The sequence below is a fragment of the Streptomyces parvus genome, from assembly GCF_014648875.1.
In the GTDB taxonomy this organism is placed as follows: domain Bacteria; phylum Actinomycetota; class Actinomycetes; order Streptomycetales; family Streptomycetaceae; genus Streptomyces; species Streptomyces parvus.
In genome coordinates, this window is the sequence record NZ_BMRY01000002.1 from 286,844 (window position 1) to 343,767 (window position 56,924).

General features: G+C 71.3%; 51 protein-coding genes (2 of these 51 running past the window's edge). 21 read left to right on the top strand and 30 right to left on the bottom strand.

The genetic code is table 11. The annotated features are described in order from the left end of the window. Both IE140_RS07455 and IE140_RS07460 read right to left on the bottom strand, forming a co-directional pair. Window positions 1-125, bottom strand: the beginning of a protein-coding gene (locus tag IE140_RS07455) for an alkaline phosphatase D family protein (RefSeq protein ID WP_150196406.1). 1,630 nt of this gene lie to the left of the window's left edge; only the first 125 of its 1,755 coding nucleotides appear in the window; the start codon lies at window positions 123-125; the stop codon falls past the left edge of the window. Window positions 126-229: 104 nt separating this feature from the next. Beyond that, a complete protein-coding gene (locus tag IE140_RS07460; RefSeq protein WP_150196405.1) occupies window positions 230-874 on the bottom strand; it encodes an HNH endonuclease family protein in 645 nt (214 codons plus the stop codon). Window positions 875-1,190: 316 nt separating this feature from the next. On the opposite strand from IE140_RS07460, the gene IE140_RS07465 reads away from it, so the two are divergent. After that, window positions 1,191-1,925, top strand: coding sequence for an ABC transporter permease (locus IE140_RS07465; protein WP_150196404.1), 735 nt, complete (start codon window positions 1,191-1,193; stop codon window positions 1,923-1,925). Between the two features lie 138 nt (window positions 1,926-2,063). Here IE140_RS07465 and IE140_RS07470 read toward each other — a convergent pair whose 3' ends face one another. Continuing rightward, a complete protein-coding gene (locus tag IE140_RS07470; protein WP_150194004.1) occupies window positions 2,064-2,726 on the bottom strand; it encodes an HAD-IA family hydrolase in 663 nt (220 codons plus the stop codon). A 214-nt stretch (window positions 2,727-2,940) separates the two neighbouring features. After that, entirely contained in the window at window positions 2,941-3,999 is a 1,059-nt protein-coding gene (locus IE140_RS07475) for a peptidoglycan-binding domain-containing protein (protein ID WP_150194012.1), read from the bottom strand. A gap of 251 nt (window positions 4,000-4,250) precedes the next feature. On the opposite strand from IE140_RS07475, the gene IE140_RS07480 reads away from it, so the two are divergent. After that, a complete protein-coding gene (locus IE140_RS07480; RefSeq protein WP_150194002.1) occupies window positions 4,251-6,398 on the top strand; it encodes an MDR family MFS transporter in 2,148 nt (715 codons plus the stop codon). A 31-nt stretch (window positions 6,399-6,429) separates the two neighbouring features. Here IE140_RS07480 and IE140_RS07485 read toward each other — a convergent pair whose 3' ends face one another. Then, complete coding sequence (locus tag IE140_RS07485) at window positions 6,430-6,918, bottom strand: GNAT family N-acetyltransferase (RefSeq protein WP_150194000.1); 489 nt, start codon at window positions 6,916-6,918, stop codon at window positions 6,430-6,432. Window positions 6,919-6,979: 61 nt separating this feature from the next. Between IE140_RS07485 and IE140_RS07490 the strand changes: the two genes are divergently transcribed. Both IE140_RS07490 and IE140_RS07495 read left to right on the top strand, forming a co-directional pair. After that, window positions 6,980-8,149, top strand: coding sequence for a serpin family protein (locus IE140_RS07490; RefSeq protein WP_150193998.1), 1,170 nt, complete (start codon window positions 6,980-6,982; stop codon window positions 8,147-8,149). Window positions 8,150-8,368: 219 nt separating this feature from the next. Continuing rightward, window positions 8,369-10,480 (top strand): bifunctional glycosyltransferase 87/phosphatase PAP2 family protein, encoded by a 2,112-nt coding sequence (locus tag IE140_RS07495; protein ID WP_150193996.1) that lies wholly within the window; start codon window positions 8,369-8,371, stop codon window positions 10,478-10,480. Window positions 10,481-10,595: 115 nt separating this feature from the next. On the opposite strand, the gene IE140_RS07500 is transcribed toward IE140_RS07495, so the two are convergent. Beyond that, window positions 10,596-11,849 (bottom strand): cytochrome P450, encoded by a 1,254-nt coding sequence (locus IE140_RS07500; protein WP_109178375.1) that lies wholly within the window; start codon window positions 11,847-11,849, stop codon window positions 10,596-10,598. Between the two features lie 328 nt (window positions 11,850-12,177). Between IE140_RS07500 and IE140_RS07505 the strand changes: the two genes are divergently transcribed. Further along, a complete protein-coding gene (locus tag IE140_RS07505; RefSeq protein WP_109178374.1) occupies window positions 12,178-13,356 on the top strand; it encodes a steroid 3-ketoacyl-CoA thiolase in 1,179 nt (392 codons plus the stop codon). Window positions 13,357-13,408: 52 nt separating this feature from the next. On the opposite strand, the gene IE140_RS07510 is transcribed toward IE140_RS07505, so the two are convergent. The 6 genes from IE140_RS07510 to IE140_RS07535 form a co-directional block, all read right to left on the bottom strand. Further along, window positions 13,409-14,248 carry an ECF transporter S component gene (locus IE140_RS07510; protein ID WP_150194010.1) on the bottom strand — a complete coding sequence of 280 codons (840 nt, stop codon included), beginning with the start codon at window positions 14,246-14,248 and terminating at the stop codon, window positions 13,409-13,411. Between the two features lie 5 nt (window positions 14,249-14,253). Continuing rightward, entirely contained in the window at window positions 14,254-16,062 is a 1,809-nt protein-coding gene (locus tag IE140_RS07515; protein WP_150193994.1) for an ABC transporter ATP-binding protein, read from the bottom strand. Next, window positions 16,059-17,237 (bottom strand): energy-coupling factor transporter transmembrane component T, encoded by a 1,179-nt coding sequence (locus tag IE140_RS07520; protein ID WP_150193992.1) that lies wholly within the window; start codon window positions 17,235-17,237, stop codon window positions 16,059-16,061. Before IE140_RS07520 ends, IE140_RS07515 begins: the two co-directional genes overlap by 4 nt. Beyond that, window positions 17,234-17,941, bottom strand: coding sequence for an SCO2322 family protein (locus IE140_RS07525; RefSeq protein WP_150193990.1), 708 nt, complete (start codon window positions 17,939-17,941; stop codon window positions 17,234-17,236). Before IE140_RS07525 ends, IE140_RS07520 begins: the two co-directional genes overlap by 4 nt. Then, window positions 17,938-19,206 (bottom strand): SCO2321 family membrane protein, encoded by a 1,269-nt coding sequence (locus IE140_RS07530; protein WP_150193988.1) that lies wholly within the window; start codon window positions 19,204-19,206, stop codon window positions 17,938-17,940. The genes IE140_RS07525 and IE140_RS07530 overlap by 4 nt, the downstream gene beginning before the upstream one ends. Window positions 19,207-19,559: 353 nt before the next feature. Next, window positions 19,560-20,621: a Strvi_7410 family MBL fold metallo-hydrolase gene (locus tag IE140_RS07535; protein ID WP_150193986.1), complete on the bottom strand. Its 1,062-nt coding sequence runs from the start codon at window positions 20,619-20,621 to the stop codon at window positions 19,560-19,562. A 216-nt stretch (window positions 20,622-20,837) separates the two neighbouring features. On the opposite strand from IE140_RS07535, the gene IE140_RS07540 reads away from it, so the two are divergent. Continuing rightward, the gene (locus IE140_RS07540; RefSeq protein WP_150193984.1) at window positions 20,838-22,307 is read left to right on the top strand and encodes an aldehyde dehydrogenase; all 1,470 of its coding nucleotides are present in this window, start codon (window positions 20,838-20,840) and stop codon (window positions 22,305-22,307) included. After that, window positions 22,307-22,540, top strand: a complete 234-nt coding sequence (locus tag IE140_RS07545) for a ferredoxin (RefSeq protein ID WP_150193982.1) — start codon at window positions 22,307-22,309, stop codon at window positions 22,538-22,540. Before IE140_RS07540 ends, IE140_RS07545 begins: the two co-directional genes overlap by 1 nt. A 29-nt stretch (window positions 22,541-22,569) precedes the next feature. On the opposite strand, the gene IE140_RS07550 is transcribed toward IE140_RS07545, so the two are convergent. The 7 genes from IE140_RS07550 to IE140_RS07580 form a co-directional block, all read right to left on the bottom strand. Next, on the bottom strand, window positions 22,570-22,974 hold the full coding sequence (locus tag IE140_RS07550; protein ID WP_150193980.1) for an Imm50 family immunity protein: 405 nt from the start codon (window positions 22,972-22,974) through the stop codon (window positions 22,570-22,572). After that, window positions 22,964-23,464, bottom strand: coding sequence for an Imm50 family immunity protein (locus IE140_RS07555; RefSeq protein ID WP_167533458.1), 501 nt, complete (start codon window positions 23,462-23,464; stop codon window positions 22,964-22,966). The genes IE140_RS07550 and IE140_RS07555 overlap by 11 nt, the downstream gene beginning before the upstream one ends. Further along, window positions 23,445-28,118 (bottom strand): putative T7SS-secreted protein, encoded by a 4,674-nt coding sequence (locus tag IE140_RS07560; protein ID WP_229826724.1) that lies wholly within the window; start codon window positions 28,116-28,118, stop codon window positions 23,445-23,447. The genes IE140_RS07555 and IE140_RS07560 overlap by 20 nt, the downstream gene beginning before the upstream one ends. Beyond that, window positions 28,100-28,735, bottom strand: a complete 636-nt coding sequence (locus IE140_RS07565) for a hypothetical protein (RefSeq protein WP_150193976.1) — start codon at window positions 28,733-28,735, stop codon at window positions 28,100-28,102. The genes IE140_RS07560 and IE140_RS07565 overlap by 19 nt, the downstream gene beginning before the upstream one ends. Next, entirely contained in the window at window positions 28,732-29,235 is a 504-nt protein-coding gene (locus tag IE140_RS07570) for an SseB family protein (protein WP_189460211.1), read from the bottom strand. Before IE140_RS07570 ends, IE140_RS07565 begins: the two co-directional genes overlap by 4 nt. 106 nt (window positions 29,236-29,341) lie before the next feature. Next, window positions 29,342-29,545, bottom strand: coding sequence for a DUF397 domain-containing protein (locus IE140_RS07575; RefSeq protein WP_150193974.1), 204 nt, complete (start codon window positions 29,543-29,545; stop codon window positions 29,342-29,344). Beyond that, window positions 29,542-30,426 carry a helix-turn-helix domain-containing protein gene (locus IE140_RS07580; RefSeq protein WP_150193973.1) on the bottom strand — a complete coding sequence of 295 codons (885 nt, stop codon included), beginning with the start codon at window positions 30,424-30,426 and terminating at the stop codon, window positions 29,542-29,544. Before IE140_RS07580 ends, IE140_RS07575 begins: the two co-directional genes overlap by 4 nt. 214 nt (window positions 30,427-30,640) lie before the next feature. On the opposite strand from IE140_RS07580, the gene IE140_RS07585 reads away from it, so the two are divergent. Both IE140_RS07585 and IE140_RS07590 read left to right on the top strand, forming a co-directional pair. Then, complete coding sequence (locus tag IE140_RS07585) at window positions 30,641-31,072, top strand: ATP-binding protein (RefSeq protein WP_229826725.1); 432 nt, start codon at window positions 30,641-30,643, stop codon at window positions 31,070-31,072. 244 nt (window positions 31,073-31,316) lie between these two features. Then, window positions 31,317-31,691: a type II toxin-antitoxin system VapC family toxin gene (locus tag IE140_RS07590; RefSeq protein ID WP_150193969.1), complete on the top strand. Its 375-nt coding sequence runs from the start codon at window positions 31,317-31,319 to the stop codon at window positions 31,689-31,691. A gap of 22 nt (window positions 31,692-31,713) precedes the next feature. Here IE140_RS07590 and IE140_RS07595 read toward each other — a convergent pair whose 3' ends face one another. Genes IE140_RS07595 through IE140_RS07610 form a run of 4 tightly spaced genes read right to left on the bottom strand, consistent with a single transcriptional unit; the run spans window position 31,714 to window position 37,226 of the window. Then, window positions 31,714-32,994: an MFS transporter gene (locus tag IE140_RS07595; protein ID WP_150193966.1), complete on the bottom strand. Its 1,281-nt coding sequence runs from the start codon at window positions 32,992-32,994 to the stop codon at window positions 31,714-31,716. A gap of 1 nt (window position 32,995) precedes the next feature. Further along, entirely contained in the window at window positions 32,996-34,816 is a 1,821-nt protein-coding gene (locus IE140_RS07600; RefSeq protein ID WP_150193964.1) for a condensation domain-containing protein, read from the bottom strand. Next, entirely contained in the window at window positions 34,813-36,129 is a 1,317-nt protein-coding gene (locus tag IE140_RS07605) for a DUF6271 family protein (protein WP_150193962.1), read from the bottom strand. The genes IE140_RS07600 and IE140_RS07605 overlap by 4 nt, the downstream gene beginning before the upstream one ends. Then, window positions 36,111-37,226 (bottom strand): phytanoyl-CoA dioxygenase family protein, encoded by a 1,116-nt coding sequence (locus IE140_RS07610; RefSeq protein WP_150193960.1) that lies wholly within the window; start codon window positions 37,224-37,226, stop codon window positions 36,111-36,113. Before IE140_RS07610 ends, IE140_RS07605 begins: the two co-directional genes overlap by 19 nt. Window positions 37,227-37,548: 322 nt before the next feature. On the opposite strand from IE140_RS07610, the gene IE140_RS07615 reads away from it, so the two are divergent. From IE140_RS07615 to IE140_RS07625, 3 genes are all read left to right on the top strand, one after another. After that, window positions 37,549-38,412, top strand: a complete 864-nt coding sequence (locus IE140_RS07615) for a class-II aminoacyl-tRNA synthetase family protein (RefSeq protein WP_150193957.1) — start codon at window positions 37,549-37,551, stop codon at window positions 38,410-38,412. 70 nt (window positions 38,413-38,482) lie between these two features. Further along, window positions 38,483-38,755 carry an acetyl xylan esterase gene (locus IE140_RS07620; RefSeq protein ID WP_093443288.1) on the top strand — a complete coding sequence of 91 codons (273 nt, stop codon included), beginning with the start codon at window positions 38,483-38,485 and terminating at the stop codon, window positions 38,753-38,755. Continuing rightward, complete coding sequence (locus tag IE140_RS07625) at window positions 38,752-39,435, top strand: 4'-phosphopantetheinyl transferase family protein (RefSeq protein ID WP_150193955.1); 684 nt, start codon at window positions 38,752-38,754, stop codon at window positions 39,433-39,435. Before IE140_RS07620 ends, IE140_RS07625 begins: the two co-directional genes overlap by 4 nt. On the opposite strand, the gene IE140_RS07630 is transcribed toward IE140_RS07625, so the two are convergent. Beyond that, window positions 39,389-40,012, bottom strand: coding sequence for a TetR family transcriptional regulator (locus IE140_RS07630; protein WP_032776158.1), 624 nt, complete (start codon window positions 40,010-40,012; stop codon window positions 39,389-39,391). The genes IE140_RS07625 and IE140_RS07630 overlap by 47 nt on opposite strands. Before the next feature lie 270 nt (window positions 40,013-40,282). Here IE140_RS07630 and IE140_RS07635 point away from each other — a divergent pair, with 270 nt between their 5' ends. From IE140_RS07635 to IE140_RS07645, 3 genes are read left to right on the top strand one after another with little or no spacing between them, the layout of a single operon-like run. Beyond that, window positions 40,283-41,596, top strand: a complete 1,314-nt coding sequence (locus tag IE140_RS07635) for a glycosyltransferase family 4 protein (protein ID WP_150193953.1) — start codon at window positions 40,283-40,285, stop codon at window positions 41,594-41,596. Window positions 41,597-41,648: 52 nt separating this feature from the next. After that, window positions 41,649-42,380: a class I SAM-dependent methyltransferase gene (locus tag IE140_RS07640; protein WP_019764966.1), complete on the top strand. Its 732-nt coding sequence runs from the start codon at window positions 41,649-41,651 to the stop codon at window positions 42,378-42,380. After that, a complete protein-coding gene (locus IE140_RS07645) occupies window positions 42,377-43,447 on the top strand; it encodes a prenyltransferase/squalene oxidase repeat-containing protein (RefSeq protein WP_032776160.1) in 1,071 nt (356 codons plus the stop codon). The genes IE140_RS07640 and IE140_RS07645 overlap by 4 nt, the downstream gene beginning before the upstream one ends. Window positions 43,448-43,470: 23 nt before the next feature. Here the strand turns inward: IE140_RS07645 and IE140_RS07650 are convergent, their stop codons facing one another. Then, a complete protein-coding gene (locus IE140_RS07650) occupies window positions 43,471-43,761 on the bottom strand; it encodes a hypothetical protein (RefSeq protein ID WP_109178351.1) in 291 nt (96 codons plus the stop codon). A gap of 128 nt (window positions 43,762-43,889) precedes the next feature. Between IE140_RS07650 and IE140_RS07655 the strand changes: the two genes are divergently transcribed. Beyond that, window positions 43,890-44,465 carry a hypothetical protein gene (locus IE140_RS07655; protein ID WP_150193951.1) on the top strand — a complete coding sequence of 192 codons (576 nt, stop codon included), beginning with the start codon at window positions 43,890-43,892 and terminating at the stop codon, window positions 44,463-44,465. An 88-nt stretch (window positions 44,466-44,553) separates the two neighbouring features. Continuing rightward, window positions 44,554-45,333 carry a maleylpyruvate isomerase family mycothiol-dependent enzyme gene (locus IE140_RS07660; RefSeq protein WP_150193949.1) on the top strand — a complete coding sequence of 260 codons (780 nt, stop codon included), beginning with the start codon at window positions 44,554-44,556 and terminating at the stop codon, window positions 45,331-45,333. A gap of 11 nt (window positions 45,334-45,344) precedes the next feature. Here the strand turns inward: IE140_RS07660 and IE140_RS07665 are convergent, their stop codons facing one another. From IE140_RS07665 to IE140_RS07685, 5 genes are all read right to left on the bottom strand, one after another. Continuing rightward, window positions 45,345-46,355: an LLM class F420-dependent oxidoreductase gene (locus tag IE140_RS07665; RefSeq protein WP_150193946.1), complete on the bottom strand. Its 1,011-nt coding sequence runs from the start codon at window positions 46,353-46,355 to the stop codon at window positions 45,345-45,347. Window positions 46,356-46,470: 115 nt separating this feature from the next. Then, the gene (locus IE140_RS07670; RefSeq protein WP_150193944.1) at window positions 46,471-47,328 is read right to left on the bottom strand and encodes a DUF5336 domain-containing protein; all 858 of its coding nucleotides are present in this window, start codon (window positions 47,326-47,328) and stop codon (window positions 46,471-46,473) included. Between the two features lie 167 nt (window positions 47,329-47,495). Further along, on the bottom strand, window positions 47,496-48,404 hold the full coding sequence (locus tag IE140_RS07675) for an N-acetylmuramoyl-L-alanine amidase (protein WP_150193942.1): 909 nt from the start codon (window positions 48,402-48,404) through the stop codon (window positions 47,496-47,498). An 82-nt stretch (window positions 48,405-48,486) separates the two neighbouring features. Next, entirely contained in the window at window positions 48,487-49,074 is a 588-nt protein-coding gene (locus IE140_RS07680; RefSeq protein WP_366386611.1) for a class I SAM-dependent methyltransferase, read from the bottom strand. 59 nt (window positions 49,075-49,133) lie between these two features. Further along, a complete protein-coding gene (locus tag IE140_RS07685) occupies window positions 49,134-50,732 on the bottom strand; it encodes an MFS transporter (protein ID WP_189460213.1) in 1,599 nt (532 codons plus the stop codon). A 178-nt stretch (window positions 50,733-50,910) separates the two neighbouring features. Here IE140_RS07685 and IE140_RS07690 point away from each other — a divergent pair, with 178 nt between their 5' ends. The 4 genes from IE140_RS07690 to chsH3 form a co-directional block, all read left to right on the top strand. Continuing rightward, window positions 50,911-53,280: an acyl-CoA dehydrogenase family protein gene (locus tag IE140_RS07690; protein WP_189460215.1), complete on the top strand. Its 2,370-nt coding sequence runs from the start codon at window positions 50,911-50,913 to the stop codon at window positions 53,278-53,280. Window positions 53,281-53,317: 37 nt separating this feature from the next. Further along, window positions 53,318-54,520 (top strand): lipid-transfer protein, encoded by a 1,203-nt coding sequence (locus IE140_RS07695; RefSeq protein WP_093443788.1) that lies wholly within the window; start codon window positions 53,318-53,320, stop codon window positions 54,518-54,520. A 157-nt stretch (window positions 54,521-54,677) separates the two neighbouring features. Beyond that, complete coding sequence (locus IE140_RS07700; RefSeq protein ID WP_150197546.1) at window positions 54,678-56,135, top strand: MFS transporter; 1,458 nt, start codon at window positions 54,678-54,680, stop codon at window positions 56,133-56,135. Between the two features lie 194 nt (window positions 56,136-56,329). Further along, a protein-coding gene (gene chsH3 / locus IE140_RS07705; RefSeq protein ID WP_150197547.1) for an enoyl-CoA hydratase ChsH3 crosses the window boundary here: on the top strand, window positions 56,330-56,924 show its 5' portion. It continues 260 nt past the right edge of the window; 595 of the gene's 855 nt are visible here — the first part of the coding sequence; the start codon lies at window positions 56,330-56,332; its stop codon lies off the right edge, out of view.

Below are 56,924 nucleotides of genomic sequence, written 5' to 3' on the forward strand. Positions count from 1 at the left end.
GAGGCGCCGTCCGCGCACCGCACTTCCACGGTGCACGGACGGCTCGCCTCGACCCAGACGGTCGCGGTGGACCCGGACTCCCAGTCGACGTACCGCAGCAGTGGCCCCAGGCGCAGCCCGGCCATGTGTGCCTCCTCGCGACGCCGGAACGGATCGGCTCCGTAACGTACAGAACGCGGAGGGGCCGCGCACGGGTCCCGGCGGGAGCGTCAGGGGGCCCGCGACGGAATCAGCAGCCGTTCAGGGCCGACTGCAGCGCGCTCTTCTCGGCGGAGTCGACGCTCAGGTTGTACTGCTTCTTGACGTGGACCCACGCGCGGACGTAGGTGCACTTGTACGAGGAGCTCGGCGGCATCCACTCGGCCGGGTCCTTGTCGCCCTTGGACTGGTTCACGTTGTCGGTGACCGCGATGAGCTGGGGGCGGGTGAGGTCGTTGGCGAACGACTGGCGCTGGGCGGTGGTCCAGCTGCTCGCGCCGGAGCGCCAGGCCTCGGCCAGCGGGACCATGTGGTCGATGTCCACGTCGGACGCGGCGCTCCAGGTGGCGCCGTCGTAGGGCGAGTACCAGCTGCCGCTGACCGCGGCGCAGGAGGAGTCCTGCTGGACGTTCGTTCCGTCGCGCTTGAGGACGACCTCGCGGGTGTTGCAGGCTCCCGACTGGGTGATCCAGTGCGGGAACTTGTCGCGGCTGTAGCCGCTGGACGAGCCCTCCGCGCCGACGGTGAGCTGGCTGAGGTAGGTCCGCGCGGTCGCCGCGCTGACCGGGGTGGGCATGGCGGCCTGTGCGCTGGGCGCGCTGAACAGGGCGGACGTGGCGGCGAGCGCTGCGGTTGCGGCGACGACGGAGAGGCGACGCGCGTAGACACCGGACATGCTAACTCCCTTGATGTGGGGGGTGCGTGGGTGGGCGACGATCGGGCTTCGGCGGATCCCGGCCATCGTGGCGACGCCAGGTTTCTGAGGGGTGGGCGTCAGGTAACAGAGTGGCGACATGTGCACGTCACATCAAGGGGTGTGCAAGGGGAGTGACGGATCGCGGGGGCGCGCCGGTCCGTCACGGGAGGTTTGTCCGACGGGTGTTGGGCGCCCCGGAGGAGGGGTGGGGGCGCTCGGGCTTCCGGGCGCGCCCCCTGGATGGCCTGCGGCAGCGGGGAGTTCGACGGGAGAGGTGCGGCTCTATCGTTGCCGCGTGCTGCTTCCGGTCTCCGTCACCCTCGGCATCGTCCTCGCCGTCCTGCTGGTCCTCGCCGCCGCCGTGGCCGCGTGGGCCTCGCTGGGCCGGTCGCGCGAGATTCTCGTCGCCGGGGTCCGAGCGGCGGCCCAACTCGCCGCCGTCTCCCTGCTCATCGGCTGGGTCGTGCGCTCGGTGGCCCCGCTTCTCGGGTTCGTGGCGCTGATGTTCGCCGTGGCCGTATGGACCGCCGGTCGCCGCATCACCGGCAACCGCACCTGGCGCTGGGCGGCCGTGCCGATCGGAGCGGGTGTCCTGCCCGTCGTCGGGACGCTGCTGCTCACGGGGCTCGTGCCGGTCCGGGGCGTGGCGCTCATCCCGGTGGCGGGCATCCTCATCGGCGGGGCGCTCACCGCGACCGTCCTCGGCGGGCGGCGCGCCCTCGACGAACTCGCCGCCCGCCGCGGGGAGGTGGAGGCGGGCATGGCTCTCGGGCTGCCCGACCGGGACGCCCGGCTGGAGATCGTCCGGCCGGCGGCTTCGGACGCGTTGCTGCCCGGGCTCGATCAGGCCCGGACGGTCGGGCTCGTCACGCTGCCGGGGGCGTTCGTGGGCATGCTGCTGGGCGGCGCCTCACCGGTGGAGGCGGGCGCCGTGCAGCTGTTCGTCCTGGTGGCGCTGATGGCGGTCCAGGTGGTGGCCGTCGCGACGGTCCTGGAACTGGTCGCGCGCGGGCTGCTGTACCGGGACTGAGACCCGGGGTCCGGGGAGGCCCGGGGTCCGGGGAGGCCCGGGGGTCCGGGGAGGCCCGGGGGTCCGGGAGGCCCGGGGGCCCGGGGGTCCGGTGCGGGGAACTCCGGCGGCGGACCGGGGATCCCCGGTCCGCGTCTCTCAGGCCTCGTCGATGTGCAGGCGGATCGAGCCGTCCCCGGCCGCCTCCACCCGCACCTGCGCCAGGTCCGCCACATGGGCGTCCGGCGCGAGGGCCGCGGCGCGCGGGCCGACGCCCACGACGCGCATCCCCGCCGCCCGGCCCGCCGCGACGCCCGCCTCGGAGTCCTCGAACACGATGCAGTCCGCCGCGTCGAAGCCCAGCTCCGCCGCGCCCTTGAGGAAGCCCTCGGGGTCCGGCTTGCTGGCGCCGACCTGCTCGGCGGTGACGCGGACGGCGGGCATCGGCAGTGCGGCCGCACCCATCCGGGCCGTCGCGAGCGCGCTGTCGGCGGAGGTGACCAGGGCGTGCGGCAGCTCGGCGATCGCGGCCATGAACGCGGGCGCCCCGCCGATCGGCACGACGCCCTCGACGTCGGCGGTCTCCTCGGCGAGCATCACCCGGTTGTCCGCGTAGTTCTCCTCCATCGGGCGGTCCGGGAGCAGGACGGCCATCGTGGCGTACCCCTGGCGGCCGTGCACCACCTTGAGTGCGGCCTCGGGGTCCAGCCCGTGCTCCACCGCCCAGCGCCGCCAGCAGCGCTCCACCACCGCGTCGGAGTTCACGAGGGTGCCGTCCATGTCCAGGAGGAGGGCGCGTGCGGTGAGGACGGTGGCCGGCATCGGCTGCTCCAGAAAAGCGGGGAGGTGTACGAACAGCCCGGGCGTGTGCCGCAGGGCGGTACCAGAGCAACCCCCGCCCGCCGGTCAGGGAGTGCGGGCGGGAGTTACTTTGTTCCATCACGATACAAAAACTGGAGCCGGAACGCCAATCACCTCGTTCGCGGCTCTCCGCCCCCGCTCTCCGCCCCGCTCCTCGCCCGCCAGGCGTCCTGGCTCAGCGGTGTCCGCGCCCGCTCGTCTCCGCCTCCAGGGCGCGCCGCGTGTTCGGCCCGTACACGCCGATCGGATCGCCCTGGATCGCCTTGTACGACTGGTAGATCGCCACCGCGTTCTCCACCCGGTCGTCGTAGTGCTGGTCGGAGGGCCCCGAGTAGAGCCACACCTCCTTGAGCCGGTTCTGCAGCACCCCGACCTCCGGGCCGCGGTCGCCGGGCCGCAGCGCGGGGCCGGCGAACTCCGCGGGCGGGGCGGCGGACGGCGACGACGTGGGCGCCCCGCCGTCCTCCGGAGTGGGCGACGCGCTCGTCGTCGGCGACGCGGACGCGGTGGCGGTCGGCGAGGGCTCCCGGCTCAGCGTCGGCGAGGCGGACGCGGACGGCGAGGCCGACGGTGCGGCCGAGCGGGACGGAGTACGGGACGGAGCGGCCGACGCGGAGGGGGACGGGGCCACCGAAGCGGCCGGTTCGTCCCCCAGGTCCGGGACGCTCGTGGTCGCCTCCGGCAGCGCCTCGTCCCCGCTGTCGTCGCCGCCGAACAGCCCGCCGGCGAAGGCCGCCGTACCGACCACCGCGGCCACCGCCGCCCCCACGGCGAGCGCTCCGAAGGGCCGCCTGCGGCGCGGCTGCACGGGGTCGGGGGCGAAGGCGGGGCTCGCGGCGGCGGTCCGCCTGCGGTTCCGGTCCCCGCTTCCGGTTCCGGTCGCGGCCGGTGCCGCGTACGCGCCGGCGGAGGCGCCCGGACCCGCGGCCGCACCTGTTCCGGGGCCCGTACCCATACCGGTACCGGCGTCCGTGCCCGTACCGGCGTCCGAGCCGCCACCACCGCCCAGGAACAGCGGCATCGTGGTGGCGGCCGCACCCGGAACGTCGTGCCCCGATCCCGAGCGGTCCGGGTGGTCCGGCCCCCTGCCTGCCTGGTCCGTCAGCGTCACGTACGGCCGGATGCGCAGCGGGTCGAAGTCCTCGGCCGCGGCGATCTCCGCCGTGCGGGCGGCGCGCTGCTCGTCCTCCGTGAGCGGCGCCGAGCCCGCGCCCGCGCAGCACCGGCACGGCACCCGGTGCTCCGTGCCGGGCTCCCCGGCCGTCCGTCTACCGCACTCCGGGCATGCGTGTCCGGTCATCGTGGTCCCCTCCCCTTGAACTGCCTGCGATTATGCAGCCCGCCCCGGGGAAGCCCAACGGCCCGCAGGGGGCACGGTCCGCCCTCGGCAGGCCATAACGGGGCGAAACGTCCAGGATGGGGGTGTAGTGGATCGGCGGACGCAGCGGATCGAGGAGACGCCATGGCCCGGCAGAGGAGACGCCCATGTCCCAGCAGCTGAGCCCGCCGCCCTCGGCCGCGGTCCCCGGTGAGGAGCATTCCCACCGGAGCGTCCTGGTGGCGATCGGGGCGCTGCTCCTCGGCATGCTGCTCGCGGCACTCGACCAGACCATCGTCTCCACGGCGCTTCCGACGATCGTCAGCGAGCTCGGCGGGCTCGACCATCTCTCCTGGGTCGTGACCGCCTATCTGCTGGCGGCCACCGCGGCGACCCCGCTGTGGGGCAAGCTCGGCGACCAGTACGGCCGCAAGAAGCTCTTCCAGACCGCGATCGTGATCTTCCTGATCGGCTCCGCGCTCTGCGGAGTCGCCCAGAACATGCCCCAGCTCATCGGATTCCGTGCTCTCCAGGGGCTCGGCGGCGGTGGGCTCATGGTGCTGTCGATGGCGATCGTCGGCGACCTCGTCACCCCGCGCGAACGCGGAAAGTACCAGGGGCTCTTCGGCGCCGTCTTCGGTGTCACGAGCGTCCTCGGGCCGCTCCTCGGCGGCTTCTTCACCGAACACCTCAGCTGGCGCTGGGTCTTCTACATCAACCTGCCCATCGGCGTCGTCGCGCTGGGCGTCATCGCGGCCGTCCTGCACATCCCGGTCCACCGCGAGAAGCACACCATCGACTACCTCGGCACCTTCCTCATCGCGGCCGTCGCGACCAGCCTGGTCCTCATCGCCTCCCTCGGCGGGACGACCTGGGCCTGGGCCTCCCCGCAGATCATCGTGCTCGCGGTGCTCGCCGTCGTCCTGCTCGTGGCCTTCATCGCCGTCGAACGGCGTGCCGTCGAACCCGTACTGCCGCTGAAACTGTTCCGGATCCGCACCTTCAGCCTCGTCGCCGTGATCAGCTTCGTCATCGGGTTCGCCATGTTCGGCGCGATGACCTACCTGCCGACGTTCCTCCAGGTGGTCCACGACATCACCCCGACGATGTCCGGTGTGCACATGCTGCCGATGGTGTTCGGCCTGCTGATCACCTCGACCGCCTCCGGCCAGATCGTCAGCCGGACCGGCCGCTGGAAGGTCTTCCCGCTCGCGGGCACGGCCCTCACCACCGCCGGTCTCCTCCTGCTCCACAACCTCGACGAGAACAGCTCCACCTGGCTGATGAGCGCCTACTTCTTCGTCTTCGGCGCCGGGCTCGGCCTGGTGATGCAGGTCCTCGTCCTGGTCGCCCAGAACTCCGTCTCGTACCAGGACCTCGGCGTCGCCACCTCCGGCGCCACGTTCTTCCGGTCGATCGGCTCCGCGTTCGGCGTCGCGGTCTTCGGCACCGTCTTCGCCAACCGGCTGACCGGCCAGCTCACGGACGCGCTCGCCGGGCAGCCGCTGCCCCCGGGCATCGACGCGGGCAGCCTGTCCGCCGACCCACGGGCCATCGGACAGCTCCCCGCCGACCTGAGGCCCGGCGTCCTCAGCGCGTACTCCACCTCCATCACGGACGTCTTCCTGTACGCGGCCCCGGTCGTCCTCCTGGCCTTCGTCCTCGCCTGGTTCCTCCGCGAGGACAAGCTCCGGGGCTCGGTGACCGCCCCGGACACGAGCCAGACCCTCGCCTCGAACCCCGTCGAGCGCTCCTCGTACGACGAGTGCGCCCGCGCCCTGTCGGTGCTCGCCACCCGGGAGGGCCGCCGCGAGATCTACGAGAAGATCACCGCACGGGCGGGGTACGACCTGCTGCCCGCGGCCAGCTGGCTGCTCCTGCGGATCAAGCGGCACGGCATGGTCGAACCCGCCCGGCTCGCCGAGACGGCTCCCGTACCGCTGCACGTGATCACCGACGCGGCCCGGCAGGTCGAGGAGCGCGGACTGGCCCGCCGGGAAGGCCTCCAGATGATCCTCACCGACGCGGGGGCCGAGGCCGTCGTCCGGCTCTCGCAGGCCCGCGAGGACTCGCTCGCCGAACTCCTCGGCGACTGGTGGGGGCCCGAACGCCCCACCGACCTGGTCACACTCGTCCATGAACTGACCGCCGAGGTCAGCGGTTCGACCAGGGAACGGCCCCACTCCCCGACGCCTCCCCGCGACCACGAGGCCCATCTGCGCCGCGACGAGCGCGAGGCCCACAGCCGGGCCCTCGACGGCCAGGCCGACCACGGCCACCGCGACGACCACGGCCGCCACCACCCCCCTGTCTGAGCCGCCCCGTCCGCCGGACTCCTGCCCCGGGTCACAGCTCCTTGGCGAACCAGTGCTCCGCGTACCGGTTGCGGCGGTGGAACGCCGGCACCTCCCGGTACCCGTGCTTCGCGTACAGCCCGCGCGCCTCGACCAGGTCGTTGCGGGTGTCCAGGCGCAGCAGCCGTACGCCGTACGCCCTCGCCTCCTCCTCCACCGCGGCCAGCAGCAGCCCGCCGCCGCCCGTCCCCCGGAACGCCGGGCGCACGTACACCCGCGTCAGCTCCGCCGTACCCGCCCCGGCCACCTCCGTCAGCACGAGACCGGCACAGCTCGCCGCCCTGCTCCCGTACCGGCCGACGACGAACTGACCGGTCGGCGGTACGAGCAGGTCGGCCCCGTCGTCCGCGAGCCCGTCGGCGATCTCCTCGGCGGTCGCGGGCCGCTGCCAGTAGCGGCTCGCGACCTCGTCGTAGTAGTCCCGGCGCAGGGCGCTCGCGTCGGGGGAGTCGAAGCGTTCGGTGGCCACGGTCCAGGTCATGTGCGGCATTCTTGCTGCCGCACGGCCGGACCGAGAAGCCATTTACGTGTAGGGGGCAGTAGTGACCGACGGGTCCACGACATCGGCGATACCCACGACCCGGGCGATCCAGCACCTCGCCCAGCGCTGGATTCAGGACGGCATGACCGCCGGAGCCCCCGGAACAGCGGGCCGGGGGTGGCGGTGGCGCCGGGACCGCGCCGTGCCGGCCCCCGGCTTCGTCTGCTCGCCCGCCGGGCTGTGGCTCGCCCTGGCCACCGTCGCCGCGGGCGCCCGCGGCGGGACCGCCGCCGAGCTGCGGACCCTCCTCGGTACCGCGGACCGGGAGGCCGCCCCGGCCGTCACGGAGGTGGCCCGGGAGCTGGCGACGACCGGAGCGCTGGGCGTGGCCACCCGGGTCTGGAGCCGGGTGCCCGTGCTGCGCGCGTACCGGGAGGCGCTGCCGGACGTCCGCTTCGACCCGATGGACCCGGCGGCCGTCGACGCCTGGGTGCGCGAGGCCACCGGCGGGCTGATCGAGCGGCTGCCGCTGGAGATCACCGACGACACCCTGCTCGCCCTGGTCAACGTCCTGGCGCTGAAGGCCCGCTGGGAGAAGCCGTTCGAAGGGTGGCGCACCCGGGACCTGCCGTTCACCGACGCGGCCGGGACGGTCCGCGAGGTGCCGACCATGGGCAAGGACGTGCCGGTGGCCGACGCCTGGACGGCCGGCGGGGCGTACGTCGTCGAGCTGCGCTGCGCGAGGGAGCCCGACGGCGGACCCGGGGCCCGGGTCCGCCTCGTCCTCGGTGAGCCGGGGGCGGGCCCGGAGCGGGTACTCCCCGTGGGCTGGGCGCCCCGGACCGCGGGAGTCCCGCTGGACACCGACCGGGTGACCATCGGGCTGCCCCGGCTCGCCCTGCGGACCCGGGTGCCCGTCACCGAGCAGCTGCCCGCCCTCGGCGTACGGCTGGCCACCTCCGACGACGCCGACTTCTCCGGCCTCTCGCCCGAACCCCTCCTCGTCTCCGACGTGATCCAGGAGGCCGTACTGAAGATCGCCGAGGAGGGCGTGGAGGCGGCGGCCGTGACGGTGGTCGCCATGGCCCCGGCGGGTGCCGCGCCCCGGCCGCAGCGGGTGCGGCACATCGCCTTCGACCGGCCCTTCGGCGTCGTCGTGCTGGCCGGGGCCGACGACGTACCCCTGTTCACCGCCTGGCAGGCGGACACCCCCGTCGTACCGGACGCCTGAGGGCTTCCGGCACCCCTCACTGACCTGGGCGCCCGAGGTCTTCCGGTACCCCCGCTGACCTGGGCGCCCGAGGCCCTTCGGGCGCCCCCGTCATCCCCACGGACGAATTCTTCCGGACCAAAGCAGGATGACAGTCAGGCAAAGAGGGGGTTGATTGGGTCTACCTCGTAGGGCAATGCGAGGCTTCATCCTGCATGGCCCCCACTCGAAGGGCGATGCATGGAACGGTGGGAGGGTCGGCGCAGCGTGGTGAATGCGGATCACAGTGTGCGCGGTGACGCGGCGGCGGACGCGGGAGCGAGAACGGGGCTGACCAGGGCCCTGCTCTGGCTGGTCGTGGCCGCGCTCGCGGTACGGCAGGTGGCGGTGGTGCTCCGGCAGCCACCGGGGGAACGGCTCCTCGATCTGGAGACCTGGATCGGGGAGAACGGCATCCTGCACATGACGGGCTCGCTGTACGACAGCGGCCGGTTCACCGGGACGCCCTTCGCCGGGCTCGTCCTGAAGCCGCTCACCGCCACGGCCCAGCAGACCCTGGGCGTGGCCTGGACGTTCGGGTCCCTGCTGCTCGTCGTCGCCCTCGGCCTCGTCGCGGCCAGGGCGCTGCCCGGTCCGGTGGGCCGCCGGACGGCCCTGCTCGCGGCCCCCGTCGCGATCAGCCTGTTCCTGCTGTCGCTGCCGGTCCGCAACGCCCTGCACCTGGGCCAGACCAGCATCCTGCCCGTCCTGCTGGTGCTGCTGGCCTGGTTCGTCGTCCGGGAGCACCGGGCGGCGGGCGTCCTCGTCGGTATCGCCGCGGCCTTCCAGCCGGTGCTGCTGCTCTTCGCCGCCCTGCTCTGGCTGACCGGCAGACGGCAGGCCTCGGTGAGCGCGGGTGCGACCTTCGCCCTCGCCACGGCCGCCGCTTGGGCCGCGGCGCCGAAGGACTCGTGGACGTACTGGGTGCACCATCTCGCGGGCGCCGGACTGGGGGAGCGGCCGGACAGCCTGGCAAACCAGTCCCTGCACGGGGCGCTGCTCCGGCTCGGCCTCGAAGGCCCCGTGGAGATCGCCCTGTTCCTGGTGCTCGCCGCCGGCGTCGTGGTCCTCGGGCTGCGGCGCGCGGTGCGGTACGCCGAGGACGGTCAGCTGCTCCTCGCGGTGGCCGTGACCGGCTGTGTCGTGGTCGCCGTCTCGCCGACCGCCTGGCAGCACCAGCTGCTCTGGGTGCTCCTCGCGGTCGTCGGCAAGGTCGGCAAGCGGGCCTCCGACCGGCTGGTCTGGCCGTCCGTGGTGGTCCTCGCCGTCACCCTGCCGGGCACGATGCTGCTGCCGAACATCGAGGTGCTCTTCCCGGTACGCGACAACATCCTGCTCCTCGCGGCGCTCGGCGCGGCCTGCCTCGCCCCGTTCCTGCCCCGCACCTCGCCGTACTGGCAGCACCCGGTCCCCACCGACTACGCGAAACCGGTCGCGGCGCGCTGGAGACGCGTGCCGCTCCTGCCGTTCTGGCGCCGGGTCTTCACCCGCCCCAACCTGCTGCTGGAACTCCTGCTCATCCGGGTCGTCTACGACGCGTACGCCCAGGTCCGCCTCGCCGCCCGGGCGGGCCGCCCGCTCGCCGAGGAGCACGGCCGGCAGATCCACGCCATCGAGCAGTGGCTGCACATCGACATCGAGCACTGGGTCAACCACACGGTCGTCAAGATCGATTGGCTGCGCGACTTCTTCGACTACTACTACTCCACGTTCCACTTCATCGTCCCGCTGACGATTCTCGGCGTGCTGTACGTGCGCCGACCCGCCGACTACCGCTGGGTCCGCTCCTCCATCGGCTTCGCCACGCTGCTCGCGCTCGTCGGCTTCTGGCTCTACCCCCTGGCCCCGCCCCGGCTGATGCCCGGCCTCGGCTTCATCGACACCGTCCACGGGGTGCAGGACTTCGCGAAGCCCGACTACGGGACGCTGACCACCGTCACCAACCAGTACGCGGCGATGCCGTCGCTGCACTTCGGCTGGTCGCTGTGGTGTGGTGTGGTGATCGTGATGCTGGCCCCGAAGCTGTGGATGAAGGCGCTCGGTCTGCTGCACCCCCTCTTCACCATCGCGGCGATCGTGGCCACCGCCAACCACTGGGTGCTCGACGCCGTCGGCGGCGCGCTGGTCGTGGCGGCGGGCTTCGGGCTGACGTACGTGCTGTCGGGGCCGCGGAAGCTGGAGACCGGGGAGAAGGAGGCGGCACCATCCGTGAAGTCTCCGCCCGCGGAACCGGCGGTCGACCCCGAGCCCGACCCTCAGCCCGACCCCGGCCCCGTACCGGCCGGGAAGCAGCAGGCGGCACACAGCGGGTGAGCAGGCCGAAGGGGCGCCGGGACGACGTCAACCGTCCCGGCACCCCTTCGGCGTGGATCGCCGCGTCCCTACATGGTCCGTCCGTCGCGCCCGCCCCGCCACTCGGCGGAGGGTGTCAGTGCCCCGGGGCGACGCTCACCTGGAGCTGTTTGATCCCGTTGAGCCAGGCCGACCGCAGCCGTCGCGGATCCTCCAGCAGTCGCAGATCCGGCAGCACATCGGCGATGGCGTTGAAGATCAGGTCGATCTCCATCACGGCCAGCGACTTGCCCAGGCAGAAGTGCGGACCGCCGCCCCCGAACCCGAGGTGCGGATTGGGATCGCGGGCGATGTCGAAGGTCTCCGGGGAGTCGAACACCTCCGGGTCGTTGTTGGCAGAGGAGTAGAAGAGACCCACCCGCTCGCCCTTCCTGATCCGCTGACCGCCCAGCTCCAGGTCCTGGGTGGCGGTCCGCTGGAAGGAGACGACCGGCGTCGCCCAGCGCACGATCTCCTCGGCGGTGGTTTTCGGCCGTTCCCTCTTGTACAGCTCCCACTGCTCGGGATGGGTGAGGAAGGCGTGCATGCCGTGGCTGATCGCGTTACGGGTCGTCTCGTTCCCGGCCACCGCGAGCAGGATCACGAAGAACCCGAACTCGTCGGAGGACAGGTTCCCTTCGCCCTCCGCCGCGACCAGCTGCGTGACGATGTCCTGGGCCGGGCACTCCTTGCGGGCCGCCGCCAGGTTCATCGAGTACGACACGATCTCCATCGCCGCCTCGGCGCCGACCTCCTCGGTGATCGCGTACTCGGGATCGTCGTACGCGGCCATCTTGTTGGACCAGTCGAAGATCTTGGACCGGTCGTCCTGCGGTACGCCGATGAGCTCGGCGATGGCCTGGAGCGGCAGCTCCACCGCGATGTTCGTCACGAAGTCGAAGGAGCCGTCCGCGTCCGCCGACGCGAGGGCCGTCTCGACGATGGACCGGGCCCGGGAGCGCAGGGCCGCCTCCAGCGAGCGCACCGCGCGCGGGGTGAAGCCGCGCTGGACGATCTGGCGGACTCGGGTGTGTTCCGGCGGGTCCATGTTCAGCATGATCAGCTTCTGCACGTCGATCTGGTCACGGCTGATCGTCTCGTTGAAGCGGATGACGGCGGTGTTGGTGTTCGAGGAGAACAACTCGGGGTGCGTGGAGACGTACTTGACGTCCGCGTGGCGGGTGACGACCCAGTAGCCCTCGTCGCCGAAGCCGGAGATGTTGGGCGGCTGGGTGCACCACCAGACCGGTGCGGTCTCCCGCATCAGGGCGAACTCCGGGTGCGGCACACGGTCTTGGAGGAGATCGGGATCGGTGAAGTCGAACCCTTCGGGCAGATGGGGGCAGCGCATGGGCACCTCTCCACTCCGGATCTGATCGCGAACCGTCCGAGACCGACGGGCGCGCCACTCTGCTTCTGACGGTCCATCAGGAATTGCCCGCAAGGTAGTAACGAGTTCTACAAGTGGCAAGAGCCGTGGCCGGATCCATCGCCCCGGGTGAGTGCGTGGCGGCGCGGAAGGGGTCTTCCGTTATGGAGTCGCGCGTGTGCGGTGCGTGCACGCCCCTTGCGCAGCCGGGCCGCCGTCATGAGACTGCTGGGCAGAACTAGAACGCGTACTAGTTCCTTCCGCGGGCGCCGGGACGCCCCCTGCGGAAGCGCGAGGAGAGGACGAGCTCATGGCCGCGGAACCCGTCATCGTCGAAGCCGTACGCACCCCCATCGGCAAGCGTGGAGGCGCACTCGCCAATCTGCACCCCGCCTATCTGCTGGGCGAGACCTACCGTGAACTTCTCGGCCGCACCGGCATCCAGGCCGACTGCGTCGAACAGATCGTCGGCGGCACCGTCACCCACGCCGGCGAGCAGTCGATGAACCCGGCCCGCACCGCCTGGCTGACCGTCGGTCTGCCCTACGAGACCGCCGCCACCACCGTGGACTGCCAGTGCGGCTCCTCGCAGCAGGCCTCCCACATGGTCGCCAACATGGTGGCCGCCGGGGTCATCGACGTCGGCATCAGCTGCGGCGTCGAGGCCATGTCCCGGGTGCCCCTGGGCAGCGGCTCCAAGCACGGCCCGGGAAAGCCCTGGCCCGACGAGTGGAACGTCGACCTGCCCAACCAGTTCGAGGCCGCCGAACGCATCGCCCGCAAACGCGGTCTGACCCGGGAGCGGGTCGACGCCCTCGGCCTGCTCTCCCAGCAGCGGGCGGCCGCCGCCTGGGCCGAGGAGCGCTTCAAGCGCGAGACGTACGCCGTCCAGGTCCCGACCACCGAGGAGGAGCAGGCGGCGGGCCAGGGCATGTGGCGGCTCGTTGACCGGGACGAGGGGCTGCGCGACACCTCGATGGAGGCGCTCGCCGGACTGAAGGCCGTCATGCCGAGCGCCATCCACACGGCGGGCAACTCCTCGCAGATATCCGACGGGGCCGCGGCCATCCTGTGGTCCTCCAAGCGCATGGCGCGGGCCCTCAAGCTGAAACCCCGGGCCCGGATCGTCGCCCAGGCCCTCGTCGGCGCCGACCCGCACTTCCACCTCGACGGCCCGATCGACGCGACCCGGGCGGTGCTCGGCAAGGCCGGCATGTCCCTGCGGGACATCGACCTCGTCGAGATCAACGAGGCGTTCGCGTCGGTGGTGCTGAGCTGGGCGCAGGAGTTCGAGACGGACCTCGACGGCCTGGAGAAGGTCAACGTCAACGGTGGCGCGATCGCGCTGGGCCACCCGGTCGGCGCGACGGGCGCCCGGCTGATCACCACGGCCCTGCACGAACTGGAACGCCGTGACAAGGAGTTCGCGCTGATCACGATGTGCGCGGGAGGAGCCCTGGCGACGGGGACGATCATCCAGCGCCTGTGAGCACAGCACCCGTGCCCGGAGAGGCTCTGGGCCACCCCTGCCCGAGGGATGCCTAGAGCCTGTCGGCCGCCTCGGGCTCCCCGAACGCGGCCCGCGCGTCGAACGCGGCGCGGCGGGTGGCCCGGCGCAGCGCCCTCAGCAGCGTCGGGCCGAGCGTGAGGGTCAGCACCACCGTCAGCACCGCCCGTCCCAGGTCCCAGCCCAGCGAGGTCGCCGCGCAGTAGGCGAGGAACCGCACCAGGTTCTCGTGCAGCGGGTCGCCCGCGACGAACGAGATCCCCGATCCGAGACCGGCGATGAGCGTCCAGCCCTGGAGGTTCATCACCGTGCCGTACGCGAACGCCGCCACGCACCCGTACAGCGCGAGCATCGCCAACTCGACCCGCCCGCGCAGCCGGTCGGGCCCCGGCAGCAGCCCCGCGCCCATCGTGAACCAGCCCATCGACAGCATCTGGAACGGCATCCACGGCCCGACCCCGCCCGTCAGCAGCGCCGAGGCGAACATGGTCACCGAGCCGAGCACGAAACCGAACCCGGGTCCGAGAACCCGGCCGCTCAGCACCATCAGGAAGAACATCGGCTCCAGCCCCGCCGTCCCCGCCCCGAGCGGGCGCAACGCGGCCCCGACCGCCGCCAGCACGCCGAGCATCGCGACGGCCTTCGCGTCCATCCCCGACTCGGAGATCGTCGCCACCACCACCGCGACGAGCAGCGGCAGCAGCGCCGCGAACAGCCAGGGCGCGTCCTTCGCGTGCGCGAGCCCGGAGCCGGCGTCCGCCAGCAGCGGCCACCCGAAGGCGACCACGCCGACGGCCCCGGTCAGCAGCAGCACGGCCACCGACTTCGGCCCGAGCCGCACGGGCCGGGGAGCCCGTTCGGTGACGTCCGTCATCTCCTTCACGCTCCCGCCTCCAGCGCCCCGCGCACCTGGGACACGGTCAGCCACTCCTGCGGGGCGAGGATCTTCGCCGTCTGCGGGGCGAACGCGGGGGAGGAGACCACCACCCGCCCGGTCGGGCCGTCCGCGACGACCTCCCCGTCCGCGAGGATCACCACCCGGTGCGCCAGCTCCGCCGCCAGCTCCACGTCGTGTGTGGCCAGGACGATCGCGTGCCCCTCGGCCGCGAGGCCGCGCAGTACGCCGACCAGCCGGGCCTTCGCCGCGTAGTCCAGGCCCCGCGTCGGCTCGTCCAGCAGCAACAGCGGCGGCCGGCCCGTCAGCACCAGCGCCAGGGCGAGCGCGAGGCGCTGCCCCTCGGACAGGTCCCGGGGATGGGTGTCGTCCCCGACCCCCGGCAGCAGCTCCGACACCAGCGCCCGGCAGGTGCCCTCCGCCGCGCCCGCGTCCCGGTCGGCGGCGGCGCACTCGGCGGCCACCGTGTCCGCGTACAGCAGATCGCGCGGCTCCTGCGGTACGAGGCCGACGCGGCGCACCATCGCCCGCGGGTCCGTCCGGGCCGGGGCCAGGCCGCCGACGCGCACGGTGCCCGCGGTGGGCTCGATCATTCCGACGAGCGCGCCGAGCAGGGTGGACTTGCCGGCCCCGTTGCGGCCCATCAGGGCCACCGTCTCGCCCGGGGCCACGGTGAGCGTCACCCGCCGCAACGCCTCGACCCGGCCGCGCCGCACCCCGAGCCCGTCGACCCGGGTGACCGGATCGGCGGCGGGGGTGGCGGACGCGCCGGACGTGCCAGGGCTTCCCGTGCGGTCCCGGCCCTGGCCCAGCAGCCGGGCGAGGCGTCCGGGGCGGGAGCGTTCCGCGGCGGCCACCGGCACCGGTGCCGCCGCCGAACCCGGCCCCGACGCCGGGGCGACGCCCGTCCGCACGGGCACCGCCGCTCCCGGCTGCTCCGAGGCCGGCGGGGCTCCCGGCGCCTCGGGCGGTGACGCGTCCGCCAGCCGCTCCCGCAGCCCGCCCGCCCCGCGCCGGGCGTCCCGTACCGACAGGGGCAGCGGGTCCCAGCCCGCCAGCAGGCCCAGCTCCACCACGGGCGGCCGGACCGGCGACACCTTCATGATCCCGGCGGGCGGCCCCATCACGGGGGCGGCGCCCGGGGCGGGCAGCAGGACGACCTGGTCCGCGTACTGCACCACCCGCTCCAGGCGGTGCTCGGCCATCAGCACGGTCGTGCCCAGGTCGTGCACCAGCCGCTGGAGCACCGCGAGGACCTCCTCGGCCGCCGCCGGGTCCAGCGCCGAGGTCGGCTCGTCCAGCACCAGCACCTTCGGGTGCGGGGTGAGCACCGAACCGATCGCCACCCGCTGCTGCTGGCCGCCCGACAGCGTCGCGATCGGCCGGTCGCGCAGCTCGGCCAGGCCCAGCAGATCGAGGGTCTCCTCGACCCGGCGGCGCATCACGTCCGGGGCGAGCCCCAGCGACTCCATGCCGTACGCGAGCTCGTCCTCGACGGTGTCCGTGACGAAGTGCGCCAGCGGATCCTGGCCCACCGTCCCGACCAGATCGGCCAGTTCACGCGGCTTGTGCGTACGGGTGTCGCGGCTGTCCACCGTGACCCGGCCCGACAGCAGCCCGCCCGTGAAGTGCGGGACGAGCCCCGACACCGTACCCAGCAAAGTCGACTTACCGACACCGGAGGGGCCGACGAGCAGCACGAGTTCGCCCTCGGGGACCGTGAGGTCGACCCCGGACAGCGTGGGACGCTCCGTGCCCTCGTACCGCACGGAGACCCGCTCGAACCTGATCACGCCTGCTCCTTGCCGCGTCGCACCGGTCTGTCGGCCACCGCCCGGTTCGACGGCGGTACGGGGGCGACCAGCGCGGGCAGCAGCCCGATCAGCGCCGCCGCCGCGGGCCACAGCGGCAGCACCGGCGCGGTCAGCGGTACGACCCCGGGGCGCAGCGCTTCCGGATCCACCGCCCCCGCCCAGATCATCGCCGCCGCGACCGCCGCACCCGAGCACGCCACCAGCCAGGCCCGCACACCCCACCGGTCCGGGCGATAGCGGGTCCGCACCGAACGCCGCCCGCCGAGCCGCAGCCCCGCCATCGCGGTGACCAGGCTGGCCAGCAGCAACGGCAGCCCGTACACCGCCCCCTGCGCGGCCAGCAGCCCGTACGTACCGGCGCACACCCCGAGCAGCCCGCCCAGGGTGAGGACGTTCGTGGTGTGCCGGACGGCCGCCGGGACCTGGGCCGTACGCCCGTACCCGCGCGCGTCCATCGACGCGGCCACCGCCACCGACCGCTCCAGCGCCCCCTCCAGCACCGGCAGCCCGATCTGCGCCACCGCCCGCACCCCGCCGGTCGGCCGCCCCCGCAGCCGGCGCGCGGTGCGCAGCCGGACCACGTCGGCCACCATGTTCGGCGCGAACGTCATCGCGACCACGACGGCGACCCCGGCCTCGTACAGCGCACCGGGCAGCGACTTCAGCAGCCGCGCCGGGTTGGCCAGCGCGTTCGCCGCGCCGACGCAGATCAGCAGCGTGGCCAGCTTCATCCCCTCGTACAGCGAGAACACCAGCTGTTCGGCGGTGACCCGGCCACCGATCCGCACACCCTGCGCCCAGTCGGGCAGCGGCAGTTCGGGCAGGGTCAGCACGGTGTGCGAGCCGGGGATCGACGAGCCGAGCAAGACGGAGAACACCAGCCGCAGCGCCACGACGAACAGCCCGAGCTTGACGAACGCGCCGTACGAACGGGCCCACGGCGCGTCCGTGCGCCGCGCCGCCACCACATACCCGGCGACCCCGACCAGCAGCCCGAGCAGCAGCGGGTTGGTCGTCCGGGACGCCGCGGTGGCGAGCCCCAGCGCCCACAGCCACCACGCCCCGGCGGGCAGCGCGTTGGCGCGGTCCGCCTCGGGGGCGCGCAGGGCGCGGCGCAGCAGCCGGGCCGGGGCCGACGCCGGGGAAGCGGTCACCGGCGGCGGCGGGCCTGGACGACGGCGGCGATGCCGAGCAGCAGGACGGCGCCGATGCCGACGAGGAGCCCGACGGACGGACCGCCGCCGCCGTCACCTTCCGCGTCCGCGTCCTCGCCCGATTCCTCGGCCGTCCTGGTCGGCTCGGACGGCTTCGCGCTGCCGCTGTCGCCGGACACCTGCTCGCCGCAGCCCGTTTTCGGATAGCCGGAGATCGCACAGAGCATGGCGCTGTCGTCGTACCGCAGCGGCTTCGCCACGGCGGCGAGCGCCTCCGCGCTGCTGGCGTCCGGCGCGACCTGCGCGCAGGCCGTGCGCAGGGCGGGCGGCTTCTCGCCGTCCGGGGCGTCCGTGGTCGTGCCCGGGTCGATCACCAGAGCCACCCGCTTCTTCCCGTCCTCCGCCGGGGTGTCCGCACAGATCGCCCCGAAGTCCGGGGCGCGGCGCGGCTGGTCGGCGTCGCCGGAGTCCTCGCTCACGGCGAACCGGAAGCCCTGGACCGTACCGTCGTCCGGGCGCAGGAGGGACGGCCCCTGGGTGGCGTACTCCCAGTTCTTGCCGTTGCCCTCCCAGAAGGACCAGTAGCGATACCCGGCGGCCTGGGCGCTCCCCGCGCCGAGCAGGACGGCGGAGGCGGCGACCAGGGCGGCGAGCAGCGAGACGACGGGAACGCGAAGCCGGGTGGCGGCCCGTGCAGGGCTCACGGCTGCTTCTTCTTCCCGCGCATGCTGAGCACGAAGCCGATGCCGGTGCCAGCGAGCAGCCCGATGCCGATCAGCCACCCCAGGCTCAGCCCGCCGTCGTCGCTGTCGGTGCCGCTGGAGGGCTGCGGACCGGTCGGCGTCGGCGAGGGGAGGGCGGTGGCGGCCGGCGAGGGGCCCATCGAGTTGAGCTGCTTGACGAGGTCGACGCCGCCGAAGCTGCGTGCGTCGGCGCCGGTGGCGTGCGCGGCGAGGATCAGCTGTCCGGTGGCGGCCGGGCCGCCCTGCTTCCCCCAGCCGGTGGCGTTCTTCTGCAGCCAGGCCACCGACGCCTTGGCCTTGTCGGTGTGCCCGGAGGCGGCGAGGGCGACGACCGCGTCCGCGGTGTTGCCGTAGTCGGGCTGCGGGTCGGAGTCCTCGGCGCCCGGCATCGGGGCCTGCTCCAGATACGGCTGCTTCTCCAGCGTGTCAGCGAGGAAGGAGGCGCCGTTCTGGGCGCTCTGCTCCGGGCTGAGGTCGTCGCCCTTGGTGCAGGTGGGGTCCTTGACCGCGTTGGACGTGCCGGAGGCGATGCCCTTGCCCATCAGACCGAGCACGGAGGCCGCGGTGGCGTCCATGTTGGCGGTCAGCTCGCCCTTCTTGTCCGGCTGGTAGGCGAACGCGCCGCCGTCCTTCTTCCCGCAGGCGATCGCCAGCGACTGGAGCGCGGTGTACGGGGTGCTGCCGTCCTTGGTGGTGAGCTCGTTGACCGGGACGCCGGTGCGGGCGAGCGCGCCGATGACGATGGAGGTGGAGTTCGCGTCGGACGGGCTGCCCGGGTTGTAGCCCCAGCCGCCGTCCTCGTTCTGCACGGACTTCAGCCAGTCGGCCCCGTTGTTGGCGTCCTCGCGGCGCTGGTTGATCTCGACGAGGGCCTGGACGGCGATGGCGGTGGCGTTGGTGTCCATCACCGTCGACGCGTCGCAGGGCTTGGAGGCGTCGGCCCGGTACGAGGGGAACGCCCCGCTGTCGCACTGCTGGCCCACCAGCCAGTCGACGGCCTGCGTCGACGGCGTGACGTACTCGATCTTCTGCGCGAGGAAGGCGAGGGACTGCCGCCACACCCCGTCGTAGGTGGGGTCCGTGGTGCCGTAGAGCCCGGCCGGCAGATCCGCCGACGGGGAAGGGCTCGGTGCGGCTACCGCCACAGGGGCGACCGCCACGGGGGCGGCGACGCCCAGGAGCACGGCGGTGGTCGCGAGCGCGGCTGCGCTGCGGCGTACGGTCATGGCTGGCTGGGCCTCTCCTGCGAGGGCCGGACTCCCCGGGCGCACGAGGGCACCGGGCTCCGGCCCCGTATGCCTCGACGGTGCCGGCCACCGGGGTTCCGGTGGCCCGAGCCGGTCACGCTCCGCGGAGGGCGGTCCGGCTGCCGTCGGGCGGACGGGTCACGGCTGGGGCGCTGCGCCGGAGAGTCTCCGGCGTCCCCTGTACGGGCATGATGACGACCTGCTCACTCTACCGGTCCGTAGGGGAGGGGCCGGGGGCCGCGCGTCGCGATGTACGTCACCGGGGTCGTCCCTGGTGGGGACGGGGGCGGCGGTGTACGTCACTGGGGCACGGGCCGCGAGCGGGCGGGGCGTCACACGGCGATGTACGTCACCGGGGGCCCGCCAGGGACGGCCTCCGCGCGGCCGAGCTTCACGAGCCGCCGCAGATGGGACTCGGCCTCCGACACGGCGATGGACCGCGAACCGTGCGGGATCTGCTCCCAGGGCCGGTTCCACTCCATCTGCTCGGCGAGCTGCCACGGGGTGAGCGGCGTGGCGAACAGGGCGAGGAGCCCGGTCAGCCGCTCCTCGTGGTGGTCCAGCAGCTCCCGTACGCGCCTGCCCGCATCGGTGAAGGCGTGCTGGTGCGCGGGCAGCACCTCGGCCACCCCGAGCCGGCCGATCCGCTCCAGCGAGGCGAGGTAGTCGCCGAGCGGATCGGTGACGGCGGTGTCGTCCGGGTCCTCGTACAGCCCGATGTGCGGACTGATCCCCGGCAGCAGGTGGTCGCCGGAGAACAGCCGCCCGTTCCCTTCCAGCCCGGCGGGATGCCGCTCCTCCAGATGGAGGCAGACGTGGCCCGGGGTGTGCCCGGGCGTCCAGACGGCACGAAGCCGCCGCCCGGCGAGGTCGAGCAGCTCGCCGGGGACGATCTCCCGGTCGGGCAGGGCGGCGCGCAGCCCGGGCAGGGTCCGCAGCCGCCCCCCGCTGCGGGCGGCGCGCAACGGGGCGAGGTGGTCGTCCGGCGCGCCGACGGCGGCGAGCTTGCGGACGAGGTAGTCGAGCCAGGTGCCGGGCTCGGATTCGCGGGTACGGCGGACGATCGCGGTGTCGGCCTCGTGCATCGCGATCCAGGCCCCGGACGCCTCGCGGACCTGGCCGGAGAGGCCGTGGTGGTCGGGGTGGTGGTGGGTGATGACGACGCCGTGGATGTCGGTGACGGCGGTGCCGAGGGCGGAGAGCCCGGCGACCAGGGTGTCCCAGGAGGCGGGATCGTCCCAGCCGGTGTCGATGAGGACGGGCCCCCGGTCGGTGTCGACGAGGTGGACCAGGGTGTGCCCGAGGGGATTGTCCGGGATGGGCACCCTGATGCTGTGGACGCCCCCGCCGTGATCGGCCACCTGCGTCCCGGTCCCGTGAGTCACCTGTGCCATGGGCTCCCCTTCTCCGCTTCGGCCTCCACTGTAACGAGAACTCGTTCCAGTGGTAGCCCGGGTCTACCAAATCGCGGGAGGGAGGGGGTCATTGACGCTGCGCCCCCCGTGGACTACTGAAACAAGAACTGATATCAGTTCTGACGACCAGTCAGTTGATGGAGTGTACTGGCGTACGGGGCCACGGGTTCACGGGTTCAACGGGAGGCGACGGCCATGACGGAACGTACGGAGCTGGTGGAGCACGGACGCCTGTTCATCGGCGGGGAGTTCACCGATCCGCTCTCCACCGAGGTCATCGAGGTGATCTCCCCGCACACCGAACAGGTCATCGGCTGTGTGCCACACGCATCGGAGGCGGACGTCGACCGGGCGGTCGCGGCGGCCCGCCAGGCCTTCGACGAGGGCCCCTGGCCCCGCATGACACTGGACGAGCGGATCGCGGTGATCACCCGGATCAAGGACGCCTTCGCCGTACGCCACGAGGAGTTCGCGCGCCTGATCAGCGCGCAGAACGGCACCCCGTACAGCGCGAGCGTCATGGTGCAGGCGCTGGCCGCGATGATGGTCTGGGACTCGGCGATCACGGTGGCGCGGACGTTCCCGTACGAGGAACGGCGCGACGGCGTCCTCGGCCCGCTGCTGGTCCGCCGTGAACCGGTGGGCGTGGTGGCGGCGGTGGTCCCGTGGAACGTCCCGCAGTTCACGGCGGCGGCGAAGCTGGCCCCGGCGCTGCTGGCGGGCTGCACGGCGGTGCTGAAGGTCTCCCCGGAAACCCCCCTGGACGCCTACCTCTTGGCGGAGATAGCGGAGGAGGCGGGCCTGCCGCCCGGGGTCCTCTCCATCCTCCCGGCCGACAGGGAGGTCAGCGAGTACCTGGTGGGCCACCGGGGCGTGGACAAGGTCTCCTTCACCGGCTCGGTCGCGGCGGGCCGCCGCGTGATGGAGGTGGCCTCGCGCAACCTGACCCGCGTCACCCTGGAGTTGGGCGGAAAGTCGGCGGCGGTGATCCTCCCGGACGCGGACCTGGAGGCGGCCGTGGCGGGGATCGTCCCGTTCGCGTGGATGATCAACGGCCAGGCGTGCGTGGCGCAGACGCGGATCCTGGCGCCGCGCAGCCGCTACGAGGAAATAGCGGAGGCCTTCGCGGCAGCGGCAGGGGCACTCCGCGTGGGCGACCCGTTGGACCCGACAACGGAACTGGGCCCGCTGGTGGCCCGACGCCAGCAGCAACGCTCCCTGGACTACATCAGGTTGGGCCAGGAGGAGGGAGCGAAGATCCTCACAGGCGGCAACGTACCGGCCTCCCAGGAGCGAGGCTGGTACGTCGAGCCCACCCTCTTCGGCTCGGTCGACAACTCCATGCGCATCGCCCGCGAGGAGATCTTCGGCCCGGTGATCTGCCTGATCCCGTACGCGGACGAGGCCGAGGCCGTCCGCATCGCCGACGACTCCCCGTACGGCCTCAGCGGCAGCGTCTGGACGGCGGACACGGAACGCGGCATCGACATAGCCCGCCGCATCCGCACGGGCACGTACAGCGTGAACACCTTCAGCCTCGACATGCTCGGCCCGTTCGGCGGCTACAAGAACTCGGGCCTGGGCCGCGAGTTCGGCCCCGAGGGCTACGGCGAGTTCTTCGAGCACAAGATGATCCACCTCCCCGCCGGCTACCGGGAGGCGTGATGGGCGACCGCTGGCACGTGGAGGTCGACCGCACGGTCTGCATCGGCTCCGGCATGTGCGTCAACCACGCGGGCGACGCCTTCCACCTGGACTCGGCCCGCCAGTCCCACCCGACGACGGAGAACCGCGACGCGGGCGAACACGTCCTGGCGGCGGCGGAGGGCTGCCCGGTGGAGGCGATCACGCTGACGCTGGCGGGGTCGGGGGAGGTGGTGTTCCCGCCGGAGGAGTGACCCGTTTCCAGTCTCGCTCTTCTCCGTGGCTACGAGGCTTGGGAAACTAGCCCAACGCGCGCAGCGGCGAGACTTACCGTGCGCGCCCGAAAAGTAGCTGAGCTGCCCTCCGACGTGATGGTAACCATCAGATTTTCATCTGTTTTGCGCCGGATGGAAACTTCCTTACACCCGGGATTTGCCCATCCTCGGATGTCTAGTTCATGCACTCCGGAAAAGAAGAGGTAGAAGGTGAAGGAGTTGTACTCCTTTTCCCTCCACTCGGGCCTGATGCGCTCCGGGGTCTGGGCAGTCTGGAAGCCCAGCGTGATGCTGTCTTTCCGCTCATCTGCAAGCATGTGGAACAGGTCGCAGCGGCTGAGGTCGGGTCCCTCGTCGTACAAGCTATAGATGGATTGAGGGTCATCGAGGAAGCGGGGCCAATCAGCGGTCATAGAAATTGCTCACATAGGTGTCGGGGATGGAGGAAAATCTGCGTGCGTCGATTGGGCGCAGGAAGCTGTGAGAAACCTCGTCTGATCCGGATTCGGTAGCTCGGAAGGAGCTGATGTGGCCGATAGTAAGGGAATTGCTGCAGTTGAATTGGAATTCTAGGCCTGCGCCACTGATGTTCGTTTGAATTGTCCAGTCGTTCAGGAAGGAAATGTCGATGTCAACGAATGTTGAGGGAATCCAACCGTGTACCGTAAGGTCATCGACAGCTGCAAACTGGAGATGTGCCTGCAGGGTGTTGTGCCCAAGTGTGGACCATTCGCGCGGGGCATGTTCCGGATATTCAGGAAAGTCGATCCGAGTCGTCAATGCGGGCCCGCGCCAGTCAATATGAAATGATCTCAGGCGTACAGATTTCAGAGGCGGAATGGCGGAGTAGAAAGAACCTAGAGGGTGCGGGTTTCTTAGTAGATCAGCCCAGTGATTTGTCATAGTAGTAATGTTCCTCGGTTCCGGGTATTTGGCCATTTCGAGTGTCATCGAACGGTCTTACGTGGATATGTGCTGGCTGATATCCGGGCTCCCCTGGTTTTTGGTGTCCGAAGTGATGGTCTTGGAATACGACAATATCTCCGGATGCTGATTCGTACCACTCCTCGGTATAGTATATGGGCTGGTGGTTCTCGTCCATAAGTTGCTTACTGCCCTGCCACGGAGGAGTGGTGGCCTTAACCCAATTATCCACATCAAACGGCTCCGCTCCTTCGGGTACACCAGCTTCTCTAAGCGCCCTGCTTTTTGCATCAGCGAGAGATGGTGGAGGGCAGGGACCGAGGCCAAGCGGATCTGCCCAGGTGTGCGGATTCCCCACGTAGGCAACAGGGTTCGATGCTGGAACCAGCCCAAGTGGGTCAACGGTGAAGTACCGTGATATCTCAGGGTCGTAATAGCGATGAAAGTTGTAGTGGAGGCCGGTCTCCGGATCAAAGTACTGGCCTGGGAAGCGGAGTGGCGTGTAGGTCGTACTGTGCACGGCCCAGCTTGTTACACCCCAAAGAGTGTTGCGGGCGTGCCATGCGATTTCCCCCGACTCGTCAATAAGCTCCGTAGGGCTGCCCACAAGGTCGGTGACTATGGTAAAGAAGCGCTCGTTGATTGATTCCTGAGACAGGTCCGAAGGGAGAATGCGTTCAGTCTGGGTCAAAGGGCGAAAACCGTCATGATCCCAAGTCAGGACTATCGATTTTCTTTGGGATGGAGCGGGCGTCACCTGTTCGCACAGGGTGATGCCATCCCAGGTGAACCAGGTCCGTTCTGCTACAGATTCACCGTCTCCGGCCATGCGTTGCTTTGCGATGCGCCGCCCCAAGGGATCGTATTGGTAGCACCACCGCGTGCCATCAGGTGTGATGACAGAGCTGATTCGGTCCTCAGTGTCCCAGCTGTAGTGCCACGTATCCGGCTTGCGGGAAAGGCGGATCCTCTGACGGAGAATTACCCGACCGTGCGCATCATGCTCGTACCGAGTGCGGCCAGCGCGAGTAATTCGCGTGCCGGCGTAGGTACGCGTGCCAGATGCTTCCTGGCTGGCATGTGAGTCGGGCCAGCTTGCCTGGACCTGGTTTCCTACTTGATCGTAAGCGTAGGCCTCGGTCCAGTTCGCTGCGTGGACGCCGGTGACGCGACCTGCGGCATCTACATCGAATCGGCGGTTTCCTTCGATTGCATCATGGATGCCAACGAGATTTCCGTCTGCGCGGTAATCGTATGTGCGGCTACGAAGTACGCGATTGTGTGCGGAAATTCTCTGGCCCGTGAGACGACCTGCTGCGTCGAACTCGTGTGTCAGTTGCGTCGCGTCTCCCAGGTGACGGCCTACTTCGCGGCCCGAGGCATCGCGAACGAACGTCATGATCCGTCCGGATGCGGAGAGTTCCGCAGGCAGCCCGACCGCATCAAATGCCCATGTGCTCACCGCACCAGTGGGCGTGGTGCGAGAGACGCGCCGTCCAAGTGCATCGTGGCCGTACGTGAGGGTTCGGCCGTTCACCGTTTCAGACCTCAGGCGGCCGTGACGGTCGCGGAGGCGAGTCAGTACAACGTCCGGACTTTCTGCCCGGGCTAGCTGATCGAAGATGTCGTACTCGTAGGTCGTGACGATGCCAGCCGCATCCTTCTGCAGGATTTGACCGAGCTCGTTGTGCGAGTAACGAGTGGTCTCACCAAGATCATTCGTGCGTCCGACTAGATGGCCACAGGCGTCGAAGTCGTAGGTGAGCGTGCGATTGTCGAAGTCGGTCTCCCTAGCTACGCGGCCTGTTGCATTGTAGTTATAATCCCACGTCATTCCGAGTGGGTTTCTTACTCGGACTAGCTGCAGATTAGTGTTGTGGTCAAATTCGTAGCGTGCGCCGTCGGGCCCTGTGCGCGACTTCATGAGGTCGAAGTGTGTGTACTGAAAATAGGAAACGCGACCCATAGCGTCGGTATAGCTGAGACAGTTTCCTTCGCCGTCATGTGTCCATGATTGCGTGGTGCCGTCCACATTGGTGCGGCGAGATAGCTGGCCCCCGACAGTCCACTCGAATGTAGCGACTCTCCCGGCTGAGTCTGTGAGCGTGACCAGTCGGCCGAACTTGTCGCGCTCGTACCTGACAGATGCTCCCGAGGGGTCAATTATCTCTACCGGAAGTCCGGCGTCATCACGCCGTACGACGCAGCGCTCTCCCAGAGGGTTCTCGATGGACACAAGGTGCCCAGCCCTGCTGTAGGAGAATTTCGTTGTTGCCCCCGAGGAGTCAGTGGCCGAGAGTCGGTTCCCTCGGGCATCAAACGTTTGCCGGGTAATTGTTCCGTTCGCGTTCTTGATGCGTACAGCTAGACCCAGACTGTTGTACTCCGCCTCCAACTTTCGACTGTCGGGGCGTACCACCGTCGTCAGCCTGCCGTGGTCGTCGTAGACGGATCGACTGACGTTCCCCAACGGATCGGTGACGGAAAGCAGTCGGTGAAAGCGGTCGTACTCGAAGCGGGTGACGCCACCCAGAGCATCGATCTCGGTCACGACTTGGGCTCGATCGTTGATTACATAGCGCGTGGTGTGCCCGAGACCGTCCGTCATGGACGTCATGCGCAGGCCTGTTTTGGGGTCTGTGCCATCCCAAGTGAAACTGGCTTCGAGGTGGCCGTCCGTGCCCGACTGGTAGACGCAGCGGTTGAGATCGTCGTAGACGTACTCGTAGCGGCTGTCGTTGGTGTCCATCCACGCAGTGATGCGGCCCAGGTCGTCGCAGTCGAAACGTAGAGGCAGGCCGGAGGAGTTGGTGACCGCCGTGAGGTGGCCGTCCGTGTAGCCGTACCGCATGATTTCCTGGTCGGTTCCGTCCGGTGCGGCACCCGCCAAGTGCAAGGCGGTGACTCGCCCTTCGGCCGTTGTGAGTTTCAGGTGGTAGCCGCCGTGGTGGACGATGGACGTTGGCGCACCCGCCTCGTCGTATTCGAAGGCGATCCAGCGGCCGTTGCGGTCGTCGATCTGGGCCAGCAGAGCCAGGTCAGGATTCTGGTCGGCGAAGCGCAGAACTTGGCCGGTTTCCGGGTCTGTGATGGTGTAGCCATCAGGCACCCGGTCGAGAGGCCACTGCCGACCGTGTGTGGGCATGACGGGGACACCAGGCGCGGGGTGCGGGTAGGCCAGCAGACTGCCCTGGTCGCAAGTGAATATGACACCCTGCGCGTCTATCTCCAGGCGCTGGTCGACTGTGCTCGACCAGCCGGTGCCGAACCAGCGACCGCTCCGGTACGAGGAATCGAATACCCGGGAGAAGACGAGAGGGAGAGATCCAGGGAGAGCAATGTCCGTCTGCGGCATGAGCATGCGCCCGGTCGCCACATCGATCGGATCGCCCGCGCATTTGACTTCGTTGCACTGCTTTCCATTGGAGTTGGGCGACTCCTCGTGCCCTTCGCGCGCCGGCCCCGGCGGCTTCTGCGGGCCCTCAGGCCCGCCGCCCTTCCGCAGCCCTGCCCGCAGACCACCCTTGAGCGCTCCGGCACCCTTCGTTCCGACTGCCTCCGGGAGCAGGCGGCCGAAGAACTCGGACGGGTCGCTCTTGGCCGCGTCCCAGGCGCTTTCCAGGGCACGGTCGGGGTTGGCGACCGTCCTGGTCAGGCCGGACAGCGTCATGCTGACGCCCTTGTACATCTCCGCCGGGTGGGTCAGGTTGTACGGGTCGAGAGGATTAGTCTGGCGGAGGAAGCCCATCAGGCCGCCGACACCCTTGAGTACGCCCCCGCCGAAGTGGGCCAGCTCGACGCCCTGCGAGAGGCCGTAGTCGTACACCTCGTTCTTGAGCCGGGCTGCGCCCTTCGGCTCATTCGGTGCGTGCGCCATGGCCGCGGTGATCGCGCTCTCGGCCCGCCCGCCCGCCTCGTTCCGTATGCGTCGGGCGTCCTCCAGATCGTCCTGAGCCCGCTTGCGCTTGCTCACACCCGGGTCGGAGAAGGTGCCCGGGTGGGGGAGGGGACCGTCGCCGTTGCGAGCCGCGTTGTACGCGTCGACCTTCTTGTTGAATGCCGCGACGGCCTTCTCGGAGTCCCGCGTACCCTCCTTGTAGAGCGCGATCGCCGCACGCGCCTTGCTCTGGGCACTCGTGACGGCCGACGCATACGTCTCCAGCGCCTTCGCCGCGTCCTCGAACGAGTCCGCCGCGCGCAGCCAGTCGGTGGGAAGCGTCGAGAACTTCTTCCGGAAGGTGTCGGCTGCTTCGCCGCGCCAGTGACCGGAGTCGAGCTTCTTCATCCCGCCGCCGACGAGGTCGAAAGCCCGTTGGAAATCCCGAAGATTCTTCACCGTCGCGGTGATCTTCTCCGGTCTCCCATGAATCAGCTCGTCCGCCTCTTCGCTCTGCCCGAGTTGCTTCTCCCCGATCTCCGCACCCAGCGAGGACGCGGTCTCGTCACCCCAGTCCTCGACCTTGTCGGCCCAGTCGTGCGCACCGATCTTGTCCAGCCCCGCGCCGACTTTGTCCGTCGCCGCGTCGATGCCTTCGCCCAGGAGCTCCTTGCTCTTGTCGAGCCCCTGGACGGCCCCGTCGACGACCTTGTCGAGCCCCCCTCGCCAGTCCACCATCAGCGGTTCTGCCCCCATCGCGGTTCTTCGGCCTGCGCCACGGTCTCTTCCGAAGGATTGAGGTGTTTCTCAGCCCAGGCGTCGATTCCTTCACGCTGCTCTGCGTCTGCCCCCGAGGCGTCCAGCAGCGCGTCTCCGACGTCGTACGCGGTGTCCTTCCACTGTTGCTTCACCTCACCGTGGGCCTCGGTGAACGAGTCCACGCTCCAGTCCGGGTTGTCCCAGGCATGCTGCTTGCTGATCGAGTCCCAGCTCATGCCCTTGACCTCGTCCTCGGACAGGTACGGGTTTCCATTGGTGGAGTTCACCGCGATCTTGAGCGAGTCCTTGATGTACTGCTCCTGCTCGGCGAACGAGCCCACGGACAAACCCAATCCGGCAGCGAGGGCGTTGCCCCGCTGAGACAGCGCCCGTACCCCCCACTCCCACCGATTGCAGAACGTCTCGAACTTCGACGTCAGCCCGCCGTGTCCCAACTCCAGCCCTGAGAGGGCGAGATCCGAGAACCCTCGGCCGGCCGTTGCCTCGCCGGTCATGCCGAGTTCCTTCAACTCCGTGTGCGCCAGGTCGATGCCTCGCGCGATTTGCGCCAGCGTCGCCGGCGGCACGTTCAGATCCGCGTTCTCCCCGCTCATCCCGTCTCCCCCAGATCGACTGCCACATGGTCGGGCACGATGCCCGCGACCGGCGGAAACAGCACGCCGTTGGTGCTTCCCGCGTCCAGCGCGACTCCCGCGGGGCCGGGCAGCATCGGCACCATCGCGTCCAGCAGGCGCGCACCGAGAATTGTGCGGTACGTCCACTCCCGATCGCCGTCGCCCTGTGCTTGTGCGAACCGTGCGAGGGCTTCTTCGTTGGAGAAGGCACAGATCCAGCGGACGCCGTTCTGATCCGCCGTCCACAGGCTTCCGTACGGGTCGAACGGAACCAGAACCGCCGTTCGCCGGAACTCCCCGAGCAGAATCGCGAACTCGCGCCGGGCGGACGCCAGCGCATGCACCTGCTCAGGCTCCGGCTTCGGCTCAGGCACCGGAGGTGCCGCTTTCGCCGGGCGCTCGGGTACGGTCCAGTCGGCCAGATCGGCGAGCCTGGACCGGCGGCCGGGCTCAGGTATGTCATCCCCGTGGTCAGTCACGTAGGGATGCTGTCATGGTGCTTTGCTGAGCGGCAACGACGAAATGCGGCCAGGCGCGTTTCTGCGGTGAGAGGCCGGTCACTGTGCCGAACGCTCTTGGTCGGGACTACGCCAAGTTGCTGACGAAAACCCGCCAGGCGTTGTGGCCGAAGGTTATGGCCGGGCCGGCGGGGCGGGTGCTGTCGCGGACCGGGACCAGGTGGGGGAGGTTCGGGGCGACCTCCACGCACTCGTTGTTGCCGCCGCTGTACGAGCTGGTGCGCCACCGTGCGCCCGACAGGTCCGGCGTGCTCTGGTGTGCGCTGTTCATGCTTGATGCTCCTCGGCCCTGCGATGGATGACAGCGCGGGACTCGGCCGGGGAGAGCGCGGATGTGCGCGCGGCATCGAACAGGTCTTGGTAGCGCGAGACGTCCGCCTCCCGTTCCAGCCACATGGAGCCGGACGGATTGTCCGCCAGCACCACGTCGAGCGCCCCCTCCTCGGGAAAGCCCAGCACTACGTACGGGCCGAACATACTCGCATGAGCCCCGCGCGAGAACGGCAGCACCTGCACCGTCACGTTCGGGCGCTCGGAACTGGCCAGGAGATGCTGAAGCTGATCGTTCATCACCTGTGCACCACCGACTTGTTGGAGGAGGACGGCTTCCGACACCACGGCCCACAGCTGTAGCGGAGTGTCACCCAAGAGTCGTTCCTGCCGCGCCAGGCGGACTTGAACGAACTTCTCGATCTCGTCAGCCGTCTTCCACTGGCGCGAAGCCACGGTGACCGCGCGAATGTAGTCCGGGGTCTGGAGCAGTCCTGGAATCAACTGTGCCTGAAAGGTTCGGATGGACCCCGCCATCGCCTCCAGCGCGATGTAGTCGCGGTAGGTGTCGGCCAGTACGTCGCCGTACTGGTTCCACCAGCCCTCCCGACGCCTGCGGTTCGCCTTGCGCGCCAGGGAGGCGAGGCGGTCCCGGACCTCGTGGTCGGAGAGCTGGTACGCGTGCAGCATCGCCGTCAGGTCGGGGAGCCGCACTGCCACGCGCCCGTTCTCGATCCGGCTGATCTTGCCCTTGGTGCAGTCCAGAGCCTCCGCTGCCTGGTTGGTCGTCAGTCCGGCCTTCTCGCGCAACTTCCGTAGTTCGTCTCCCAGTTGGCGGCCGAGGACGGTCGAGGTGTTGGTGGCAGTGCTCTTCGTCTGCATGTGAACACCTTTAGCAAAGTAGAGGCTCTGTCGGGATCCGGATACCCGAAAGGATGAAAAGTGATGCCAAGGCTATTGGCAACGTTGCAGTTTCGGATGGTGCGCACTCATTCTGTCGGTGGCGGGTGGAGTGCTCCGGTGAACTGAACTCACCCGCACGGGACTTCGGTTGAGCTTTGACCCCTTGGAGACGGTGATGGGTGAACTGTGTGAAGTGAACTTTCGGCTGGCCCGCAGCCGCAGCAGCGTCCCCCGGGCCCGCGCCCTCCTCCGCGCCAAGCTCGGGGAGTGGAGGGCCGGGCAGGAGGTGGTCGAAACGGCGGAGTTGGTGCTCTCCGAGCTGGTCACCAACGCCGTGCGCGTAGCCGTCCCCGGCGACCGGATGATCGGCGTACGCATCGAGGTCCGGGATCAGGGCGCCTGGCTTCGGCTGGAGGTGAGTGACGCCGGTGATGGCCGCCCCGAGGTGCGGTGGCCCGGTGAGTTGGACACGGGCGGGCGCGGGCTGTTGATCGTCGACGCGTTGGCCTTCTGCTGGGGGGTGAAGGAACGGCCGGCCGGGATCGGGAAGACCATCTGGGCGGAGGTCGTGACCCCGGCTGCCGTTCCCGCGCCGACGACGGTCCACCCCTCGGTGATGTCATGACGTGGTTCTGGCGTGTCCTCCGGCGGCGTTCGGTGCTGCCCGACAGGCCCCTGTTTCGCGGCACCCTGATTCAGCTCGTCGACCGGCGGGCGGTGGTGATCCGTGGGGCGGGTGCGCCTGCCGTACCCGTACGGGAGTCGGCCCTTCGGTGCGACGGGCGTGGCTCACTGCGTGGGCAGGTCCGGATCGCTCGTCACTTCGACTGCCCCCACCCCCGTATCTCCGCAGCCTTGGGGATGGCGTGATGCGCCTTCTCCTCGACACAGCTGTGATCCTGTGGTGGCTTGACGACACACCTCAGCTGTCCGAGGAGGTCAAACGCCTCCTCGATTCGGCCGACGCCGTACACATCAGCGCCGTCTCTCCCTGGGAGATCACCTTCAAACAGCACCTCGGGCTGCTGGAAGGGCCGGGTGACCTGGCCGAGCGCGTGCGCGACCTCGCCTTCCCCAGCCTCCCCGTCACCGCCGCCCACGGCGTTCGGGCCGGGCGCCTGCCCATGGTCCACGAGGACCCCTTCGACCGGCTGCTCATCGCCCAGGCGCAGGCCCATCGGCTGGCCCTCGTCACGCGTAACGCCTGGATCCCGCAGTACGACGTGACGGTTGTGCGGGTCTGATCGCACGAGGGTCAGCACCAGGTCAGACCGCCGGTTCGCCCTCCGCCTTCGGCCGGAGCATCCCCTCCGGCGCCCGCCGCAGCGCCCTGATCGCCGGGACGCTCAGCATCACCGCCAGCAGCGCGCACGACATCACCGACGAGAAGATCAGCACCTCGTTCGCGCCGAACGCGTCCGCCGCCGGGCCCGCCAGGGCGCGGCCCAGGGGGATGACCATGATGGAGCCCGCCACGTCGTACGCCGAGACGCGGCTCAGGACCGTCAGCGGGATGTGCGACTGGACGCTCGTCGCCCACATCACGCCCCAGAACGCGAAGCCGTATCCCGCGATCACGTGGGCGACCGCCGTGGCCGTGAACGACCATTCCAGCGCCGGGGCCAGCGGGTTGAGCGCGAAGCAGAGCATCGCGAGGGCTCCCGCGACCAGCGGGCGGCGCGGGCGGACCCGCATGCCGATCAGGCCGCCGATGATCGTGCCCGCGCCGTCCGCCGAGGCGATCCAGCCGTACCCGCTCGCCCCGTGCTGCTCGATCATCAGCGCCGCGCCCAGCGGCAGCGCCGGGCCGAACACGAACAGGCCGTACACCGACCAGACCGCGATCACGCCCCACAGCCACTGGCGGGACCGGAACTCCTGCCAGCCCGTCGCCAGCCTGCGCCACATCGGGGCGTCGCCCTCGTCGCGTTCCGTGTGCAGCTTGCGGAGGGGGAGGAGGACGAGGGCGCTGAGCGCGTACGCCGCCGCGATGACGATGTACGAGCCCGACACCTGCCAGTACGCGACGAGGATGCCTGCCAGGCCCGGGCCCAGCAGGGTGCTCAGCGCCTCGGAGATCCGCAGCAGGGCGTTGGCCTTCTGGATGTCCTCGGCGACCCGGGGGACCATGCTCGCCATCCCGGGCTGGAACATCGCCGTCGCCGCCCCGCTCAGCGCCATCAGCCCCATGATCTGCCACAGCGGGACGCTGTCCGAGGAGAAGAGCAGCGTGGCCAGCGTGAGCATGGCCAGCATGCGTGCCACGTCCGCGCAGATCATCATCAGCTGCGGCGTGAACCGGTCGGCCAGCACCCCGCCGAACAGCACCAGCAGCACGATCGGGGTCATCCACGCCGCCAGCGCGTACCCGACGCCGCTCGCCCCGTGGCCCGCCCCCAGCACCGCCGTGGTCAGGGAGACCATCAGCATGCCGTCGGCCAGCAGCGACGCGCTGCGGGCCGTGAAGAACAGCCGGAACCGGGTCGACCGCCAGGGGCTCGGCAGCGTGGCCGGCTGCTGCGGGAGGGTCGTGTCGTCAACGCTCATGTCACACCTGCCGGCTTCTGCCGGTCCCTTCATCGATGGTGTTCAGCCGACGCCACGCGTCGCTCCGGTCCGGCTCGGTGGGTGGGTTCCCGATGATTACGTAGCGGTGGGGCGCCAGGACCCCCGAACCGGCGGCCGGGATGAGTGCGGTCAGCGCCCGGTGGGCCTCCTCGGGCGCCAACGGGGTTTCGCCGCAGGCGATGTACGCCGTCAGGTGCGGCTCCGCGCCGGACGCCTCGCCCGCAGTGCCGTCCGTGTCGGCCACACCCGCTGCGGAGCCGTACGGTCCTGGCTCCTCGGCCACGTGCACCGGCAGCCCGCCCACCGCCCGGCCGAGCGTCTCGCGCACGGCGTCGGGTGAGACCCAGCAGCCGTCCACCCGCAGCCAGTCGGGCCCGCGTTCAGCGGGACGTATCCCCGTCACCTCGGCCAGCGCCTCCATCGGCACATCCCCGGCGGCGGCCGCCTCCAGGAGCAGGACCAGCCCGGAGAGGAACCCCTCCGCCTCCTCAGGGGTGAAGACCGAGGGAGCGGCCCACAGGGAGATGTGCAGTTGGGGAGTCGTCCGGTACGTGAAGGCGAGCATCCGGGTCGGCAGCGCCTGGGGCGGCCCCCACGTCAGCTCCTGCTCGGCGTCGCCGCCGTTCTGCATTTCGGTGCCCAGGAGCGGGGCGGGCAGGGCGCTCACGTCGTTGAACACCACGTCCCGGCCGAAGTGGCTGCCGCGCTCGGCGGTGACCCGGTCGATCATCTCCCACAGCCGTACGGAGTCGAACTGGCTGTGCCGGTAGGCGTTGAGCACCGCCCCCCAGGTGCGGGAGACCAGGGCGTCGAAGGCGGGCACCCGGACGTCCAGGTGCAGCAGCGCGTCCTGGGACGTGGTGGTCACCGAACGGGCGACCCGCGCGTGGAACCGGTTGGCGCTCGGGACGGCGGTGACACAGCTGTCCTGGCCCGCCCGGTGTGCCACCAGGGCGCACCAGGCGGCCATCAGCACGGTGGCCTCGGGATGTCCGGTGCGGCGGGCCGCCCCGGCGAGCGCCTGGCCGCCCCGGCGGGAGCGGAGCGTCAGCTGCCGGGCCTCCTCGTCGGTCCCCGGCCTCCTGCCGCGCGGCTCCGCGAACATCTCCTGCGGCCCGGTGCGGAGGATCCGCTCCCAGTACCGCAGGGACGCCTCCGACTTCCGCAGCCCGGCCGGGGACGCCTCCACGGCGGCCAGGTCGACCGGAGGCAGGGACGTGAGCTCCGGCAGCTCCTTGCCCGCCAGCAGTTCGGCGAACTCCTCGCGCAGGATGGCCATCGCGCTGCCGTCCGCCACCGCGTGGCTGAACGCCAGTGCCACGTAGGCCGGTTGTCCGGCCACGGTGAGCAGGGTGATCCGCACCGGGAACTCCCGGTCGAGGTCGAAACGCCCGGCCCGGGCCGCCCGCGCCACCGACTCCGCGTACTCCGCCGGATCGCCGGGGAGTTCGGCGTGGTCGAGCACGGTCACCGTGAACGTGCCTTCCGCCGTCACGACCTGGCCGACCGGTGCCGCGCCCGGCGGGTGCGGGAAGGTGGTGCGCAGCCCCTCGTGCCGTACGGTCAGGGCCCGCAGGGCGTCGGTGACGGCCGCCGAGGTGGTGCCCTCCGGGACGGGCCACACATCGTGGATGTTGATGTGGGTCGGGTCGTCCCGCAGGATGCAGCGGATCATGTTGGCCTGGCCCATGGTGACGGGGCCCCGGCGCTCGTCACCGCCCGCGTAGGCGACGGTGACCGTGGTCGTGGTGAGGGGCGGAGGGTTCTGGTGCATGGTGTCCTTGCCGACGGCGGGGGTCATCGGGTCACGGCCAGGCCCGCTTCGGCGCTCGCACGGGTCAGGGCCTCCCAGTGGTCCATCAGGTGCGCGAAGTCGGCCATGTCGTCGCGGGCCTCGTCCAGGAGCCGGGAGCGGCCGTCGGCGAGTGTGTCCGCGACCGTTGTGTAGCGGCCGCCGAGCCGGCGGTACGCCCGGTCGATGACGTCCAGGCGGCGGGCGACGTCCGTACGGTCGAGGTCCACGCTGTCCCGGACGTAGCCGGCCACCACGGACGCCTGGATGTGGCCCTCCGCGTCGAGCAGCGCGTCACCGGCCGCCGCCGTCCTCGCGTACACCGTGTTCAGATACGCCTTCGCCAGAAGGAACTTCGCGAACCGGAGCTGATACGCCAGGAACCCGGCGTCCGTACGCCGCTCCTCCGTATGGAAGTTGACGATGTGCCGGTTGTGCCGGAGGCCGGGCAGCTGGGCGTTGTGGGCGAGGTGGAGCAGGAAGTAGTCGGTGCCGATGGTGTCGGGCGCGGGCGGCAGCGGGACCCTGCTGTACAGCTCGTGGTCGAAGCCGATGTTGCACATGTCGACCTGCGTCGGGCTGATCGGGGCGAGCGCGGTGCGGTCGCCGTCGAATGGAGCCGTCCCCGCGCCCCGGAACGACGCGTCGATCAGGTGCTTGCGCCAGATCTCCGGGTAGCCCTCGGGCAGCGACAGGCCGACCAGTTCGCCGTACGTGTCCGGGTCCAGGTCGCGGATCTCCGCGACGTCCACCGACATCTCGCCCACGAAGGAGCCGCCGGCCACCGCCACCCGCCGGTCTGCCGAACCCGGTGGCAGCTTGCTTCGCGTCGCCGACTTCCGTACATCGTCCGCACGTTGGCCCAGGTAGGTCAGCTCCTGGTGGAGGGGGAAGACCGGATCGCCGTCGACGTACTGGTAGCGGCTGTCGGAGTCCCGGCGGTGGACGGACGTGCAGCCGAGGGCCTGGGCGATGAGGAACGCCCGGTTGGTGCAGGCCCCGTAGGAGACCCGGGACGGCAGCATCAGCTCCAGCAGTCGGTCTGCGGACGACGGATTCCCGGCGGACCGGGCCGTCACCTCGCGCAGGAAAGTCCGCTGCTCGTCCTCGTCGAGGTGGTGGACGGTCACCCCGGGCTGCGCGACCAGCGCGGCCACCGCCTGCCGGTGCTCGGCGAGCACCGGCGCGGGGGAGGAGTCCAGGATCAGGAGGTGGACCTCGACCCCGAACTCCCGTGCCCCGTACGTTGCTTCCTCGGCAATTGCCGTGATCGTCCCGGTGCACGCCCGGTGCGTGGGCAGGGTCAGGCAGACGCGGCGCACGAAGGCTCCCCGCTCCGCGCGGCGGGTGCCGTGCTCCCGGCGTCCTCGGCACCCTCGACCGGGTCCTGCCACGAGGCCTGCCCCAGCAGCCTGCTGCCCAGCGGGTTCAGCTCGGCCGTCGGGTAGCGCTTGGACTCGGGCAGCACCGGGTCGCCGACCAGGGTGCGGTTCCAGCGCGGGGTGCGCAGATGGCGCCAGGACTCCACCCGGGACTTCCGCAGCCGCTCGTGCTCCTCCAGCGCGGGCATCATCGACAGGTACTGCACGGCCCGCACCCCGTTCTCGGAGAGGTTGCGCGCCACTCCGTGGGCCAGCAGGCCGTTCCAGATGAGCAGGTCACCGGGGCGCAGATCCGGTCGTACGACGGGGAGTTCATCCCGGTCGATGGCCGGGCGCAACGGGTCCCGGTCCGCGGGCTGGGCGACCTTCCAGGCGTCGAACTGCCGGAACAGCTCCGGGCAGCACTGGAAGCCGCCCGTCTCCGGCCGGGTGTCGTTGAGCGCGATGATGCCCTGCACCCGCTGCGGCGGCACCGCGAGCGTGGTGTCGATGTCCCAGTGCAGCTCGATGTCGAAGCCCCGGTCCGTCGGCTCGATCAGCGCGCGGTCGCGGTTGCCCCGGTTGGGCGGGTTGAGGTTGAGCCGGTCCAGGGTGACCCACAGCTCCTCGCAGTCCCACACGTCGACGAAGGCGTCGTACACCCGCTGCGACTGCCGGTTGTCCCAGAGGAGTTGGTGGTGGTACGCCTCCACGAAGCCGTAGATGTGCAGCTGCTGGTCCAGCTCGGAGCGCAGCGGCCGGTCCTCGTACCAGCTCTCCGGCCGATCCGGGTCCAGGCCCTGGAACTCCCAAGTGAAGTCGAGTAGTTGGCGGGCCGTCGCCGCCGGTACCGCCTCTCGGACGATGACGTAGCCGTACGTCTGCCAGTGCGCGAAGTCCTCCTCGGACAGCACCCGCAGCGGACGCGACTTGTCGAGCTCCCGCAGGGCCGTCTGGGCGAGGTAGGCCTCGCCGTCCGCGCTGAAGTACGGGATGTCCGACGCCGCGCGATGCAGGCGGGGCCGGCGGCGAGGGGCGGGGGTCGTCATGGGGTTCATGGCAGGTTCTTCTCCTCGGCCGGCCGCGCGGCGACCCCGGGGGAGCGGGGTCGCCGCGGTCGGCGGGACGGATGGGAGTGCCGTGGTGCGAGGAGCCGTGACCACGTCGATCAGCAGGATTGGTCCAGACCGCCCGGACTGTCAAGTGCCCCGTACATATGGGGATATGGCGTGCCGTCCTGTGCCCGACGGCCATGGAACCGATACCTCCCGTTCGGTATTTTTGGTCTAGACAACAGGCGAGTGGCGGGCCTAGTGTCCAAGGGCGTGGCCGGGTAGATGACGGCCCGTCAATCCGCTTTTCCAGAAAGACGGCGGTCTCATGAACACATCCAGCATCACCGCTCTGCCGGACATCGAGCTGAAGAGCCCCGGCGCAGGCCTGATCACGCTGGACCCGGTCCGCACCGCCCTGCTGCGGGGCCTGGACGACCTGCTGACCGGTCTGGCCGCGCAGCTCTCCGCCCCCGAGGTCGTCGGGCCGCCCCTGCTCTCCGTCGACGGCCTCGCGCGGCTGGACTTCTTCCGCAACTTCCCCCATCTCGGGGTATCCGCAGGCCGGTTCGGCCCGGACGTGCTCGACGGCCTGGCCTCCGGCGGCTCGCCCCAGGATCTCCCGCTCCAGCCGACCGGTCATGTGCTGCCGTCCGCGACCTGCTACGGCCTGCTGCTCTCCCTGGAGGGCGCGGACGTGGGCGAGGACGGGCTGCGGCTCTCGGCGGCCGGCCGCTGCTTCCGCAACGAGACCCACTACGACGGCCTGCGCCGCCTGTGGGGGTTCCACATGCGCGAGGTGCTCTACCTCGGGACCAAGGACGGGGCCACCGAACACCAGGCGCGGGGAGGGGAGTTCGTCCAGCAGGTGGCGGGGCGGCTCGGCCTGACCCTGACCCGGGCGGCGGCCGACGACCCGTTCTACGACAACGGGGGGTCGCGGGCCCGGCTGATGGCGCTCGACCCGGTCAAGTACGAGTACAGCGCCCCCGACGGCACGGCCATCGCCTCCGTCAACCGGCACCGCAACTTCTTCGGTGAGCGGCTCTCCATCCGGGCCGGCTCCCACGGGCCCGCGTACAGCTCCTGCGTCGCCTTCGGCGTCGAGCGCTGGGTGCACGCGATGATCCTCGCCCACGGCACGGCCGAACAGGCGCTGGAGCGGCTCCGGGCCGCCGTCGCCGGTTCCTGACCTCCACCCCCCGGTCCGTCGGCCACCGGAACGGCTCAGTCACCAGAACAGCAAGAGGAGCGTTTCCCCCATGGACCAGGTCTCAGCGTGGCTCCACGAGAAGAATCCCGGCCTCGACGGCCCGATCGGTGTGGACGAGGACCTCATCGAAGCCCGTCTCATCGACTCGATGGACTTCCTGGAGTTCATCGACCTCCTGGAAGAGATCTCGGGCACGAGCATTGACCTTCAGGAGGTCACCATCGACGACTTCCGCACCCTCGCCCGCGTCCAGGAGCGCTTCCTCGACCCCGCCGGCCATGCGGAGGTCCCGGCCGGCCATGCGGAGGTCCCGGCCGGGTGAGCGCGGGGCCCGGCCGGCTGGGCCCGGGGCCGACCGTCTCGTACGAGAAGCCCCCGGCCGCCGTCGCGCTGGTCGCCACCACCGCCGAGGTGCTGGCCCACCCCGAGCTGGACGAGGACCTGCTCGCCCCGTGGGAGCGGCAGCGGCTCGCGGGTATCCGGGTGCCCGGCCGACGCGACGACGTGGTGGCGGCCCGGCTGCTGCTGCGGCTGTGCGCCTCCCGGGCCACCGGGCTGCCGCCCCGGGACGTCGCCCCCGCCCAGCGCTGTCCCGGGTGCGGGCGGGCCGGGCACGGCCGGCCGTATCTCCCGGACCACCCCGGCCTCGGCGTCAGCTACAGCCACGCCGACGGGCTGGCCGCGGCGGCGGTCGGGCCGGGCCCGGTCGGTATCGACGTGGAGCCCCTGACGCGTCGGCCGGGACCCGTCTCCGTACTGCGGCGGCTGCTGCCGCACGACGAGGTGGACGCCGCCCGCGCCGGGCCGGATCCCGGTCCGGCGCTGCTGCGGTTGTGGGTCCGGCGGGAGGCGCTGTTCAAGGCGGGGGCGGACGACGTCCGGCTGACGGAGTGGACGGACCGGGGGCGCGCGGCCGTCGTCGCGCTCGCCGGAGCGGACGGAGCCCACAGGGCACTCAGCCCCGCCCGGTCTCCCGCCCCGGCTCCGCCGTCAGGTCGATGAGGCGGCAGACCGTCTCGATGTCGATCTTCACCTGGGCGATCGACGCCCGGCCCGACAGCCACGTGATCAGCGCCGAGTGCCAGGTGTGCTCGATGACCCGGACCGCCGAGAGCTGCTCCGGAGTCGGGTGCTCCAGGCCCATCGCGTCCAGGATGATCGCCGTGGTCAGCCGGGAGACCGTGTCCACCTCGGGGCTCACGCTGCGGTCCGCGAACGTGAGGGCGCGGACCATGGCGTCCGCGAGGTGCGGTTCGCGCTGCAGGGCGCGGAAGGCGCGCATCAGGGTCTCCGCCACCCGCTGGGCCGCGTCCTCGCCGGCCGGCGGGCGCTTGCGGAGCGTGGTGTGCAGATGCTGGAGCTGGTCCTGCATGGTCGCGACCAGCAGATGGATCTTGGACGGGAAGTAGCGGTAGAGCGTGCCGAGCGCGACCCCGGCGGCCTCGGCCACCTCCCGCATCTGCACCGCCTCGAACCCGCCCCGGCTGGCCAGCTGGGCGCTGGCGTGCAGGATGCGGCGGCGACGGGCCTCCTGGCGCTCGGTCAGCGCAGGCGCTGCCGGTCTGGCGTCCGCGGTCATGCTGTCCCCGTTCCACGATCCACGATCCACGATCCATGGCTTGATCCACCCGGACGGGCGAAGCGGGCGGTCCGGGCGCGCACAGCATGCCAGGGCGTCCGTCGTGGCGCGAATCACCTGATCCGGCCGTTCCGCAGACGCTACCTGCCGGTAGATTCGACGCACGTCGAGCGATCAAGTACGAAACTTGTTCAGCTAAGTCTGAAACTTGTTCTAGATTAGCGCGACCGGTTACGCTCCGGCGAACACGCAGTCAGAAGGGGGCCGAGTGTGACCGCTGAGGCCATAGAGACAGGCCCCCGCACGGGCGACGGCAGCATCGCCGGGACCGGCGACCGGCCGTTGCGCATCGCACTCCTCACGTACAAGGGCAATCCGTTCTGCGGCGGCCAGGGTGTGTACGTACGCCACCTCGGGCGGGAGCTCGCGCGGCTCGGGCACAGCGTCGAGGTCATCGGCGCGCAGCCCTACCCGGTGCTCGACGAGGGCGTCCCGCTGACCGAGCTGCCCAGCCTGGACCTCTACCGGCAGCCCGACCCCTTCCGTACGCCGAAGCGCGGCGAGTACCGCGACTGGATCGACCTCGCCGAGGTCGCCACGATGTGGACCGGCGGCTTCCCCGAACCGCTCACCTTCAGTCTGCGCGCCCGCCGCCACCTGCTCTCCCGGCGCGGCGAGTTCGACGTCGTCCACGACAACCAGACCCTCGGGTACGGACTCCTCGGCGACCTCGGGGCCCCGCTGGTCACGACGATCCACCATCCGATCACCGTGGACCGCAGGCTCGACCTGGCCGCCGCGACCAGCCGCCGCCGGCGCGCCTCCGTACGCCGCTGGTACGCCTTCACGCGGATGCAGAAGCGGGTCGCCCGCAAGCTGGACACCGTCCTCACCGTCTCCGGCTCCTCCCGCGACGAGATCGTCGAGGACCTCGGCGTACGCAAGGACCGGATCAGCGTCGTCCACATCGGGGCGGACACCGACCTGTGGTCGCCCGACCCCTCCGTCCCCGAGGTCCCGGGCCGCATCGTCACCACATCCAGCGCCGACGTCCCCCTCAAGGGCCTCGTCCACCTCGTCGACGCGCTCGCCAAGCTCCGCACCGAGAACCCCGCCGCCCACCTCGTCGTCGTCGGCAAGCGCGCCGAGGACGGGCCGGTCGCCCGTGCCATCGAGCGGCACGGGCTCGCGGACGCCGTCGAGTTCGTCAAGGGCATCACCGATGCCGAGCTGGTCGACCTGGTGCGCAGCGCCCAGGTCGCCTGCGTGCCCTCGCTGTACGAAGGTTTCTCGCTGCCCGCCGCCGAGGCCATGGCCACCGGCACCCCGCTCGTCGCCACCACCGGCGGGGCGATCCCCGAGGTCTCCGGCCGCGACGGGGAGACCTGTCTCGCCGTCCCGCCCGGCGACGCGGACGCGCTGGCCGGCGCGCTGACCCGGCTGCTGGCCGACCCGGAGCTGCGCGCCCGGCTCGGCGCGGCGGGCCGCGCACGGGTGCTGGCCAACTTCACCTGGGCCCGGGCGGCCGCCGGAACGGCCGAGCTGTACCGTCGGGCGATCACCGCCCGCGGAGTCCGCAGGTGACTGCGACCGCGTTTACCGGAACCCGTACCTCCGACCTCGAAGGCAGGCCCTCGTGCTGACCGTCGACTTCACCCGCTTCCCGCTCGCCGCCGGCGACCGAGTGCTCGACCTGGGCTGCGGTGCCGGCCGGCATGCCTTCGAGTGTTACCGGCGCGGTGCGCAGGTCGTCGCCCTCGACCAGAACGGCGAGGAGATCCGCGAGGTCGCCAAGTGGTTCGCCGCGATGAAGGAGGCCGGCGAGGCCCCCGAGGGCGCGACCGCCACCGCGATGGAGGGCGACGCCCTCAACCTGCCCTTCCCCGACGACTCCTTCGACGTCGTGATCATTTCCGAGGTCATGGAGCACATCCCGGACGACAAGGGCGTCCTCGCCGAGATGGTCCGGGTCCTCAAGCCGGGCGGCCGGATAGCGATCACCGTCCCGCGGTACGGCCCCGAGAAGATCTGCTGGACGCTCTCCGACGCGTACCACGAGGTCGAGGGCGGCCACATCCGCATCTACAAGGCCGACCAGCTCCTCGCCCGGATCCGCGAGGCCGGACTCAAGCCGTACGGCACCCACCACGCGCACGCCCTGCACTCGCCGTACTGGTGGCTCAAGTGCGCCTTCGGCGTCGACAACGACAAGGCCCTGCCGGTGCGGGCGTACCACAAGCTGCTGGTCTGGGACATCATGAAGAAGCCGCTCGCGACCCGGGTCGCCGAGCAGCTCCTCAACCCGGTCGTCGGCAAGAGCTTCGTCGCGTACGCCACCAAGCCGCACCTTCCGAAGGCCGAGGCGTGAGCACCCCCGAACAGACCGAACACCTCGTTCTGCCGGGTGTCCTGACGGCGTCCCAGGCCGCCGAGACGGTCGCCGCGATCGCCGCCGTACAGCGGGAGGACGGGGCGTTGCCCTGGTTCCGCGGGCACCACCTCGACCCGTGGGACCACACCGAGGCCGCGATGGCCCTGGACGCGGCCGGCGAACACGAGGCCGCGGCCCGCGCCTACGAGTGGCTCGCCCGCAACCAGAACGCCGACGGCTCCTGGTACGCCGCCTACCACGACGGCGATCCGCAGCAGCCGACGGACCGCAGCCTGGAGAGCAACTTCTGCGCGTACGTGGCCGTCGGCGTCTGGCACCACTACCTCGCCACCGGCGACGACGCGTTCGTCGACCGGATGTGGCCCACGGTCTACGCGGCGGTCGAGTTCGTGCTCCGGCTCCAGCAGCCCGGCGGCCAGATCGGCTGGAAGCGGGAGCCCGACGGCACCCCGGTGACCGACGCGCTGCTGACCGGCTCCTCCTCCATCCACCAGGCGCTGCGCTGTGCGCTGGCCATCGCCGAGCGCCGCGAGGAGCCGCAGCCCGACTGGGAGTTGGCGACCGGGGCGCTGGCCCACGCGATCCGCAGCCACCCCGAGCGCTTCCTCGACAAGAACCGCTACTCGATGGACTGGTACTACCCGGTCCTCGGCGGCGCGGTCACCGGCACCGAGGCCACCGCCCGCATCCAGGAGGGCTGGGACCGCTTCGTCGTCCCCGGCCTCGGGGTGCGCTGCGTGCTGCCCAACCCCTGGGTGACCGGTGGCGAGAGCTGCGAACTCGCCCTGGCCCTCTGGGCGACGGGCGAGTCGGACCGGGCCCTGGAGATCCTCCAGTCCATCCAGCACCTGCGCGCCGACGGCGGGCTGTACTGGACGGGGTACGTCTTCGAGGGCAACAAGGCCGTCTGGCCCGAGGAGCTGACCACCTGGACGGCGGGCTCCCTGCTGCTCGCGGTGGCCGCGCTCGGAGGGGACGAGGCGACCACCGCGGTCTTCGGCGGCGAGCGGCTGCCGGTCGGCCTGGAGCCGGACTGCTGCTGAACACCGCCCGGGGCGGGGTCGGTTCAGCGACGGAGCCGACCCGCCACGGCGTGCCCGATGAAGAGGTAGACCGCCGCCGCGAGACCGTAGCCGGCGACGACGTTCGCCCACGTCTTGTCGAACGTGAACAGGTCGTACGACCAGCCGGCCAGCCAGCGGGCCGAGTCGTGCACCCACTGCACGAAGTCGTTGCCCCGGTTGGCGTCCAGCAGGTACATCAGGATCCACAGGATGATGATGAAGGCCAGGATGTCGGCCACGACGGCGATGATGCGGGCCGCTGAACTGCTTCCTGAACGGGTTCTGGGAGACATGGAACTCTGGTTGCCGCTTTACGCAGGGTGAAACCCGGACGGCCCATGCCGGGTGGCCGCCGCCTGAGGAACGGGTGAGTCTGGGCGGGAGTGTCGAGATTCGTCACTCTCGGTCAGGAGGCCCCGCCGTGCCCCGTTCCGTACCGCTCCGCCGCACCCTGGCCGCGCTGCTGCTGTCCTGCGCCCTGGTGGCGGGCGCCACCGCGTGCGGCGGCTCCGACGACACCTCGGGCGGCAACGCGGCGAGCGCCTCGGCGGCCGCCAGCCCCGCCGTCTCCGTCTCCGCCTCGGCCCAGAAGCAGCGGCTCGCCAAGACCCGGTTCGTCGCCAACGCGGGGCTCGCGGCGGGGGCGACGTACCAGTGGATCATCAAGCCGTACCGCGCCGGGACGTTCAAGAAGGGCGCGGAGGGGCGGCGGCTCGCGCTCGTCAAGGCGGGTCTGGCGGGCGGGTTCGCCTACAACCGGCTCAAGGCCGCGGCGGAGAACGCCAAGGGCGACCCGCTGCTGTCGAAGGCCGTCGCCCCGCTCACCGCCGGGATCGAATCGCTCAAGGGCCTGGGGACCAAACTCCGCAAGGGCGAGGCGGGGGAGGGCGACGTCGGCGCGTTCGAGAGTGTCATCGACAGCATCAAGAACGCGGGCAGGGACGCGGGCGCCGAGGTGAAGGACAAGGTTCCCTCCACCTCCCAGCTGACCGGGTAGCACCCGTCGGCCGATGCTGTCCGCCGGCCGGACAACTCCGGGCGGATATTGTGGTGATCACCCCGGATGCCGCCGGTTAGGGTGCCGCATGAAATCTCTTTCCCACGACCGCTACTGCGACGAGATCCTGGCCCAGACCGACGCCCTGCGCGCGGTGCTGACCGGTGCCGATCTCGGCGTGACCGTTCCCAGCTGCCCCGACTGGACCCTCCGCGAGCTCGCGGTGCATGTCGGCGGCGCCCACCGCTGGGCCGGCGAGATAGTCCGCACCCGGGCCACCGAGGAGTTCCCGGATGACAAGGTGCCCGGCATCGAGGGTCCTGACAGTGAGGACCCGGCCGCGCTGGACGCCTGGCTCGCCGAAGGCGCGGCCGCCACCGTCGCCGCGCTGCGGGAGGCCGGGCCGGACACCGGGGTGTGGACCTGGGCGAAGGAGCAGCGTACGGCCTTCTGGGCGCGCCGCATGACGCACGAGACGGCCGTGCACCGGGCGGACGCGGCACTCGCCGCCCGCGCCCCGTACGAGGTCGACGCCGAGGTGGCCGCCGACACCATCGAGGAGTGGCTCGGCATCGTCGCCCTCGCCCAGGAGGAGGGCGACCCGGAGGCCGTCGAACTGCGGGGCGGTGGGCGCTCGTTGCATCTGCACGCCACCGACGTGCCCGGCGCGGAGTGGCTGATCGAGTTCGGCGACGACCGCTTCACCTGGCGGCACGCGCACGAGAAGGCCACGGTCGCGCTGCGCGGCACGCTCACCGATCTGATGCTCGTCTTCAACCGCCGCCTGAAGCCGGCCGACCCGCGCGTGGAGGTACTGGGCGACGCGGCGCTGCTGGACTTCTGGCTGGACCGGTCCTCCTTCGGCTGAGCCGTCGGATTCTAGGAGTTGAGCTCCGCCAGGACCCGCAGCGTGTCCGGGTCCGGGGCGGTGACCAGCAGATCGGTCACCGGGCCCGCGCGCCACAGCTCCAGCCGCTCCGCGATGCGGGCGCGCGGCCCGATCAGCGAGATCTCGTCGGCGAACGCGTCCGGCACCGCCCGCACCGCCTCCTCCTTGCGGCCCTGGAGGAACAGCTCCTGGATCCGCCGGGCCTCCTCCTCGAACCCCATGCGGGCCATCAGATCGGCGTGGAAGTTGCGGGCCGCGTGCCCCATCCCGCCGATGTAGAAGCCGAGCATCGCCTTCACCGGCCACAGCCCCTCGGCCACGTCGTCGCAGACGTGCGCGCGGGCCATCGGCGCGACCATGAACCCCTCCCGGAGCCCGGTGAGGGACGTTTCGTAGACGTCGGTGCGCAGCGGTGACCAGTACAGCGGCAGCCAGCCGTCCGCGATCTCCACCGTCTGCGCGATGTTCTTCGGGCCCTCGGCCCCCAGCAGGACCGGGAGCGAGGCGCGCAGCGGATGCGTGATCGGCTTCAGCGGCTTGCCGAGCCCCGTGGCGTCGGGGCCGTCGTACGGATGGGAGTGGAAGCGGCCCGCCAGCTCGACCGGTCCCTGCCGCGCCAGCACCTGCCGGATCACCTCGACGTACTCCCGGGTCGCCGTCAGCGGGCTCTTCGGGAACGGCCGCCCGTACCACCCCTCCACCACCTGCGGCCCGGACAGGCCGAGACCGAGCAGCATCCGGCCGCCGGAGAGATGGTCCAGGGTCAGCGCGTGCATGGCCGTCGCGGTGGGGGTGCGGGCGGCCATCTGGACGATGCCGGTCCCCAGCCGGATCCGTGAGGTGTGGGCGGCGATCCAGGTCAGCGGTGTGAAGGCGTCCGAGCCCCAGGCCTCCGCCGTCCACACCGAGTCGTAGCCGAGCCGCTCGGCCTCCTGGACCAGGGCGAGCTGACCGGGGTCCGGGCCGCGGCCCCAGTACCCGAGCGCGAGTCCGAGCCGCATACCGTTCCCTCCAGCCGTGTCTGACGATCAGTCAGATCTGTGGGGTGCGGGTTGGACTGTACGACAACGGCCCCCCGCCCGGAAGGGCGAGGGGCCGCGGTCGGTGCGGTCGGGATCAGCCGCGCTGGATGCCCGTGGTGTCCTGGAGGACACCACGACGGCCGTCCTGCGTCTGGGCGATCAGGCTCTGGCCGCGCTGCTCCACCGCGAGATACCAGGTGCCCGGCGCCAGTTCGGCGATCGGGTTCGGCGAACCGTCCTCGCCGTACAGCGGGCGCGCCACCGGAACGGCGAACCAGAACGGGGTGAAGTCACCCGCCGGAGCCGCGCCGCCCTGCGCGGGCTGCGGGGCCTGGGCCTGCTGCGCCTGCGCCGGGTCGCCCTGGGCGGGCCGGCCCTGCTGGGGCGCGCCCGGGTAGCCGTAACCCTGGCTCGGCTGGGCGCCGTAGGGCGCCTGCTGCTGGCCGCCCGGGTAGCCGTAGCCCTGGCCGGGCTGCGCACCGTACGGCTGCTGGCCACCCTGGAGGCCCTGCGCCGGGGCGGTCGGGCTGAGGAGCGGGGCCTTGAGGAAGGGCACCATCGGTCCGGCGATCGCGGCGCCGGCGAGCACGATGGTGGCGAGCAGGCCGAGGATGAGGCCGGCCCCGGCGTTGTTGATGTCGAGGATCGTCCAGAAGGCGGTCCACAGCGCGAACACGGCGAGCGCCGCACCGAACTGGCCGAGGTCCAGCCCGACGACCTTGCGGCCGGGCAGCGCACGGCCGACGATCATCAGCGCCGCCGCGATGACACCGGCGAGGTAGACGCTCATCAGGATGCCGAGCGCGTCCCAGGCGTTCGGGCTGTCGAACCGGGAGCAGTCGACGCCCTGCGGGCAGTCGTAGCTGGAGAAGTCGAGGAAAGAGGCGATGAACAGCACGACCGCTGCTCCGATCACCACGCCGTCGCCTCGTGTGAGGGATCGGATATTCACGTGAAGGTCCTTAGTCGGTCGTCTCGTCGGGGCGGTCGTCGCTGCCGCCGGTGCGGCTCGAAGCTCGGGAGCGGCTCCCCATCGTACGGATGAATCTATCGTCTGCCCGGGCGGGTTGCTCCCGAGCCCGGATCATGAGCGGGTATCCCCCCAATATCACCGCAGAACTACCCCTTCAGGTAGCTGGTAATGCCGTCGGCCAGTCCCTGGGCCGCCTTCTGCCGCCAGCTCGCACTGGTGAGCAGGGCGGCATCCTTCGGATCACGCATATTGCCGCATTCGACGAAGACTTTGGGCACGGTCGACAGATTCAGTCCACCGAGATCATCGCGGGTGTTCAGGCCGGTATTTCCGCCGATGTAATTGGAAGGCGCGCTTCCGGTCGTGCGGGCGAAGTGTCCCGCGATCCTCGCGCCGAGATCGGCGGAACTCTTCACGATCTTCGAGGTGTCCGCACCGCCGCCCTTGACCCCGGCGGGCAGGATCACATGGAAGCCCCGGTTGCCCACCGCCGATCCGTCGGCGTGCACCGAGACGACCGCGTCGGCCTTCGCCTCGTTCCCGATCCGGGCCCGCTCGTCGATGCACGGCCCGAACGGCCGGTCCGCGTCGTGCGTCAGCCGGACCCGGGCGCCCTCGGCCTCCAGCAGCGCCCGCAGCCGGTGGGAGACGTCGAGGGTGAACCGGGCCTCCGCGTAACCGTCGTTCGTGGCCGTCCCGGTCGTGTCGCACTCCTTGCGGCCGGTGCCGATGTCGACCTGCCGGTTGATCTCCCGGGTGTGGTCGCGGTTACCCGGATTGTGCCCCGGGTCGATCACCACGGTCCGGCCGGTCAGCGGGCCCTTCGGCAGCGGCTTCGCGGAAGGGGAAGCGGAAGCGGTCGGCTCCGGCTGTTCCCCGGTCGGGGCCGTCGACGTCGCGGCGTCCCCGCCGGGCCGGGGCGAGGCCGCACCGGCCTCTCCGGGTTCCTGGCCGCCACCGCATCCGGCGGCGGTCAGGCACACGGCGGCCAGCGCGGCGGCAACGGACAGGGGCCGGGCGCGGCGGGTGGGGGGAGGGCTGTCGTCGTACGGCACGCGGCGATGCTACCCATCCGGCCGTCGGGGCGGGCCCGGGTCCCGGCCCCGGTCCCGTACGACCCGGATTCGGTCCGTACGCTCAGATCCCGGTGCCCGTGCGGCGCAGCACGCGCAGCGAGTCCGTCACCGACACCTCCGTGAACGCCCCGGAGGCCAGCGCCCGCCGGTAGATCCGGTACGGGGCCTGCCCGCCGTCGGCCGGGTCGGGGAACACGTCGTGGATCACCAGCAGCCCGCCCTCGACGACATGCGGGGCCCAGCCCTCGTAGTCGGCGTTCGCGTGCTCGTCGGTGTGCCCGCCGTCGATGAAGACCAGCCCGAGCGGTCCGCTCCACACGGCGGCGACCTGCGGGGAACGCCCGACGAGCGCCACCACGTGGTCCTCCAGGCCGGCCCGGTGCAGGGTGCGGCGGAAGGTCGGGAGCGTGTCCATCAGCCCGACCTCCGGGTCCACCACGCTCGGGTCGTGGTACTCCCAGCCCGGCTGCTGCTCCTCGCTGCCCCGGTGGTGGTCCACGGTGAGCGCGCTCACCCCGGCCGCCCGCGCCGCGTCCGCGAGGAGGATCGCGGAGCGCCCGCAGTACGTGCCCACCTCCAGCAGCGGCAGCCCGAGCGCACCGGCCCCGGTGGCGGCGGCGTACAGCGCGAGCCCCTCGTGGACCGGCATGAAGCCCTTGGCGGCCTCGAACGCGGCGAGCACGTCCGGGGACGGGGAGGGGGTGGCGGTCACGGGGTTCCTCCAGGTGGGGGCGGTTCTGCTGACGACGGCGCCCCATCGTGCCGTACGGTCCGGGCGGCCGTCGCAGCGGGGGCCGCGGCGGCCACCGGGGCGACCGGTGCGGGGGAGGGGGCGGGGCCCGGTCCGGCGTCCGCGCTGCTCGCCAGGAGCACCGGGTGGGCGGAGGGCCGCTGTGGGGGCAGGAACGCCGCCAGCACCAGGCCGATCAGCACCGCGCCCGTGGCGATCAGGAACGAGATCCGGAACCCCTCCATGGACGGCACCTCGACCGAGCCCGTGGTCACGGAGGTGTTGGCGAGCACCATGCCGATGACGGCGCTCGACACCGAGGTGCCGATGGACCGCATCAGGGTGTTGAGGCCGTTGGCCGCGCCGGTCTCCGACGGGTCGACGGCCCCGATGATCAGAGCGGGCAGCGAGGAGTAGGCGAGGCCGATGCCCGCGCCGAGCATCACCGCGATCAGCACGGTCTGCCAGGCGGCGGAGAGCAGGCCGAGCCCGGCCCCGTAACCGATCGCGATGACCAGCATGCCGAGCATCAGCGTGGCCTTGGGGCCGCGTCGGGCCGAGATCCGGGCGTACAGCGGGGCGACGAACATCATCGTCACGCCCAGCGGGGCCACGCAGAGCCCGGCGACCACCATGGACTGCCCGAGGCCGTAACCGGTCGACGTGGGCAGCTGGAGCAGTTGCGGAAGGACCAGGGAGACCGCGTAGAAGGCGACCCCGACCATGATCGAGGCAAGGTTGGTGAGCAGCACCTCGCGGCGGGCGGTGGTGCGCAGATCGACCAGCGGCGCCGGGATGCGCAGTTCGAACAGACCCCACAGCACCAGGGTGACCACGGACGCGGCGAGCAGCCCCAGGGTCGGCGCCGAGGTCCAGCCCCAGTCGCTGCCCTTGGTGACCGGCAGGAGAAGGAGGACCAGGCCGAGCGAGAGTCCGAGGGCGCCGATGAGGTCGAAGGAGCCGGGCGCGCGCAGCGGGGGTTCGGGGACGAGCGTGTACGTCAGCGCCATCGCGAGCAGGCCGAGCCCGGCCGACCCGAGGAACAGGGCGTGCCAGTCGGCGTGCTGGGCGACCAGCGCGGCGACGGGCAGCGCGAGCCCGCCGCCCACCCCGATGGACGAGCTCATCAGCGCCATCGCCGAGCCGAGCTTCTCGCGCGGCAGTTCGTCGCGCATGATGCCGATGCCGAGCGGGATCGCGCCCATGGCGAAGCCCTGGAGCGCGCGGCCGGTGATCATCACGATCAGGTCGTCGGTGGAGGCGCAGATCAGCGAGCCGATCACCATCACGGCCAGCGAGGCGAGCAGCATCCGCCGCTTGCCGTGGAGGTCGCCGAGGCGGCCCATGATCGGGGTCGAGACGGCGCCCGCGAGCAGAGTCGCGGTCATCACCCAGGTGGCGTCGGCCGGGGCGGTGTCCAGCAGGACCGGCAGATCCTTGATGACCGGGACGAGCAGGGTCTGCATGACCGCGACGGTGATGCCCGCGAAGGCGAGGACGGGCACGATCGGGCCGGAGCGCGCTTCTCGCGGCTCGGGAAGTTCCTCCGCGTGCCGTATCCGTTGCGTCCTTCGCATGCGTGAGGCCTCCCGGGCAGCCGTCGATCACCCGGGCTCCCCCCAAGTGCATGCAGGGTGAACGCTTCTCGGCGGCGGTGGTATTCCGGCCGGATCCGGCAGTCTCCTGACCTTCCGTCAGATTGAAACGTGTTCTACTCTTGCGCCGTTCCAGTGGCTGCGACCGGCGGAGACGCGCATGGGCAGGGGCACGGGCAGGGGTACGGCGATCGGTACCGGCATCGGCATCACCGAGGAGCACCGCGCGCTGGCGCACTCCGTACGGGGGTGGCTGGCGCGGGCCGCACCACCCGGCGAGGTGCGCAAACTCCTCGACGCGGAAGGCCCGGCGGCCTCCGGCGTGCGCCCCGCCCACTGGGAGGCGCTCGCCGGGCAGGGGCTGACCGGCATCCATCTGCCCGAGGCGTACGGCGGTGGCGGCGGGAACCTCCTCGACCTCGCCGTGGTCCTGGAGGAGGCCGCGTACGGATCGCTGCCGGGGCCGTACCTCGCGACCGCGCTGGTGGGCGCGGTGCTGCGGCGGACGGTGGGCCCCGGGACCGGTGACCTGCTCCGGGCCCTCGCCGCCGGGGACCGCACCGCCGCCCTGGCCCTCGGCCCCGGTACCCTCGCCGCCACCCCGACCCCGGGCGGCCACCGCCTCGACGGCACCGCCCCGCCCGTCCTGAGCGCCGACGCGGCCGACCTGCTCCTGCTGCCCGCCGCCGACGCGTCTGGCGGTGTGCTCTGGTTCCTCGTGGACGCCGGTACGCAAGGGCTCACCGTGCGCCCGCACCGCAGCGTCGACCCGACCCGGCCCACAGCCGAGGTGCGGGCCGACGCCGTCCACGTACCGGCGGACCGGGCCGTGCCGGTCGCCGCCCCCGGGCTCGTCCGTGACCTGGCCGCCGTCCTCCTCGCCGCCGACGCCTGCGGCACCGCCGCCCGGAGCCTGGACACCGCCGTCGCCCACGCCGCCGTACGCGAACAGTTCGGGCGGCCCATCGGGGCGTTCCAGGCGGTCAAGCACCTCTGCGCCGACATGCTCGTCCGCCTCGAACAGGCCCGCGCCCTCACCTGGGACGCGGCCCGCGCCGCGGACGAGGCGGCCGGGGCCGAGGGGGCCGGAGGAGAGGCGACCGCGGACGAGGCGACCGCGGACGAGGCGACCGCGGACGAGGCGACCGCGGACGAGGCGACCGCGGACGAGACGACCGGGGCCGATGCGCGCGGGGCCGAGGCGACCGCGGCCGATGCGCGCGGGCTCACCGCCGCGCTCGCCGCCGCCACCGCACCGGAGGCCGCGTACACCTGCGCCAAGGACGCCATCCAGATCCTGGGCGGCGTCGGCTTCACCTGGGAGCACGACGCCCACCTCCAGCTGCGCCGGGCCGTCCTCGCCCGTCAGCTCCTCGGCCCCGCCGACGCCCACCGGCTGCGCGCCGCCCGCCTCGCCGAGGCCGGGGCCCGCCGCGAACTCGCCCTGGAACTCCCCGCCGAGGCCGCCCGCCACCGCGCCGAGGCCCGCCCCCACCTCGCCGCCGCCCGGGGCCTCGCACCCCGCGAGGCCCGCCGCGCCCTCGCCGCCACCGGCTACGCGGCCCCGCACCTCCCCGCTCCGTACGGGCTGGACGCCGGCCCCGTACAACAGCTCGCGATCGAGGAGGAGTTGCGCGAGCAGGGGATCCGGATCGGTGACCTGTCCATCGCCACCTGGGTGGTGCCGTCCCTGATCGCGTACGGGACGGCAGAGCAGCGCGAACGCTATCTGCCGGCCACCCTGCGCGGTGATCTCCAGTGGTGCCAGCTCTTCTCCGAACCCGACGCCGGATCCGACCTCGCCGCGCTGCGCACCCGTGCGGTACGGACCGACGAGGGCTGGCGGATCACCGGGCAGAAGGTCTGGACGAGCGCCGCCCGCACCGCCGACCACGGCATCCTGCTGGCCCGCACCGACCCGGACGCGCCCAGGCACCGCGGGCTCACCTGCTTCCTGGTCGACATGAAGAAGGCCCGGGGCATCGACATCCGGCCGCTGCGGGAGATCACCGGCGCATCCCTCTTCAACGAGGTGTACTTCGACGATGTGCTCCTCCCCGCCGATGCCGTCGTCGGCGAGGTCGGCGGCGGCTGGCGGGTCGCCCGCCACACCCTCGGCAACGAACGCGTCCACATGGCCGACCAGATGACCTTCGATACCGGCCTTGAGGCGCTGATCGCCCGCTCGGCCGGGTTCGACGAGACCGTCCGCGCCCGGATCGGCGCCCTCGCCGCCGAGGCCCACGCGCTCGCCTGCATCGGGCTGCGCGCCACCCTCCAGCAGGTCTCCGGCGGTCAACCGGGCGCCGGGGCCTCGGTCCGCAAGCTCGTCCAGACGACCCACCAGCAGCGGGTCGCCGAACTCACCCTCGAACTCCTGGGCCCGCAGGGCGCGGTGGACGAACCGGCGGCGGGGGAGCGGGCCCTCCACGGCTTCCTGATGTCCCGCTGTCTGACCATCGCCGGCGGCACCACCCAGATCCAGCTCAACGTCGTCGCCGAGCGCGTCCTCGGCCTGCCCCGGGACTGAACACCCCTTCCACCACCAGGAGTAGGAGCCGGAAGAGATGAAGGCCTACATCGTCGGCGTCGGCATGACGAAGTTCGAGAAGCCCGAGACCCGCGACTGGCAGTACTGGGACATGGTCCGCGAGGCGGGAACCGCCGCGCTGGAGGACGCGGGGGTCCGCTACGACCAGGTCGAACAGGTCCCCGTCGGCTACTGCTTCCAGGCCTCCACGGCCGGGCAACGCGCCGTCTACGAGCTGGGGTTGACCGGCGTACCCGTCTACAACGTCAACAACAACTGCGCCACCGGATCCACGGCCCTGATGCTGGCCCGGCAGTTCGTCGAGGGCGGTGGCAGCGACTGCGTCCTCGCCGTCGGCTTCGAGAAGATGGCGCGCGGATCACTGGGCGGCGGCGCGGGCGGCGGCTCCGGCGCCGAGGACTTCGCGACCTCGCCCGTCGCCCGGCACTACGGCATCATGGCGGCCGGCCACGGCTTCGAGATGTCCCCGCCCACCGCCCAGATCTTCGGCAACGCGGCCCGCGAGCACATGGAGCGGTACGGGACGACGCCCGCGCAGCTCGCCGCCGTCGGGGCCAAGAACCACCGGCACTCGGTCGACAACCCGTACGCCCAGTTCCAGGACCCGTACACGGTCGACGAGATCCTCGCCGCCCGTACCGTCCACCGCCCGCTCACCAAGCTCCAGTGCTCGCCCACCTCCGACGGTGCGGCGGCGGCCGTCGTGGTCTCGGAACGGTTCGTCGAACGGCACGGTCTGGGGGAGCGGGCCGTGGAGATCGCCGCGCAGGCCATGACCACCGACACCGAGGCGTCGTTCGCCTCCGGCAGCTGCATCGACGCGGTCGGCGCCCCGATGTCCAGGGCCGCCGCCGAGCAGGTGTACGCCGCGTCGGGCCTGGGCCCCGACGACCTCGACGTCATCGAGCTGCACGACTGCTTCTCCGTCAACGAACTCCTCACCTACGAGGCGCTGGGCCTGTGCGGCGAGGGAGAGTCCGGCAAGCTCGTCGAGTCCGGGGCCACGACGTACGGCGGCCGGTGGGTGGTGAACCCGTCCGGCGGTCTGATCTCCAAGGGCCATCCGCTGGGTGCCACCGGCATCGCCCAGGCCGCCGAGCTGACCTGGCACCTGCGCGGCGAGGCCGGAGCCCGCCAGGTCCCCGGCGCCCGGACCGCCCTCGCCCACAACATCGGCCTCGGCGGGGCGGCGGTGGTCACGCTGCTGCGCCGCACCTAGGTCCTGTCGTCACATTCCCGCCTGCCGGGCGACGACGGGAATGTGACGACAGCCCTGGGGCCCGGCAGCCGGCGCGGAGTAGGACCTCCGTCCCGGTGGCCGGGGCCCGGGACCCGGGTCCGATACCCGATGTACGGGCCACGCGACGCCTGCGACCATGGCCGACATGCCCGACGTCTCCGCGCCCGCCGCCGCCCCGCCCGCCTCCTCCCGCATACGTCCCAGCACCTGGGCCGTCGTGCTCGCCGCCTGCACCGGCCAGTTCCTCGTCGTCCTCGACGTCTCCGTCGTCAATGTGGCCCTGCCCTCCATGCGGGCCGACCTGGGGCTGAGCACGGTCGGTCTCCAGTGGGTCGTGAACGCCTACTCGATCGCGTTCGCCGGGTTCATGCTCCTGGGCGGGCGGGCCGCCGACATCTACGGGCGCAAGCTCATGTTCCTCGTCGGGCTCGGCCTCTTCACCGCCGCCTCCCTCGCCGGCGGCCTCGCCCAGGAGGGCTGGCAGCTCCTGGCCGCCCGCGCCGCCCAGGGTCTCGGGGCCGCCGTCCTCGCGCCCGCCACCCTCACCATCCTCACCGCGGCCGTGCCCGAGGGCCCGGCCCGTACCAGGGCGATCGGCACGTGGATGGCCGTCGGCGCGGGCGGCGGCGCGGCCGGCGGGCTCATCGGCGGGGTCCTCACCGACGCCCTCTCCTGGCGCTGGGTCCTCCTGATCAACGTGCCCATCGGTGCGCTCGTCCTGATCGGCGCCGCCCTGCGCGTCACCGAGGGCCGCGCGGGCGACCGCCGCCGCATCGACCTGCTGGGCGCGGTCCTGGCCACCACGGGGCTCGCCGCCGTGGCGTACGGCATCGTCCAGACCGAGGCCGAGGGCTGGACCGCCGCCGCCACGCTCGTGCCGCTGCTCTCCGGACTCGCGCTGCTGGCCGCCTTCGTGCTGGTCGAGGCGCGGACCGCCGTCCCGCTGGTCCCGCTGCGTGTCTTCTCCGTACGGGCCGTCTCCTCGGCCAACGTGTCGATGCTGCTCATGGGGTCGGCGACCTTCTCCATGTGGTACTTCATGACCGTGTACGCCCAGAACGTCCTGGGCTACACGCCGTTGCAGGCCGGCCTGGCGCTGATCCCGACCTCGGCCGCCGTCGTCATCGGCTCCAAGCTGGCCCCCCGCCTCATGGTCCGCACCGGGGCGAAGAGCCTCGCCGTCGCCGGGGTCCTGATCACCGCCGCGGGCTTCGGCTGGCAGTCCACCATGGGCGTGGACGGCTCCTACCTCACCGCGATCTGCCTGCCCGGCGTCCTGATGATGGCCGGCGCCGGTCTCGCCTCCACCCCGCTCGCCACCCTCGCCACCTCCGGCGCGGAGCCGGGCGACGCCGGACTCGTCTCGGGCCTGGTCAACACCTCCCGCACCATGGGCGGCGCGCTGGGCCTCGCGGTGCTCTCCACCGTCGCCGCCGCGCGCACCGCGGGCTCCGGCGACACGGCCGAGATCACCGCCGGATACGCCCTGGCGTTCCGCACCGCGAGCGGGGTGCTGCTGGCCGGAGTGATCGTGATGCTGCTCTGGCTGCCGAACCACCGAGGGCCCCGGCGCCGGCCCGCACCACTGAACTGACGGGACGTCAGCAGTCTTCCCAACTTCCGGGGCCTGCGTTATACATGGGCCATCGGCATCGGCTAGAACGCGTTCTAGAAGGAGTGTGCCTGTTCCCGAAGGGGCGTGCCCTGCCGGTCACCGCACGACCTCGGTGCGGCCGACGGTGCGGACGGCCGTGCCGAGGTCTTCCACCATCAAGGAGCTGCTCCGTCATGCCCATTGATGCCTCTGCGGCCCTCGCCGCCGAACCCCGCCGGGCCGAGATCGGCTGGCACCACAAGGACGTCCAGCTCTACCACCTCGGCCTCGGCGCGGGCATCCCCGCCACCGACCCCGACGAACTCCGCTACACCCTGGAGTCCCGGCTCCACGTGCTGCCCAGCTTCGCCACCGTCGCGGGCGCGGGCACCGCCGCCTTCGGCGGGATGGGCGCGCCGGGGATCGACGTGGACCTCGCCGCGGTCCTGCACGGCGGCCAGACCGTCCGCGTCCACCGCCCGATCCCGGTGACCGGCCGGGCCGTCCAGACCTCGAAGGTCGCGGCGGCGTACGACAAGGGCAAGGCCGCCGTCATCGTGCTGCGTACCGAGGCGAGCGACGACGACGGACCGCTGTGGACCAACGACGCCCAGATCTTCGTCCGCGGCGAGGGCGGCTTCGGCGGGGAGCGCGGGCCGTCCGACCGGCTCACCGTGCCCGAGCGGGCGCCCGACCGCACGGTGGAGCGCCCGATCCGCGAGGACCAGGCGCTGCTCTACCGGCTCTCCGGCGACTGGAACCCGCTCCACGCCGACCCCGCCTTCGCCA

Coding starts and splice junctions, on each gene's coding strand:
- IE140_RS07460 (WP_150196405.1), bottom strand. CDS start 874: ATGTCCGGTGTCTACGCGCGTCGCCTCTCCGTCGTCGCCGCAACCGCA.
- IE140_RS07470 (WP_150194004.1), bottom strand. CDS start 2,726: ATGCCGGCCACCGTCCTCACCGCACGCGCCCTCCTCCTGGACATGGAC.
- IE140_RS07480 (WP_150194002.1), top strand. CDS start 4,251: ATGTCCCAGCAGCTGAGCCCGCCGCCCTCGGCCGCGGTCCCCGGTGAG.
- IE140_RS07485 (WP_150194000.1), bottom strand. CDS start 6,918: ATGACCTGGACCGTGGCCACCGAACGCTTCGACTCCCCCGACGCGAGC.
- IE140_RS07495 (WP_150193996.1), top strand. CDS start 8,369: ATGGAACGGTGGGAGGGTCGGCGCAGCGTGGTGAATGCGGATCACAGT.
- IE140_RS07500 (WP_109178375.1), bottom strand. CDS start 11,849: ATGCGCTGCCCCCATCTGCCCGAAGGGTTCGACTTCACCGATCCCGAT.
- IE140_RS07505 (WP_109178374.1), top strand. CDS start 12,178: ATGGCCGCGGAACCCGTCATCGTCGAAGCCGTACGCACCCCCATCGGC.
- IE140_RS07510 (WP_150194010.1), bottom strand. CDS start 14,248: ATGACGGACGTCACCGAACGGGCTCCCCGGCCCGTGCGGCTCGGGCCG.
- IE140_RS07530 (WP_150193988.1), bottom strand. CDS start 19,206: ATGACCGTACGCCGCAGCGCAGCCGCGCTCGCGACCACCGCCGTGCTC.
- IE140_RS07535 (WP_150193986.1), bottom strand. CDS start 20,621: ATGGCACAGGTGACTCACGGGACCGGGACGCAGGTGGCCGATCACGGC.
- IE140_RS07540 (WP_150193984.1), top strand. CDS start 20,838: ATGACGGAACGTACGGAGCTGGTGGAGCACGGACGCCTGTTCATCGGC.
- IE140_RS07545 (WP_150193982.1), top strand. CDS start 22,307: ATGGGCGACCGCTGGCACGTGGAGGTCGACCGCACGGTCTGCATCGGC.
- IE140_RS07550 (WP_150193980.1), bottom strand. CDS start 22,974: ATGACCGCTGATTGGCCCCGCTTCCTCGATGACCCTCAATCCATCTAT.
- IE140_RS07555 (WP_167533458.1), bottom strand. CDS start 23,464: ATGACAAATCACTGGGCTGATCTACTAAGAAACCCGCACCCTCTAGGT.
- IE140_RS07560 (WP_229826724.1), bottom strand. CDS start 28,118: ATGGGGGCAGAACCGCTGATGGTGGACTGGCGAGGGGGGCTCGACAAG.
- IE140_RS07565 (WP_150193976.1), bottom strand. CDS start 28,735: ATGAGCGGGGAGAACGCGGATCTGAACGTGCCGCCGGCGACGCTGGCG.
- IE140_RS07575 (WP_150193974.1), bottom strand. CDS start 29,545: ATGAACAGCGCACACCAGAGCACGCCGGACCTGTCGGGCGCACGGTGG.
- IE140_RS07580 (WP_150193973.1), bottom strand. CDS start 30,426: ATGCAGACGAAGAGCACTGCCACCAACACCTCGACCGTCCTCGGCCGC.
- IE140_RS07590 (WP_150193969.1), top strand. CDS start 31,317: ATGCGCCTTCTCCTCGACACAGCTGTGATCCTGTGGTGGCTTGACGAC.
- IE140_RS07595 (WP_150193966.1), bottom strand. CDS start 32,994: ATGAGCGTTGACGACACGACCCTCCCGCAGCAGCCGGCCACGCTGCCG.
- IE140_RS07600 (WP_150193964.1), bottom strand. CDS start 34,816: ATGACCCCCGCCGTCGGCAAGGACACCATGCACCAGAACCCTCCGCCC.
- IE140_RS07610 (WP_150193960.1), bottom strand. CDS start 37,226: ATGAACCCCATGACGACCCCCGCCCCTCGCCGCCGGCCCCGCCTGCAT.
- IE140_RS07615 (WP_150193957.1), top strand. CDS start 37,549: ATGAACACATCCAGCATCACCGCTCTGCCGGACATCGAGCTGAAGAGC.
- IE140_RS07620 (WP_093443288.1), top strand. CDS start 38,483: ATGGACCAGGTCTCAGCGTGGCTCCACGAGAAGAATCCCGGCCTCGAC.
- IE140_RS07630 (WP_032776158.1), bottom strand. CDS start 40,012: ATGACCGCGGACGCCAGACCGGCAGCGCCTGCGCTGACCGAGCGCCAG.
- IE140_RS07650 (WP_109178351.1), bottom strand. CDS start 43,761: ATGTCTCCCAGAACCCGTTCAGGAAGCAGTTCAGCGGCCCGCATCATC.
- IE140_RS07660 (WP_150193949.1), top strand. CDS start 44,554: ATGAAATCTCTTTCCCACGACCGCTACTGCGACGAGATCCTGGCCCAG.
- IE140_RS07665 (WP_150193946.1), bottom strand. CDS start 46,355: ATGCGGCTCGGACTCGCGCTCGGGTACTGGGGCCGCGGCCCGGACCCC.
- IE140_RS07680 (WP_366386611.1), bottom strand. CDS start 49,074: ATGCCGGTCCACGAGGGGCTCGCGCTGTACGCCGCCGCCACCGGGGCC.
- IE140_RS07685 (WP_189460213.1), bottom strand. CDS start 50,732: ATGCGAAGGACGCAACGGATACGGCACGCGGAGGAACTTCCCGAGCCG.
- IE140_RS07690 (WP_189460215.1), top strand. CDS start 50,911: ATGGGCAGGGGCACGGGCAGGGGTACGGCGATCGGTACCGGCATCGGC.
- IE140_RS07695 (WP_093443788.1), top strand. CDS start 53,318: ATGAAGGCCTACATCGTCGGCGTCGGCATGACGAAGTTCGAGAAGCCC.
- IE140_RS07700 (WP_150197546.1), top strand. CDS start 54,678: ATGGCCGACATGCCCGACGTCTCCGCGCCCGCCGCCGCCCCGCCCGCC.